71 protein-coding genes and 2 pseudogenes (1 of these 73 running past the window's edge) are annotated in these 57,671 nt (G+C 34.0%); 62 read left to right on the top strand and 11 right to left on the bottom strand.

Going from position 1 to position 57,671, the window contains the following annotated elements:
* Window positions 1-1,222 carry the end of an efflux RND transporter permease subunit gene (locus CD128_RS05565; RefSeq protein ID WP_103329046.1) on the top strand. The gene continues 1,973 nt to the left of window position 1, outside the view, so only the last 1,222 of its 3,195 coding nucleotides appear in the window; the start codon falls outside the window, past its left edge; it ends in the stop codon at window positions 1,220-1,222.
* 89 nt (window positions 1,223-1,311) lie between these two features.
* Here CD128_RS05565 and mspA read toward each other — a convergent pair whose 3' ends face one another.
* Window positions 1,312-1,629, bottom strand: coding sequence for a membrane stabilizing protein MspA (gene mspA, locus CD128_RS05560; RefSeq protein WP_103329045.1), 318 nt, complete (start codon window positions 1,627-1,629; stop codon window positions 1,312-1,314).
* A gap of 72 nt (window positions 1,630-1,701) precedes the next feature.
* Window positions 1,702-1,869 carry an SE1832 family protein gene (locus CD128_RS05555; RefSeq protein WP_103329044.1) on the bottom strand — a complete coding sequence of 56 codons (168 nt, stop codon included), beginning with the start codon at window positions 1,867-1,869 and terminating at the stop codon, window positions 1,702-1,704.
* Window positions 1,870-2,006: 137 nt separating this feature from the next.
* On the opposite strand from CD128_RS05555, the gene CD128_RS05550 reads away from it, so the two are divergent.
* Window positions 2,007-2,915 (top strand): AEC family transporter, encoded by a 909-nt coding sequence (locus CD128_RS05550; RefSeq protein WP_103329043.1) that lies wholly within the window; start codon window positions 2,007-2,009, stop codon window positions 2,913-2,915.
* Between the two features lie 126 nt (window positions 2,916-3,041).
* Here CD128_RS05550 and CD128_RS05545 read toward each other — a convergent pair.
* From CD128_RS05545 to CD128_RS05535, 3 genes and pseudogenes are all read right to left on the bottom strand, one after another.
* A pseudogene (locus tag CD128_RS05545) lies at window positions 3,042-3,833 on the bottom strand (glucose 1-dehydrogenase).
* Between the two features lie 30 nt (window positions 3,834-3,863).
* Window positions 3,864-4,727, bottom strand: coding sequence for a GRP family sugar transporter (locus CD128_RS05540; RefSeq protein WP_103329042.1), 864 nt, complete (start codon window positions 4,725-4,727; stop codon window positions 3,864-3,866).
* Window positions 4,728-4,910: 183 nt separating this feature from the next.
* Complete coding sequence (locus CD128_RS05535) at window positions 4,911-5,780, bottom strand: GNAT family N-acetyltransferase (RefSeq protein WP_103329041.1); 870 nt, start codon at window positions 5,778-5,780, stop codon at window positions 4,911-4,913.
* A gap of 151 nt (window positions 5,781-5,931) precedes the next feature.
* On the opposite strand from CD128_RS05535, the gene CD128_RS05530 reads away from it, so the two are divergent.
* Together CD128_RS05530 and CD128_RS05525 are read left to right on the top strand one after the other, a co-directional pair.
* Complete coding sequence (locus CD128_RS05530; protein ID WP_103329040.1) at window positions 5,932-8,067, top strand: DNA topoisomerase III; 2,136 nt, start codon at window positions 5,932-5,934, stop codon at window positions 8,065-8,067.
* Between the two features lie 112 nt (window positions 8,068-8,179).
* Window positions 8,180-9,514 carry an NCS2 family permease gene (locus CD128_RS05525; protein WP_103329039.1) on the top strand — a complete coding sequence of 445 codons (1,335 nt, stop codon included), beginning with the start codon at window positions 8,180-8,182 and terminating at the stop codon, window positions 9,512-9,514.
* A 58-nt stretch (window positions 9,515-9,572) separates the two neighbouring features.
* Here CD128_RS05525 and CD128_RS05520 read toward each other — a convergent pair whose 3' ends face one another.
* Window positions 9,573-9,968 carry a hypothetical protein gene (locus tag CD128_RS05520; protein WP_103329038.1) on the bottom strand — a complete coding sequence of 132 codons (396 nt, stop codon included), beginning with the start codon at window positions 9,966-9,968 and terminating at the stop codon, window positions 9,573-9,575.
* A 399-nt stretch (window positions 9,969-10,367) separates the two neighbouring features.
* On the opposite strand from CD128_RS05520, the gene rpsJ reads away from it, so the two are divergent.
* From rpsJ to rpsI, 35 genes are all read left to right on the top strand, one after another.
* Window positions 10,368-10,676: a 30S ribosomal protein S10 gene (rpsJ, locus tag CD128_RS05515; RefSeq protein WP_001118667.1), complete on the top strand. Its 309-nt coding sequence runs from the start codon at window positions 10,368-10,370 to the stop codon at window positions 10,674-10,676.
* A 28-nt stretch (window positions 10,677-10,704) separates the two neighbouring features.
* Window positions 10,705-11,367: a 50S ribosomal protein L3 gene (gene rplC, locus CD128_RS05510; protein ID WP_103329037.1), complete on the top strand. Its 663-nt coding sequence runs from the start codon at window positions 10,705-10,707 to the stop codon at window positions 11,365-11,367.
* 26 nt (window positions 11,368-11,393) lie between these two features.
* On the top strand, window positions 11,394-12,017 hold the full coding sequence (gene rplD, locus CD128_RS05505) for a 50S ribosomal protein L4 (protein WP_103329036.1): 624 nt from the start codon (window positions 11,394-11,396) through the stop codon (window positions 12,015-12,017).
* Complete coding sequence (gene rplW, locus CD128_RS05500; protein ID WP_002448403.1) at window positions 12,017-12,292, top strand: 50S ribosomal protein L23; 276 nt, start codon at window positions 12,017-12,019, stop codon at window positions 12,290-12,292. The genes rplD and rplW overlap by 1 nt, the downstream gene beginning before the upstream one ends.
* Window positions 12,293-12,331: 39 nt before the next feature.
* Entirely contained in the window at window positions 12,332-13,165 is an 834-nt protein-coding gene (gene rplB, locus CD128_RS05495; protein ID WP_103329035.1) for a 50S ribosomal protein L2, read from the top strand.
* A gap of 64 nt (window positions 13,166-13,229) precedes the next feature.
* Window positions 13,230-13,508: a 30S ribosomal protein S19 gene (gene rpsS, locus CD128_RS05490; RefSeq protein ID WP_001829710.1), complete on the top strand. Its 279-nt coding sequence runs from the start codon at window positions 13,230-13,232 to the stop codon at window positions 13,506-13,508.
* Between the two features lie 27 nt (window positions 13,509-13,535).
* A complete protein-coding gene (gene rplV, locus CD128_RS05485; RefSeq protein WP_103297685.1) occupies window positions 13,536-13,889 on the top strand; it encodes a 50S ribosomal protein L22 in 354 nt (117 codons plus the stop codon).
* 23 nt (window positions 13,890-13,912) lie between these two features.
* Window positions 13,913-14,566: a 30S ribosomal protein S3 gene (rpsC, locus tag CD128_RS05480; RefSeq protein WP_103297686.1), complete on the top strand. Its 654-nt coding sequence runs from the start codon at window positions 13,913-13,915 to the stop codon at window positions 14,564-14,566.
* 2 nt (window positions 14,567-14,568) lie between these two features.
* Window positions 14,569-15,003 (top strand): 50S ribosomal protein L16, encoded by a 435-nt coding sequence (gene rplP, locus CD128_RS05475; protein WP_103329034.1) that lies wholly within the window; start codon window positions 14,569-14,571, stop codon window positions 15,001-15,003.
* Entirely contained in the window at window positions 14,993-15,202 is a 210-nt protein-coding gene (rpmC, locus tag CD128_RS05470; RefSeq protein ID WP_000644737.1) for a 50S ribosomal protein L29, read from the top strand. Before rplP ends, rpmC begins: the two co-directional genes overlap by 11 nt.
* A 26-nt stretch (window positions 15,203-15,228) precedes the next feature.
* Window positions 15,229-15,492, top strand: coding sequence for a 30S ribosomal protein S17 (gene rpsQ, locus CD128_RS05465; protein WP_011275131.1), 264 nt, complete (start codon window positions 15,229-15,231; stop codon window positions 15,490-15,492).
* Between the two features lie 31 nt (window positions 15,493-15,523).
* A complete protein-coding gene (gene rplN, locus CD128_RS05460; protein WP_002466492.1) occupies window positions 15,524-15,892 on the top strand; it encodes a 50S ribosomal protein L14 in 369 nt (122 codons plus the stop codon).
* A gap of 35 nt (window positions 15,893-15,927) precedes the next feature.
* On the top strand, window positions 15,928-16,245 hold the full coding sequence (rplX, locus tag CD128_RS05455) for a 50S ribosomal protein L24 (protein WP_002448459.1): 318 nt from the start codon (window positions 15,928-15,930) through the stop codon (window positions 16,243-16,245).
* 25 nt (window positions 16,246-16,270) lie between these two features.
* Window positions 16,271-16,810, top strand: a complete 540-nt coding sequence (rplE, locus tag CD128_RS05450) for a 50S ribosomal protein L5 (RefSeq protein WP_103329033.1) — start codon at window positions 16,271-16,273, stop codon at window positions 16,808-16,810.
* A gap of 23 nt (window positions 16,811-16,833) precedes the next feature.
* The gene (locus tag CD128_RS05445; protein ID WP_001140799.1) at window positions 16,834-17,019 is read left to right on the top strand and encodes a type Z 30S ribosomal protein S14; all 186 of its coding nucleotides are present in this window, start codon (window positions 16,834-16,836) and stop codon (window positions 17,017-17,019) included.
* 30 nt (window positions 17,020-17,049) lie between these two features.
* On the top strand, window positions 17,050-17,448 hold the full coding sequence (gene rpsH / locus CD128_RS05440; protein WP_002448514.1) for a 30S ribosomal protein S8: 399 nt from the start codon (window positions 17,050-17,052) through the stop codon (window positions 17,446-17,448).
* Between the two features lie 24 nt (window positions 17,449-17,472).
* Window positions 17,473-18,009, top strand: a complete 537-nt coding sequence (rplF, locus tag CD128_RS05435; protein ID WP_103297689.1) for a 50S ribosomal protein L6 — start codon at window positions 17,473-17,475, stop codon at window positions 18,007-18,009.
* Between the two features lie 31 nt (window positions 18,010-18,040).
* Entirely contained in the window at window positions 18,041-18,403 is a 363-nt protein-coding gene (gene rplR, locus CD128_RS05430; RefSeq protein ID WP_103297690.1) for a 50S ribosomal protein L18, read from the top strand.
* A 20-nt stretch (window positions 18,404-18,423) separates the two neighbouring features.
* Window positions 18,424-18,924: a 30S ribosomal protein S5 gene (rpsE, locus tag CD128_RS05425; protein ID WP_103297691.1), complete on the top strand. Its 501-nt coding sequence runs from the start codon at window positions 18,424-18,426 to the stop codon at window positions 18,922-18,924.
* 16 nt (window positions 18,925-18,940) lie between these two features.
* Window positions 18,941-19,120 carry a 50S ribosomal protein L30 gene (gene rpmD, locus CD128_RS05420; protein ID WP_001096576.1) on the top strand — a complete coding sequence of 60 codons (180 nt, stop codon included), beginning with the start codon at window positions 18,941-18,943 and terminating at the stop codon, window positions 19,118-19,120.
* Window positions 19,121-19,139: 19 nt separating this feature from the next.
* On the top strand, window positions 19,140-19,580 hold the full coding sequence (gene rplO, locus CD128_RS05415) for a 50S ribosomal protein L15 (protein ID WP_011275139.1): 441 nt from the start codon (window positions 19,140-19,142) through the stop codon (window positions 19,578-19,580).
* Window positions 19,580-20,872, top strand: a complete 1,293-nt coding sequence (gene secY / locus CD128_RS05410) for a preprotein translocase subunit SecY (protein WP_103297692.1) — start codon at window positions 19,580-19,582, stop codon at window positions 20,870-20,872. The genes rplO and secY overlap by 1 nt, the downstream gene beginning before the upstream one ends.
* Window positions 20,873-20,890: 18 nt before the next feature.
* The gene (locus tag CD128_RS05405) at window positions 20,891-21,541 is read left to right on the top strand and encodes an adenylate kinase (protein ID WP_103297693.1); all 651 of its coding nucleotides are present in this window, start codon (window positions 20,891-20,893) and stop codon (window positions 21,539-21,541) included.
* A gap of 198 nt (window positions 21,542-21,739) precedes the next feature.
* Entirely contained in the window at window positions 21,740-21,958 is a 219-nt protein-coding gene (gene infA / locus CD128_RS05400; protein WP_001829792.1) for a translation initiation factor IF-1, read from the top strand.
* Between the two features lie 31 nt (window positions 21,959-21,989).
* Complete coding sequence (gene rpmJ / locus CD128_RS05395; protein WP_001829709.1) at window positions 21,990-22,103, top strand: 50S ribosomal protein L36; 114 nt, start codon at window positions 21,990-21,992, stop codon at window positions 22,101-22,103.
* A 22-nt stretch (window positions 22,104-22,125) separates the two neighbouring features.
* Window positions 22,126-22,491, top strand: a complete 366-nt coding sequence (rpsM, locus tag CD128_RS05390; RefSeq protein WP_002448629.1) for a 30S ribosomal protein S13 — start codon at window positions 22,126-22,128, stop codon at window positions 22,489-22,491.
* A 23-nt stretch (window positions 22,492-22,514) separates the two neighbouring features.
* Window positions 22,515-22,904, top strand: a complete 390-nt coding sequence (rpsK, locus tag CD128_RS05385; RefSeq protein ID WP_000101625.1) for a 30S ribosomal protein S11 — start codon at window positions 22,515-22,517, stop codon at window positions 22,902-22,904.
* 84 nt (window positions 22,905-22,988) lie between these two features.
* The gene (locus CD128_RS05380) at window positions 22,989-23,933 is read left to right on the top strand and encodes a DNA-directed RNA polymerase subunit alpha (protein WP_002448356.1); all 945 of its coding nucleotides are present in this window, start codon (window positions 22,989-22,991) and stop codon (window positions 23,931-23,933) included.
* A gap of 21 nt (window positions 23,934-23,954) precedes the next feature.
* Window positions 23,955-24,326 (top strand): 50S ribosomal protein L17, encoded by a 372-nt coding sequence (gene rplQ, locus CD128_RS05375; RefSeq protein ID WP_103329032.1) that lies wholly within the window; start codon window positions 23,955-23,957, stop codon window positions 24,324-24,326.
* Between the two features lie 296 nt (window positions 24,327-24,622).
* Window positions 24,623-25,435, top strand: a complete 813-nt coding sequence (locus tag CD128_RS05370; RefSeq protein ID WP_103329031.1) for an energy-coupling factor transporter ATPase — start codon at window positions 24,623-24,625, stop codon at window positions 25,433-25,435.
* A complete protein-coding gene (locus tag CD128_RS05365; RefSeq protein ID WP_103329030.1) occupies window positions 25,432-26,295 on the top strand; it encodes an energy-coupling factor transporter ATPase in 864 nt (287 codons plus the stop codon). Before CD128_RS05370 ends, CD128_RS05365 begins: the two co-directional genes overlap by 4 nt.
* Window positions 26,285-27,091 (top strand): energy-coupling factor transporter transmembrane component T family protein, encoded by an 807-nt coding sequence (locus tag CD128_RS05360; RefSeq protein ID WP_103329029.1) that lies wholly within the window; start codon window positions 26,285-26,287, stop codon window positions 27,089-27,091. Before CD128_RS05365 ends, CD128_RS05360 begins: the two co-directional genes overlap by 11 nt.
* Before the next feature lie 4 nt (window positions 27,092-27,095).
* On the top strand, window positions 27,096-27,899 hold the full coding sequence (gene truA / locus CD128_RS05355) for a tRNA pseudouridine(38-40) synthase TruA (protein ID WP_103329028.1): 804 nt from the start codon (window positions 27,096-27,098) through the stop codon (window positions 27,897-27,899).
* A 250-nt stretch (window positions 27,900-28,149) separates the two neighbouring features.
* Entirely contained in the window at window positions 28,150-28,587 is a 438-nt protein-coding gene (gene rplM, locus CD128_RS05350) for a 50S ribosomal protein L13 (RefSeq protein ID WP_103329027.1), read from the top strand.
* A 19-nt stretch (window positions 28,588-28,606) separates the two neighbouring features.
* Window positions 28,607-28,999 carry a 30S ribosomal protein S9 gene (rpsI, locus tag CD128_RS05345; RefSeq protein WP_011275150.1) on the top strand — a complete coding sequence of 131 codons (393 nt, stop codon included), beginning with the start codon at window positions 28,607-28,609 and terminating at the stop codon, window positions 28,997-28,999.
* Window positions 29,000-29,167: 168 nt separating this feature from the next.
* Here the strand turns inward: rpsI and CD128_RS05340 are convergent, their stop codons facing one another.
* On the bottom strand, window positions 29,168-29,899 hold the full coding sequence (locus CD128_RS05340) for an NAD-dependent protein deacylase (protein ID WP_103329026.1): 732 nt from the start codon (window positions 29,897-29,899) through the stop codon (window positions 29,168-29,170).
* Window positions 29,900-30,150: 251 nt separating this feature from the next.
* Here CD128_RS05340 and CD128_RS05335 point away from each other — a divergent pair, with 251 nt between their 5' ends.
* The 9 genes and pseudogenes from CD128_RS05335 to CD128_RS05295 all read left to right on the top strand — a co-directional run bounded on the left by CD128_RS05335 (window position 30,151) and on the right by CD128_RS05295 (window position 38,532).
* On the top strand, window positions 30,151-30,906 hold the full coding sequence (locus CD128_RS05335; protein WP_103329025.1) for a DeoR/GlpR family DNA-binding transcription regulator: 756 nt from the start codon (window positions 30,151-30,153) through the stop codon (window positions 30,904-30,906).
* 249 nt (window positions 30,907-31,155) lie between these two features.
* Window positions 31,156-31,584 (top strand): galactose-6-phosphate isomerase subunit LacA, encoded by a 429-nt coding sequence (gene lacA, locus CD128_RS05330; RefSeq protein WP_103329024.1) that lies wholly within the window; start codon window positions 31,156-31,158, stop codon window positions 31,582-31,584.
* 16 nt (window positions 31,585-31,600) lie between these two features.
* Window positions 31,601-32,116 carry a galactose-6-phosphate isomerase subunit LacB gene (lacB, locus tag CD128_RS05325; RefSeq protein WP_103329023.1) on the top strand — a complete coding sequence of 172 codons (516 nt, stop codon included), beginning with the start codon at window positions 31,601-31,603 and terminating at the stop codon, window positions 32,114-32,116.
* Window positions 32,117-32,128: 12 nt separating this feature from the next.
* Complete coding sequence (locus CD128_RS05320; protein ID WP_103329022.1) at window positions 32,129-33,061, top strand: tagatose-6-phosphate kinase; 933 nt, start codon at window positions 32,129-32,131, stop codon at window positions 33,059-33,061.
* A 3-nt stretch (window positions 33,062-33,064) separates the two neighbouring features.
* On the top strand, window positions 33,065-34,042 hold the full coding sequence (gene lacD, locus CD128_RS05315) for a tagatose-bisphosphate aldolase (protein ID WP_103329021.1): 978 nt from the start codon (window positions 33,065-33,067) through the stop codon (window positions 34,040-34,042).
* Between the two features lie 17 nt (window positions 34,043-34,059).
* Window positions 34,060-34,374: a PTS lactose/cellobiose transporter subunit IIA gene (locus CD128_RS05310; protein WP_103329020.1), complete on the top strand. Its 315-nt coding sequence runs from the start codon at window positions 34,060-34,062 to the stop codon at window positions 34,372-34,374.
* A gap of 5 nt (window positions 34,375-34,379) precedes the next feature.
* Window positions 34,380-36,116: pseudogene (locus CD128_RS05305) on the top strand (lactose-specific PTS transporter subunit EIIC).
* 15 nt (window positions 36,117-36,131) lie between these two features.
* A complete protein-coding gene (lacG, locus tag CD128_RS05300) occupies window positions 36,132-37,544 on the top strand; it encodes a 6-phospho-beta-galactosidase (protein WP_103329019.1) in 1,413 nt (470 codons plus the stop codon).
* A 133-nt stretch (window positions 37,545-37,677) separates the two neighbouring features.
* Window positions 37,678-38,532, top strand: a complete 855-nt coding sequence (locus CD128_RS05295; RefSeq protein WP_103329018.1) for an alpha/beta hydrolase — start codon at window positions 37,678-37,680, stop codon at window positions 38,530-38,532.
* Window positions 38,533-38,600: 68 nt separating this feature from the next.
* On the opposite strand, the gene CD128_RS05290 is transcribed toward CD128_RS05295, so the two are convergent.
* Complete coding sequence (locus CD128_RS05290; protein ID WP_103329017.1) at window positions 38,601-39,602, bottom strand: LLM class flavin-dependent oxidoreductase; 1,002 nt, start codon at window positions 39,600-39,602, stop codon at window positions 38,601-38,603.
* Window positions 39,603-39,733: 131 nt separating this feature from the next.
* On the opposite strand from CD128_RS05290, the gene CD128_RS05285 reads away from it, so the two are divergent.
* From CD128_RS05285 to CD128_RS05260, 6 genes are all read left to right on the top strand, one after another.
* Window positions 39,734-40,741, top strand: coding sequence for an NADP-dependent oxidoreductase (locus CD128_RS05285; protein ID WP_103329016.1), 1,008 nt, complete (start codon window positions 39,734-39,736; stop codon window positions 40,739-40,741).
* Window positions 40,742-40,798: 57 nt separating this feature from the next.
* Window positions 40,799-41,812, top strand: a complete 1,014-nt coding sequence (locus CD128_RS05280; RefSeq protein WP_103329015.1) for a zinc-binding alcohol dehydrogenase family protein — start codon at window positions 40,799-40,801, stop codon at window positions 41,810-41,812.
* A gap of 139 nt (window positions 41,813-41,951) precedes the next feature.
* Entirely contained in the window at window positions 41,952-43,496 is a 1,545-nt protein-coding gene (locus tag CD128_RS05275) for a BCCT family transporter (RefSeq protein WP_103329014.1), read from the top strand.
* 180 nt (window positions 43,497-43,676) lie between these two features.
* A complete protein-coding gene (gene amaP / locus CD128_RS05270; protein ID WP_103329013.1) occupies window positions 43,677-44,213 on the top strand; it encodes an alkaline shock response membrane anchor protein AmaP in 537 nt (178 codons plus the stop codon).
* A gap of 12 nt (window positions 44,214-44,225) precedes the next feature.
* Window positions 44,226-44,465, top strand: a complete 240-nt coding sequence (locus CD128_RS05265; RefSeq protein WP_103329012.1) for a DUF2273 domain-containing protein — start codon at window positions 44,226-44,228, stop codon at window positions 44,463-44,465.
* An 85-nt stretch (window positions 44,466-44,550) separates the two neighbouring features.
* Window positions 44,551-45,081, top strand: coding sequence for an Asp23/Gls24 family envelope stress response protein (locus CD128_RS05260; RefSeq protein WP_103329011.1), 531 nt, complete (start codon window positions 44,551-44,553; stop codon window positions 45,079-45,081).
* Between the two features lie 101 nt (window positions 45,082-45,182).
* Here CD128_RS05260 and CD128_RS05255 read toward each other — a convergent pair whose 3' ends face one another.
* Window positions 45,183-47,120, bottom strand: a complete 1,938-nt coding sequence (locus CD128_RS05255) for an IucA/IucC family protein (protein ID WP_415239154.1) — start codon at window positions 47,118-47,120, stop codon at window positions 45,183-45,185.
* A 114-nt stretch (window positions 47,121-47,234) separates the two neighbouring features.
* Between CD128_RS05255 and CD128_RS05250 the strand changes: the two genes are divergently transcribed.
* The 7 genes from CD128_RS05250 to CD128_RS05220 all read left to right on the top strand — a co-directional run bounded on the left by CD128_RS05250 (window position 47,235) and on the right by CD128_RS05220 (window position 56,065).
* Window positions 47,235-48,419: an MFS transporter gene (locus CD128_RS05250; protein WP_103329009.1), complete on the top strand. Its 1,185-nt coding sequence runs from the start codon at window positions 47,235-47,237 to the stop codon at window positions 48,417-48,419.
* The gene (locus CD128_RS05245; protein ID WP_103329008.1) at window positions 48,409-50,166 is read left to right on the top strand and encodes an IucA/IucC family protein; all 1,758 of its coding nucleotides are present in this window, start codon (window positions 48,409-48,411) and stop codon (window positions 50,164-50,166) included. The genes CD128_RS05250 and CD128_RS05245 overlap by 11 nt, the downstream gene beginning before the upstream one ends.
* Window positions 50,167-51,225 (top strand): alanine racemase, encoded by a 1,059-nt coding sequence (locus tag CD128_RS05240; RefSeq protein WP_103329007.1) that lies wholly within the window; start codon window positions 50,167-50,169, stop codon window positions 51,223-51,225. It abuts the gene before it with no gap.
* A 247-nt stretch (window positions 51,226-51,472) separates the two neighbouring features.
* Entirely contained in the window at window positions 51,473-52,474 is a 1,002-nt protein-coding gene (locus CD128_RS05235; protein ID WP_103329006.1) for an ABC transporter substrate-binding protein, read from the top strand.
* Window positions 52,475-52,486: 12 nt separating this feature from the next.
* Complete coding sequence (locus tag CD128_RS05230; RefSeq protein ID WP_103329005.1) at window positions 52,487-53,518, top strand: FecCD family ABC transporter permease; 1,032 nt, start codon at window positions 52,487-52,489, stop codon at window positions 53,516-53,518.
* A complete protein-coding gene (locus tag CD128_RS05225; protein ID WP_103329004.1) occupies window positions 53,515-54,480 on the top strand; it encodes a FecCD family ABC transporter permease in 966 nt (321 codons plus the stop codon). Before CD128_RS05230 ends, CD128_RS05225 begins: the two co-directional genes overlap by 4 nt.
* 214 nt (window positions 54,481-54,694) lie before the next feature.
* Window positions 54,695-56,065 (top strand): YjiH family protein, encoded by a 1,371-nt coding sequence (locus CD128_RS05220; protein WP_103329003.1) that lies wholly within the window; start codon window positions 54,695-54,697, stop codon window positions 56,063-56,065.
* Between the two features lie 56 nt (window positions 56,066-56,121).
* Here the strand turns inward: CD128_RS05220 and CD128_RS05215 are convergent, their stop codons facing one another.
* Window positions 56,122-56,436, bottom strand: a complete 315-nt coding sequence (locus CD128_RS05215; RefSeq protein ID WP_103329002.1) for a heme oxygenase — start codon at window positions 56,434-56,436, stop codon at window positions 56,122-56,124.
* Window positions 56,437-56,644: 208 nt separating this feature from the next.
* Window positions 56,645-56,905 carry a SunI/YnzG family protein gene (locus CD128_RS05210; RefSeq protein ID WP_103297723.1) on the bottom strand — a complete coding sequence of 87 codons (261 nt, stop codon included), beginning with the start codon at window positions 56,903-56,905 and terminating at the stop codon, window positions 56,645-56,647.
* Window positions 56,906-57,079: 174 nt separating this feature from the next.
* Between CD128_RS05210 and CD128_RS05205 the strand changes: the two genes are divergently transcribed.
* Complete coding sequence (locus tag CD128_RS05205; RefSeq protein ID WP_103329001.1) at window positions 57,080-57,598, top strand: metal-dependent hydrolase; 519 nt, start codon at window positions 57,080-57,082, stop codon at window positions 57,596-57,598.
* Window positions 57,599-57,671 lie beyond the last annotated feature (73 nt).

Genomic DNA, 57,671 nt, shown 5'->3' with positions numbered 1-57,671 from the left:
TACAAATAGTATGGCCGTTATGGTGAAATATGATAAAGATACGCCTAACTTTGATGAAGAACCTGACAAAGTCGTTTCGCATTTAGCGCAAATGAAAGACCCAGGAGAATGGAAAAATTTAGATATGGGCACGGGTGCTGGTAATAACTCAATAGAAGTAACCGTTAAAGGTCCTTCACCTGAGGCAATTAAAGGTACTGTTGCTAAAGTTGAAGATAAAATGAAATCTGTTGATGGCATAGCAAACGTGAAATCAGATTTATCTCAAACTTACGATCAATATGAGATTAAGGTTGATCAAAATAAAGCGACAGATAAAGGTATTTCAGCTGGGCAGTTAGCATTAAACTTAAATGAAAACTTACCTGAAAAAACAATTACTACTGTCAAAGAAAACGGTAATAAAGTAGATGTTAAAGTAAAACAAAATAAACAGACAGACTGGTCACGCGATAAAATCAATAATATTGAATTACAATCGCCAACTGGTGAAAAAGTAAAACTAAAAGATATTGCTAAACTTGAACATACAACTACGCCAAGCCAACTTAACCAAGAAGATGGCGATTATTCAACTACCGTTTCAGGTAAGGTCATTGCTTCTGACGTAGGTGGTACATCAAGTAAAGTTATGCAAAAAGTGAATAAAATCGATAAACCAGACAATGTGAAGATTAATGTTGGTGGTGCGACTGATGATATTAATCAAGCTATAAGCCAATTAGCCTTTGCAATGTTAGTTGCTATCGTGATTGTTTACTTAGTATTAGTTATTACATTCAAAGGTGGTTTAGCGCCATTTACAATATTATTCTCATTACCATTTACAGTCATCGGTGTTGTGCTTGCATTACTTATTACAGGTGAAACGATTTCTGTACCAAGTTTAATTGGTATATTAATGTTGATTGGTATCGTAGTAACCAATGCCATCGTGTTGATTGATAGGGTGATTACTAATGAGCAACAAGGCATGCCTATGAAAGACGCGTTACTCGAAGCGGGTGGCACACGTATTAGACCTATCTTAATGACGGCGATTGCTACAATCGGTGCATTATTACCACTTCTATTCGGTCAAGATAGTTCAATTCTTATTTCTAAAGGTATGGCAGCTACGGTTATTGGTGGTTTAGTATCATCTACATTACTCACATTAATTGTAGTCCCAGTCATTTATGAAATTTTATTTACTTTGAAAAATAAATTAACACGTAGATAAATAAATAGAGAGGGCGGCTTCTGTTTCAAGAACAGAAGCACACCCTCTCTATTTTTCAAAAATTTGAAAGTTGTAATGTAGTTTTGTCGTTAATACATCACGAAAGTTAAAATAATGTATATCACGAATAATATTAATGATAAAATATTTAGAATTGAAACACCTTTGTGATCATTCTTTAAAGCTTTGAATGCAGTAACTTCAACATTACCTACTAGAAGAGCTAGAACAACGAAGACCCACCAATTCTCTGTAGGGAATTTTAAAGTAGTAATTGCTACCACAAACAATAATAATATGCCCATAACAATTCTTAAAATACGCGTGAATACAGAGTGCATTTTAAAAATAGTGATGTAACTAACAATAAGATATAATATAGGTAATAAAAGTAGGTAAAGTTTCACCTGATAACATCCTTTCTATCATGACTAATATCATAGCATTCTGATATCTTTCTGACTAGAGGCTTCCGTCTCTTATTTCTGACGTAATTTTGAACGAATGTTAGCAATTTCTTGCTCAATATCTTCTAATTGTTTCAATAAAGGGTCTATATTTTGATTTAATGATTCACGTTTCTCTAAATCATTTTGTAAACGCGTGTAATCATATTTAAGTTCAGCTAATTGTGATTCTAAATCCATGATGTATGGCACTCCTTTTTATGTGGCTTTCTAATTTAGTTGAATTATAGCATGAACAAGACACTTCTAAAAATTATGTAAATTGTGTTACAGTTATTAACTGTAATAAGACAGTAAATAAGAAAGAAGGCATTGAAGTGACAGAGCAATTTGTAATGATTATTTTATTAATTGTATTAGGATATCTCTTGAAGAGGATTAACTTCTTAAAAGCAGCAGACAGTCAAGTACTTTCTACCCTCGTTTTAAATGTCACATTACCTTCTTTAGTTATCGTTAATCTAAATAGTGCTGATTTAGATTTTTCATTTTCAATTCTACCCATTATGATGATTGTTTATGGTGTCCTTGCCAAGTTAATCGTCATCACGCTATTTAGGAAACATGATAATCATATTAAGGGTTCAGTAGGGATGATGACAGCTTCATTAAATATTGGTTTATTTGCCTATCCATTAGTCAATACAATTTGGCCGAAGAATGGCATGGTTTACTTCGGTATGGCGGACATAGGCGGTGCCATTATTATGTTTGGTGTTACGTATTTTGTAGGAAGTTATTTTAGTGAAGGGGCCGACCAATTCAATTTTAAATTTTTAGGGAAAAAGTTAATTACCTCTGTGCCATTAGTGACATATATCGTCATGTTTATATTAAACATGTCTAACATTCATTTACCACACGTAGCTATTGATTTCTTTACTATTATTTCAAAAGCTAACATGCCTTTATCAATGATACTACTAGGCGTGATGCTTAACTTTAAAATTGAACGCCATTTTTTACCAATTGCAATCAAATATTTAGCCGCACATTATGGCTTAGGTTTATTTGTTGGTTTGATGGTACATTATTTCTTACCAGTATCAGATGATATGATTAAAACGACTTTACTTATTGCTTGGTTATTACCAGTAGGGGTAGCTATTATTCCGTATTCTATTCAATTTAAATATAAGACACTACCACTCATAGGCATGGTAACCAATATTTCTATCGTAATAAGTATTATTATTTTATATGTATATCAAGCATTATTTGTATAATGAATTGATTTAGTATGAAAAAAGCAAGCAACTCACGGATTGAGTTGCTTGCTTTTTTTAATAAGTATGAAACTTTCTTATGAATAGTGTTGTATTCTATGGTGGATTGGATGCTTAAGTATTTGATTATCCTTTTCCACCCATAAAGGCAGGATAATTTGTCATTCCACCATCCACGTAGATTGTTGTACCGTGGATATAGCTTGCCATGTCAGAAGCTAAGAATAACGCTACGTTTGAAATGTCTTGTGCTTCGCCAATTTCTCTAGCTGGAATCATTTCTAGCGTTTCAGCTCGTGTTTCTGGATCAGAGAATTTTTCTTTCGTATGTTCCGTAACAATAGCGCCTGGTGAAATGTTATTAATACGAATACCATATTGTGCATATTACATAGACATTGTTTCCATCATTAATTTTAAGCCGCCTTTACTTGCAGCGTAGTTAACATAGTTTGGCCATGGAATTGTATCATGCACGCTTGATGTATTAATAATGACACCTTTTTTATCTTCTTTTAAGAATTGATTAACCGCTTCACGTGAACCAATAAAAGCACCTGTTAAATTAATATCGATCACTTTTTGCCATTCATCTAGTGACATTTTATGAGAAGGGATAGGTTTCTCAAAGCCAGCATTATTAATCATGATGTCTAACGTACCAAATTCATTAATAGCTGATTGAATTAAATTTTTAACGTCATCTTCGACAGCTACATTGCCTTGAACAGCAATTGCTTGGCCACCTGCATTAGAAATGGTCTTTTTAAGGTTTTCAATCTCATCTAAATTATGATCTGAACGATAATTTAAAACGACTTTTGCTTTTGCTTTACCAAAGTTTTCGGCGAATGATTTACCAATGCCACTACTTGCACCTGTAATAACAACTACTTTATTTTCTAAATCTGGAAACATCTTAATTCCTCCTTCAATATTTAAACACAATTACTTTAAGTTACCTAAGATAATTGCAGCAATGATGATTAATACGATACCTGACCAAATACCAATCATTTGGCGTTTATCTTTTTTCTCACCTAATAGGAAGATACCACCAAGTGTAGAAACTATAACAAGTAATTGTGATAATGAGAAACTTGTAGCTACACCGACTTTAGGTTGTGAATAGAACATAAATAAGTTACCAACTGCCCATACTATACCAGGGATAAGGTTCAGTGCAGTTGATTTGATATTTGTTTCGTGTTTCATTGATAGTAAGAAACCACCAATAGCCATACCAATTGATTGGAAGAATAAAGCATCTGTACCGCTAACACCAAAGATATCTCCAATAACTACATAACCGACATAGCCAATTGTAGAGATAATTAAAATCATCATCGCTTTTTTAAATTCAGGATCATTAGATTTTCTTTCGTTTTTAGCTTTTAATGAAGTTAATGCGATACCAGTAACAAGTAATACCATAGCGATAAGTCCCATTGTTACTTGTGTGCCTGTACTCCATTCTCCTAAGAAAATGGCACTAAATAATGTTGTACCTACTAATTGCATCCCTGTTGAAATAGGCATCGTTTTAGATACTCCAATAAGTTGTACAGAACGTAACTGGTTACCTTGACCAAATGCCCAAAGCGCACCAGAAATTAAGCCTACAATAATAACAGTGATGTTGCTAAATTCAGCCTTACCGCATAGCAGTAATATAATCCCAACGATTAAAGTACCTAGCGTTGTACCGCGAATTTGGTTGTAAGGTCCGCCACCTACGAACACATTGATTAAAACAACGCTCCCCCAAAATAGCGCTGGTAATAATGCAATTAAGAAATCAAGAAAATGCATTATTTACTCACTCTCCTTATACATTCATTACAGTGTTCCTTTCTTGTAACACTTGAAATTAGTGTATCTGAAATTATATTACGTGAAAATTGAATTGCTCAAGAATATCTAAACTTTTGAAAATAAAAATGCCTACGATTTCGAATTTTTGAAAATCGTAGACATACGTTATTCATATTAATGTTAATGAAGAGTTGAAGATAAATATTTATATTTCTTGTATTCAGTGTCTATTTTAAAACCTAATTCATTAAAGCGTTCGACTAATGTCGCATTTTTACTACGAATTTTAAAATATACTTTCTCTAATTCATAATGGTTAAATGCATAATCAATAGCGAAGGATAATAAATCAAATGCGATGCCCATCAAACGATAATCTGTGTGTGAACTAAAATAACGTATTTCAGCGACTGAAGTTTGAGGAGATACTTGTAAATATAAGTAACCTTTCAATAGTCCCTCACTTACAAATAAGAATAGATGGTTATTCTCATCAAGGGATTGTATAATTTCTTGAGCCGAAAGTACGCTATGTTTAAACGTCTGTTGATGTAATTTAGTAAAAGCGCGTTGAAAACCTGGTTGATATTCAATAATATTTTGAAGATGATCAGATTGTTGTATAGGTGACCCTACATTAAGATAGTAATCAGTAAAATTGTAACTAGCATCTATATCTTTCATTAAAGGCTTTGAAGTTTGAACACATTCATTATAAGAAAAGTTAAACACAGCCTCACTATCTTGAGCATCACGAAATGCATTAAATAATAAGTGATAGTCACTTTGACTAAAAGAGACTTCAGGATTTACAAATGGTCCTACTACTTTAAATTTATTATCTTCATACTCAATAGCAGTAATTAAAGCAGTGATAGTATCATTTTCACTTAGTGAGAATATCCCAGGAGATATAAGAGACTGTTCCAATAACGCTTTCATCTCATCTTGATTGGTAGGTAACTTATATATATAAGAGGCAAATTCGTTTGACGACGTTTCTAAAAAAGACATAATTTGGTTTAAATCGCTTAATTTAACTATATCCATAGCGTACCTCCGTTTCGGTCTAAACTTCTACATTAATTATAAATTCATTTACATTTAATTGAAAGTTATGTCCATTGCTTTACATGTTACAATTAGAGACATATGAATAAAATTTGTCTATAACCAAGCGTTATATTGAAAGGAAAGTTTTATGAAATCACTTATTTTAGCGGAAAAGCCTTCAGTAGCACGTGATATTGCTGAGGCTTTAAACATAAAAGGAAAGCGCAATGGCTTTATTGAAAATGAGCGTTACATTGTTACTTGGGCATTAGGGCATCTTGTGACCAATGCACAACCAGAACATTATGATAAAGCTTATAAAGAATGGAAACTTGAAGATTTACCTATTATTCCAAAGCGCATGCAAACGATTGTAATCGGAAAGACGAGTAAGCAATTTAAAACAGTTAAATCCCTCATTTTACAAAATGAAGTAAAAGACATTATTATCGCGACAGATGCTGGTCGAGAAGGGGAACTTGTCGCACGTCTTATATTGGACAAAGTCAGAAATAAGAAACCAATTAAACGTTTGTGGATTAGTTCGGTGACTAAAAAGGCGATTCAACAAGGATTCAAACATTTAAAAGATGGGAGAGCCTATAATGATTTATATCGCGCTGCATTAGCCCGTAGTGAAGCGGATTGGATTGTCGGTATTAATGCGACACGTGCCTTAACTACGAAATATGATGCTCAATTATCACTAGGTAGGGTACAAACACCAACGATTCAACTTGTGCATTCTCGCCAACAGGATATTAATCATTTTAAACCTCAGAAATACTATACATTGGGCGTGCAAGTTAATGGAATAACTTTCCAATTAAAAACGGATAAGCGCATAGTGAATAGAGATGAAATTGATACGATTGCTGAAAAGGTTAAACATGCACAGGGGCACATTGAGTATGTAGAATCAAAAGTGAAGAAAAGTTATCCTAGACCACTTTATAATTTAACGGATTTACAACAAGAAGCCTATCAACGATTCAAAATGGGGCCTAAAGAGACGTTAAATACCATTCAAAATTTATACGAACGCCATAAAATATTAACGTATCCACGTACGGATTCTAATTATTTATCAGAAGATATGGCGGACACAATTAAGGAACGTCTACAAGCATTATTAGCTACTGACTATAAAGATAATATTCGTCCATTAATTAATAAATCATATTCGCCTAAAATGCGTATCTTTAATAATCAGAAAGTATCGGATCACCACGCTATTATTCCAACAGAAGTCCGTCCAGATATGCAAAATTTGAGTAATAGAGAAGAGAAAGTTTATTTAATGGTAGCAGAAAGATTTTTAGAATCATTGATGATGCCACATGAATATGAAGCGGTTAAAGTGAAGTTAGATGTAAACAACTATACGTTTGAGTTTAATGACAAGGTGACACGTCAACTAGGGTTTAAGGCGCTTAGAAATGATTCCAATCATCAAGTACAGGAACTTCATTTTCAAAAAGGAGAAACGTACAAAATTCAAAATATTAAAGTGAATGAACACGAAACGACGCCACCTGAGTACTTTAATGAAGGTACGTTGCTTAAAGCAATGGAGAATCCTCAGAATTATATTCAGTTAAATAATAAAAAGCATGCGAATACGCTTAAACAAACTGGCGGTATTGGTACAGTTGCGACTAGAGCAGATATTATTGAAAAACTGTTTAATATTAATGCGATTGAATCAAGAGACGGTAAAATCAAAGTAACGTCAAAAGGCAAACAAATATTAGAGTTAGCGCCGCAAGAACTTACTTCACCATTATTAACGGCTGAATGGGAAGAGAAGTTATTGATGATTGAAAAGGGGAAATACAACGCTCAACAATTTATTAATGAAATGAAAGGTTTTACGAAAGATATCGTCAATAAAATTAAAAACAGCGAACAAAAATATAAGCATGACAATTTAACAACGACAGAATGCCCAACATGCGGGAAATTCATGATTAAAGTAAAAACAAAAAATGGTCAGATGCTCGTTTGCCAAGATCCATCATGTAATACGAAGAAGAATGTGCAACGCAAAACCAATGCACGTTGTCCAAATTGTAAAAAGAAAATGACGTTATTCGGCAGAGGGAAAGATGCGGTCTATCGCTGTGTTTGTGGTCATACTGAAACGCAAGCACATATGGATCAACGATTAAAAAATAAAGCGAGCGGTAAAGTTTCTAAAAAAGATATGAAGAAATATATGAATAAAGATGAAACAATCGACAATAATCCGTTTAAAGATGCACTGAAAAATTTAAAACTTTAGATAAAATCGAACTTAAAGCGTTATCTTCTAATAAAAGTTCGTTTTTAGTATTGTGTTTTTCGAAAAGTAATATTAAAATATTAAAGTATTTCAAAAAAAGGAGTTTAAAGCCGTGAAAAAATACTTCCAATTCGACAAGTATGGTACTAACTATAAGAAAGAAATCATCGGTGGTATCACAACTTTCTTATCAATGGCATATATCTTAGCCGTTAACCCACAAGTTTTAAGTTTAGCTGGAGTAAAAGGTATCTCTGCGGATATGAGAATGGACCAAGGTGCAATTTTTGTAGCGACAGCACTAGCCGCTTTCGTTGGTTCATTATTCATGGGTCTTATCGCTAAATATCCAATTGCCTTAGCACCTGGTATGGGACTTAACGCATTCTTCGCTTTTACAGTTGTTTTAACAATGGGTATTCCTTGGCAAATTGGTTTAACTGGGGTGCTTTGTTCAGGAATATTCTTTGCTATCCTTACTGCTACTGGGTGGCGAGAGACAATTATTAATGCTATTCCTTATCAGATGAAAATGGCTGTTTCAGCTGGTATCGGGTTATTCATTACATTTGTAGGTTTACAAAGTGCAGGAATTATTGTGAAAAATGATTCTACTTTAGTAACACTTGGACATTTAACAAAAGGTCCAGTATTATTAGCAATCTTTGGTATCATAGTAACAATTATTCTTTATGCTAAAAAAGTACCGGGTTCAATCTTCATTGGTATGATTATTACTGCAATTACTGGTATGTTAACTGGTTTAATTCATCCACCATCAGGCGTTGTAGGTAAGATTCCAAGTATCACGCCAACATTTGGTGCCGCATTTGAAGCATTTAAAGATCCAAGTCAATTATTTACTATTCAGTTCTTAATTGTTATCTTAACGTTCTTCTTTATTGATTTCTTTGATACTGCAGGAACATTAGTTGCAGTTGCAACACAAGCAGGAATGATGAAAGATAACAAATTACCTAGAGCAGGTAGAGCTTTATTTGCCGATTCATTAGCAACAATTGTAGGTGCTATCTTTGGTACAACAACAACTACATCATATATCGAATCAACTTCAGGTGTAGCTGTAGGCGCACGTACTGGATTTGCTAGTGTTGTTACAGGTTTCTGTTTCTTATTAGCTCTATTCTTTAGTCCATTAATTGAAGTGGTTACTAGTGCTGTAACTACTCCAGCATTAGTAGTGGTTGGTATTTTAATGGCTGCGAACTTTGCGGAAATTAATTGGAAAAAATTTGAAGTAGCTGTACCAGCATTTATTACAATTATTATGATGCCTTTATCATATTCAATTGCGACTGGTATCGCATGTGGATTTGTATTCTATCCTATTACAATGTTAATTACTAAAAAACATAAAGAAGTACATCCAATTATGTATGTATTAATGGTATTATTCATTTTATACTTTGTATTTGTACACGGTTAAAATAAAAGACGAGGTAGCCTTGAAAAGGGCTACCTCGTCTTTTGTCTATTATTAAAAATTATCTACGATGTTCATCTCTGTCTTTATATTGAGTATAGATTACGCGAGCATCTTTATTAGGAAGATAAGTTGGTGCACTTAAAACGATAAATACAAAGAATACCATTAAGAAGAAGAGTACCCAGTGCGTAAACATACCGACAACAGGTATAAACGCAATAAATGAACCAATAAGTCCTATTAAAGGAATAATTGCCATTGGCTTAATAGCATTTTGAGAATCAACAAGTAAAACAATTCCTACTATTAAATATAAGAAAGCATTCAATAAAAGTGGATGCCAACCAAAACTCAAAATGACGCTACCACCTAGAAATGGAATACCATAGAAAAATTCACATGCTAATAAAAAGAAACTTAGAATCGCTAATGTAACTTTAACACCGCTTTTCATTAATCATTCACCTCCATATTATTCATGAGCATGAAATAAATGAGATATATTTGTTATTAAAACATTCATTTATATATAGTGAAATTGACTTCATCTCATTACTTTATATACCCATTATAATGAAATTTAGAAAAAAGGGAAAAAATTTACCCAAAATGGTTGAACTACATAAACATTTCCAGTACAATACTTAAGTATGTGTTAGACAAGAACATAAAAAGTTACAGAAAAACCTTGATTTATCAATGTTTTTCATGTATCATATCTAATGTTGGACTTGAAGAAAGCGATGAAGCGAAAGGTTACTGACACACCCGGCCGCTTTGCCATGGCGTTGTGTGAGATAGTTTTCGTGGAGAAGTCTATCACTTAAATGTAGACGAACAAGGAGGGAAAATTATGGCAAAACAAAAAATCAGAATCAGATTAAAAGCTTATGATCACCGAGTGATTGATCAATCAGCAGAGAAAATTGTTGAAACTGCAAAACGTTCTGGTGCAGATGTTTCTGGACCAATTCCATTACCAACTGAGAAATCAGTTTACACAATCATTCGTGCGGTACACAAGTACAAAGATTCTCGTGAACAATTCGAACAACGTACACACAAACGTTTAATCGATATTGTTAACCCAACACCAAAAACAGTTGATGCTTTAATGGGCTTAAACTTACCATCTGGTGTAGACATCGAAATTAAATTATAATAGATAAATTTTAGGAGGTGGACTTTCGATGACCAAAGGAATCTTAGGAAGAAAAATTGGGATGACTCAAGTATTCGGAGAAAACGGTGAATTAATCCCAGTTACAGTAGTAGAAGCAAGTCAAAACGTAGTATTACAAAAGAAAACTGAAGAAGTTGATGGTTATAACGCTATCCAAGTAGGTTTTGAAGACAAAAAAGCATATAAAAAAGATGCTAAATCAAATAAATATGCTAACAAACCAGCTGAAGGTCACGCTAAAAAAGCAGGCACAGCACCTAAGCGCTTCATTCGTGAATTCAGAAACGTTAACGTTGATGAATACGAAGTAGGTCAAGAAGTCACAGTTGATACTTTTGAAGCTGGAGACATCATTGATGTAACAGGTACTTCAAAAGGTAAAGGTTTCCAAGGTGCAATTAAACGTCATGGCCAAGCACGTGGACCAATGGCTCACGGTTCTCATTTCCACAGAGCGCCAGGTTCAGTAGGTATGGCTTCAGATGCTTCAAGAGTATTCAAAGGCCAAAAAATGCCTGGACGTATGGGTGGTAACACAGTTACAGTTCAAAACTTAGAAGTTGTTCAAATTGACACTGATAACAATGTTATTTTAGTAAAAGGTAATGTACCTGGACCTAAAAAAGGTTTCGTAGAAATCCAAACTTCAATTAAAAAAGGTAATAAATAATAAGTAGCGAAAGGAGGAAAAGCATAATGGCTAATTATGATGTATTAAAAGTAGACGGATCTAAATCAGGTTCAGTTGAATTAAGCGATTCAGTATTCGCTATCGAACCAAACAACAGTGTTCTTTTCGAAGCAATTAATTTACAACGTGCTTCATTACGTCAAGGAACTCACGCAGTTAAAAACCGTTCAGCAGTACGCGGCGGTGGACGTAAACCATGGAGACAAAAAGGTACAGGACGTGCGCGTCAAGGTACAATTCGTGCTCCACAATGGCGTGGTGGTGGTATCGTATTCGGACCAACACCAAGAAGTTACGCATACAAAATGCCTAAGAAAATGCGTCGTTTAGCATTACGTTCAGCATTATCATTCAAAGTTCAAGAAAACAACTTTACAATTGTTGATACTTTTGGTTTTGATGCTCCAAAAACAAAAGAATTCAAAAATGTATTAACTACACTTGAACAACCTAAAAAAGTTTTAGTTGTTACTGAAAATGATGACGTAAATGTTGAATTATCTGCACGTAACATCCCTGGTGTACAAGTAAGCACTGCACAAGGTTTAAACGTATTAGATATTACTAGCGCTGATAGTGTTATTATCACTGAATCAGCTGCGAAAAAAGTTGAGGAGGTGCTCGGATAATGGAAGCAAGAGATGTTCTTAAGCGCCCCGTAATCACTGAAAAATCTTCTGAAGCTATGGCTGAAGACAAATATACTTTTGACGTAGATACTCGTGCTAACAAAACACAAGTTAAAATTGCAGTTGAAGAAATTTTCGACGTAAAAGTTGAAAGTGTTAACATCATCAACTACAAACCTAAGAAAAAACGTATGGGCCGTTACCAAGGCTATACAAATAAAAGAAGAAAAGCGATTGTTAAACTAAAAGAAGGTTCAATCGATTTATTCAACTAAAAAATAAAATAAATGTTACCATTAAGGAGGTAAGCGACAATGGCTCTTAAAAAATATAAGCCAATAACAAATGGTCGTCGTAATATGACTAGCTTAGATTTCGCAGAAATTACGAAATCAACACCTGAAAAGTCATTATTACAACCGCTACCGAAAAGAGCGGGCCGTAACAACCAAGGTAAATTGACTGTTCGCCATCATGGTGGAGGACACAAACGTCAATACCGTGTTATCGATTTTAAACGTAATAAAGATGGAATCACTGCAAAAGTTGATTCAATTCAATATGATCCAAACCGTTCAGCAAACATTGCATTATTAGTATATGCAGATGGTGAAAAACGCTACATCATCGCTCCTAAAGGATTACAAGTAGGCCAAACAGTTGAAAGTGGTGAAAATGCAGATATCAAAGTTGGTAATGCATTACCATTACATTACATTCCAGTTGGTACTGTAATTCACAATATCGAATTAAAACCTGGTAAAGGTGGACAACTTGCTCGTTCAGCAGGTGCAAGTTCACAAGTACTTGGTAAAGAAGGTAAATACGTATTAATCAGATTACGTTCTGGTGAAGTTCGTATGATCTTATCAACATGCCGTGCTACAATCGGTCAAGTTGGTAACTTACAACACGAACTAGTTAACGTTGGTAAAGCCGGACGTTCTAGATGGAAAGGTATCCGTCCAACAGTTCGTGGTTCTGTAATGAACCCTAACGATCACCCACACGGTGGTGGTGAAGGTCGTGCTCCTATCGGTAGACCATCTCCAATGTCACCATGGGGTAAACCAACGCTTGGTAAGAAAACTCGTCGTGGTAAAAAATCATCAGACAAACTTATCGTTCGTGGACGTAAGAAAAAATAATAACAACTTATTTGGGTGTGCGGCGTAACAGCTGCACGCACACAATAAGAAGGGAGGCGCCCAAATGGCTCGTAGTATTAAAAAAGGACCTTTCGTCGATGATCATTTAATGAAAAAAGTAGAAGCTCAAGACGGAAGTGAAAAGAAACAAGTAATCAAAACATGGTCACGTCGTTCTACAATTTTCCCAAATTTCATCGGTCATACTTTTGCAGTATACGATGGTCGTAAACATGTACCTGTATATGTAACTGAGGATATGGTAGGTCACAAATTAGGTGAATTTGCTCCAACTCGTACATTCAAAGGACATGCTGCAGACGATAAAAAAACTAGAAGATAATAAATAGAAGTAGAGGAGGAAATCCTAATGGAAGCAAAAGCGGTTGCTAGAACAATCAGAATCGCACCTCGTAAAGTAAGATTAGTTCTTGACTTAATTAGAGGTAAAAGCGCTGGAGAAGCTATTGCAATTTTAAAATTAACTAACAAAGCTTCATCACCAGTAATCGAAAAAGTATTAATGTCCGCTTTAGCAAATGCTGAACACAACTATGACATGAACACTGATGAGTTAGTTGTTAAAGAAGCATATGCAAACGAAGGACCAACTTTAAAACGTTTCCGTCCACGTGCACAAGGTCGTGCAAGTGCAATTAACAAACGTACAAGCCACATTACAATCGTCGTAAGTGACGGTAAAGAAGAAGCTAAAGAAGCTTAATAATTATTTAAGGAGGGAATACTGTGGGTCAAAAAATTAATCCTATCGGACTTCGTGTCGGAGTCATTCGTGACTGGGAAGCTAAATGGTACGCTGAAAAAGACTTCGCTTCACTTTTACACGAAGATTTAAGAATCCGTAAATTTATTGATAACGAATTAAAAGAAGCATCAGTTTCTCACGTTGAAATCGAACGTGCTGCTAACCGTATTAACATTGCTATTCACACTGGTAAACCAGGTATGGTAATTGGTAAAGGCGGTTCTGAAATTGAAAAACTTCGTAACAAATTAAACACATTAACTGATAAAAAAGTACACATCAACGTTATCGAAATCAAAAAAGTTGATATCGATGCTCGTTTAGTTGCTGAGAATATCGCACGTCAATTAGAAAACCGTGCTTCATTCCGTCGTGTACAAAAACAAGCTATTTCAAGAGCTATGAAACTTGGTGCTAAAGGTATCAAAACTCAAGTATCAGGTCGTTTAGGCGGAGCTGACATCGCTCGTGCTGAACAATATTCAGAAGGAACTGTTCCACTTCATACTTTACGTGCTGACATTGATTACGCACATGCTGAAGCTGACACTACTTACGGTAAATTAGGTGTTAAAGTATGGATCTATCGTGGTGAAGTTCTTCCTACTAAGAATACTAGTGAAGGAGGAAAATAATAATGTTACTACCAAAACGTGTTAAATATCGTCGTCAACATCGTCCAAAAACAACTGGTCGTTCTAAAGGCGGTAACTTTGTAACATTTGGTGAGTTTGGTTTACAAGCAACTACAACTTCTTGGATCACATCTCGTCAAATCGAATCTGCTCGTATTGCTATGACACGTTATATGAAACGTGGCGGGAAAGTTTGGATTAAAATCTTTCCTCATACACCATATACTAAAAAACCTTTAGAAGTACGTATGGGTGCCGGTAAAGGTGCTGTTGAAGGCTGGATCGCAGTTGTGAAACCAGGTAGAATCTTATTTGAAGTTGCGGGTGTATCTGAAGAAGTCGCTCGTGAAGCATTACGTTTAGCAAGTCACAAACTTCCTGTAAAAACTAAGTTTGTAAAACGTGAAGAATTGGGTGGTGAAACAAATGAAAGCTAAGGAAATTAGAGACTTAACCACTTCAGAAATCGAAGAACAAATCAAATCTTCAAAAGAAGAGCTTTTTAACCTACGCTTTCAGTTAGCTACAGGTCAATTAGAGGAAACTGCACGTATTCGTACAGTTAGAAAAACGATTGCACGTCTAAAAACTGTTGCTCGTGAAAGAGAAATCGAACAAAGTAAAGCTAATCAATAATTTATATGAAAGAGGAGGTTACAAAAGTGAGTGAAAGAAACGATCGTAAAGTTTATGTAGGTAAAGTTGTTTCAGATAAAATGGACAAAACTATTACTGTACTTGTTGAAACTTACAAAACACACAAATTATACGGCAAACGAGTAAAATACTCTAAAAAATATAAAACTCATGATGAAAACAACTCAGCTAAATTAGGGGACATTGTTAAAATTCAAGAAACTCGTCCTTTATCAGCTTCTAAACGTTTCCGTTTAGTAGAAATTGTTGAAGAATCAGTAATTATTTAATTCAAGATTAGAGATAAGGGAGGTTTAACTAATGATCCAACAAGAAACACGTTTAAAAGTAGCAGACAACTCTGGTGCTCGTGAAGTTCTTACAATTAAAGTATTAGGTGGATCTGGTCGCAAAACAGCGAACATCGGCGATGTTATCGTATGTACTGTTAAAAATGCAACACCAGGTGGCGTTGTTAAAAAAGGTGACGTAGTCAAAGCTGTTGTAGTTAGAACTAAATCAGGCGTACGTCGTAATGATGGTTCTTATATCAAATTTGATGAAAATGCATGTGTTATCATTCGTGATGACAAAGGCCCACGTGGTACTCGTATCTTTGGTCCTGTTGCTCGTGAATTACGTGAAGGTAACTTCATGAAAATCGTATCATTAGCACCAGAAGTACTTTAATATATATAAACCAAATCATTTAAGGAGGTGCCCACATGCATATCAAAAAAGGTGACAACGTAAAAGTTATCGCAGGTAAAGACAAAGGTAAAGAAGGTAAAGTAATCGCTACTGAACCTAAAAAAGACCGTGTCGTTGTGGAAGGTGTTAACGTTATTAAAAAACACCAAAAACCAACTCAATTAAATCCTGAAGGTGGAATCTTAGAAACAGAGGCAGCTATCCATGTTTCTAACGTACAATTATTAGACCCTAAAACAAATGAACCTACACGTGTTGGTTACAAATTTGTAGATGGTAAAAAAGTTCGTATCGCTAAAAAATCAGGCGAAGAAATCAAATCTAATAATTAATAACTAGTTGAAAGGAGGATCCACTTTGAACCGTTTAAAAGAAAGATACAATACTGAAGTTACTGAAAACTTAGTAAAAAAATTCAACTATAGTTCTGTAATGGAAGTACCAAAAATCGAAAAAATCGTTGTAAATATGGGTGTAGGTGATGCAGTTCAAAACTCTAAAGTATTAGATAATGCTGTTGAAGAGTTAGAATTAATCACTGGTCAAAAACCATTAATCACAAAAGCTAAAAAATCAGTTGCAACATTCCGTTTACGTGAAGGTATGCCAATCGGTGCAAAAGTTACTCTTCGCGGAGAAAGAATGTATGAATTCTTAGATAAATTAATCGCAGTTTCATTACCTCGTGTACGTGACTTCCAAGGTGTTTCTAAAACAGCATTCGATGGTCGCGGTAACTACACTTTAGGAGTTAAAGAACAATTAATTTTCCCAGAAATCGATTATGATAAAGTAAGTAAAGTAAGAGGAATGGATATTGTTATCGTAACAACTGCTAACACTGACGAGGAAGCTCGTGAATTGTTAACAAACTTCGGTATGCCATTTCGTAAATAATCTCTAAAAAGGAGGCTAATTAAGTGGCTAAAACTTCTATGGTTGCTAAGCAACAGAAAAAACAAAAATATGCAGTACGTGAATATACTCGTTGTGAACGTTGTGGTCGTCCACATTCTGTATATCGTAAATTCAAATTATGCCGTATTTGTTTCCGTGAATTAGCTTACAAAGGCCAAATTCCTGGCGTACGTAAAGCTAGCTGGTAATATAAAGAGTCTGAAAGGAGGCAACAATCAATGACAATGACAGATCCAATCGCAGATATGCTTACTCGTGTAAGAAACGCAAACATGGTGCGTCACGAGAAATTAGAATTACCTGCGTCTAACATTAAAAAACAAATTGCTGAAATCTTAAAAAATGAAGGTTTCATTAAAAACGTAGAATATGTTGAAGATGATAAACAAGGTGTTATTCGTTTATTCTTAAAATATGGTCAAAACAATGAACGTGTTATCACAGGATTAAAACGTATCTCTAAACCAGGTTTACGTGTTTATGCTAAAGCTAACGAAGTACCTAAAGTATTAAACGGTTTAGGTATTGCATTAGTTTCAACTTCTGAAGGTGTTATCACTGATAAAGAAGCTAGAAAACGTAATGTTGGTGGAGAAATTATCGCATACGTTTGGTAATAATAAATAAGGAGGTGCCATAACATGAGTCGTGTTGGTAAGAAAATTATTGACATTCCTAGCGACGTTACAGTAACTTTTGATGGTCATACAGCTACTGTAAAAGGTCCAAAAGGTGAATTAACTAGAACATTTAATGAAAGAATGACTTTCAAACAAGAAGAAAACACATTAGAAGTTGTAAGACCTACTGATTCTAAAGAAGACAGAACAGTTCACGGTACAACTCGTGCTTTATTAAACAATATGGTACAAGGTGTTTCTCAAGGTTTTGAAAAAACACTTGAACTTGTTGGTGTAGGTTACCGTGCTCAAATGCAAGGTAATGACTTAGTATTAAACGTTGGTTACTCTCATCCTGTTGAAATTAAAGCTGAAAATGGCATTACTTTCGCAGTAGAGAAAAACACAACAGTACGCGTATCTGGTGTATCTAAAGAACAAGTTGGAGCTATCGCTTCTAACATCCGTTCAGTAAGACCTCCAGAACCTTACAAAGGAAAAGGTATCCGTTACCAAGGTGAATATGTTCGCCGTAAAGAAGGTAAAACTGGTAAATAATAGATAACTCTCTCAAGAAAGGAGTAATAATATGATCAGTAAAATTGATAAAAACAAAGTGCGTTTGAAAAGACATGCTCGTGTGCGTACTAAATTATCAGGTACAGCTGAAAAACCACGTTTAAATGTATATCGTTCAAACAAACACATTTATGCTCAAATCATTGATGACGTTAATGGTCAAACATTAGCTCAAGCTTCATCAAAAGATAAAGACATTGCTAACGAATCTTCTTCAAAAGTTGATTTATCAACTAAAGTAGGAGAAGCAATTGCTAAAAAAGCATCTGACAAAGGTATTAAAGAAATCGTGTTTGATCGTGGCGGTTACTTATACCATGGTCGTGTGAAAGCATTAGCTGAAGCTGCTAGAGAAAGCGGATTAGAATTTTAATTTAAAGGAGGGACAAACACATGGCTCGTAGAGAAGAAGAAACGAAAGAATTTGAAGAGCGCGTTGTTACAATCAACCGTGTTGCTAAAGTTGTTAAAGGTGGACGTCGTTTCCGTTTCACTGCATTAGTAGTAGTTGGAGATAAAAATGGTCGTGTAGGTTTCGGTACTGGTAAAGCACAAGAGGTACCAGAAGCTATCAAAAAAGCTGTAGAAGCAGCTAAAAAAGATTTAGTAGTCGTTCCACGTGTTGAAGGAACAACTCCACACATTATCACTGGTCGTTATGGTTCTGGTAGCGTATTTATGAAACCAGCTGCACCTGGTACAGGAGTTATCGCTGGTGGTCCAGTACGTGCCGTATTAGAATTAGCAGGTATCACTGATATCTTAAGTAAATCATTAGGATCTAACACACCAATTAACATGGTTCGTGCTACAATCAATGGTTTACAAAACCTTAAAAACGCTGAAGATGTTGCTAAATTACGCGGCAAATCAGTTGAAGAATTATATAATTAAGGAGGGAAAATAAATAATGGCTAAATTACAAATTACCCTCACTCGTAGTGTTATTGGTCGTCCTGAAACACAACGTAAAACTGTTGAAGCTTTAGGTCTTAAAAAGACTAATAGCTCAGTAGTTGTTGAAGATAACCCTGCAATCCGTGGGCAAATCAACAAAGTTAAACACTTATTAACAGTTGAAGAAAAATAATTAAGGAGGTGCCTATAAAATGAAATTACATGAGTTAAAAGCAGCTGAAGGTTCACGTCGTGTACGTAACCGTGTTGGTCGTGGTGCTGGTTCAGGTAATGGTAAAACTAGTGGTCGCGGTCAAAAAGGTCAAAAAGCACGTTCAGGTGGTGGCGTAAGACCTGGATTCGAAGGTGGTCAATTACCTTTATTCCGTCGTTTACCAAAACGAGGTTTCACTAACATCAACCGTAAAGAATATGCTATTGTTAACTTAGACCAACTTAATAAATTTGAAGATGGTACTGAAGTAACTCCAGCTTTATTAGTAGAAACTGGTGTAGTTAAGAATGAAAAATCTGGTATTAAAGTACTAGGTAATGGTTCACTTGACAAAAAGTTAACAGTGAAAGCTCACAAATTCTCAGCTTCAGCAGTTGAAGCTATCGATGCTAAAGGTGGAGCACACGAGGTGATCTAATGTTCCAAACGCTAGTGAGCTTCTTTAAAACTAAAGAAGTTCGAAATAAGATTTTCTTTACCTTAGCTATGTTAGTTATATTCAAAATAGGAACTTATATTCCGGCTCCTGGTGTAAATCCAGAGCCTTTTGAACAACAAGGTTCTGATCAAGGTGTCGCTGCTCTTCTTAACACGTTTGGTGGCGGAGCCTTAAAGAACTTTTCTATATTTGCTATGGGTATTATGCCCTACATCACTGCATCTATCGTAATGCAATTATTACAAATGGATATTGTGCCTAAGTTCACTGAATGGGCTAAACAAGGTGAAGTAGGTAAAAGAAAACTTAGCAATGTAACACGTTATTTCGCTATCATATTGGCTTTTATTCAGTCAATTGGTATGGCATTCCAATTTAATAACTACCTTGGCGGTCGATTAATTGTACATCAATCAGTCATGAGTTATTTATTGATTGCTATTGTATTAACAGCAGGAACTGCATTTTTAATTTGGCTTGGTGACCAAATCACTCAATTTGGTGTTGGTAATGGTATTTCAATCATTATCTTCGCTGGTATCTTGTCAACACTACCATCATCAATTATCCAATTTGCACAACAGGCATTTGTTGGTAATGATGATACTACGTTGGCATGGTTAAAAGTAATTGGGTTAATTGTCGGTTTAATTTTGCTAACAATGGGAGCTATTTACGTATTAGAAGCGAAACGTAAAATTCCGATTCAATACGCAAAAAAACAAACAGGTCAAAGATTAGGTTCACAGGCAACTTATCTACCTTTAAAAGTTAACTCAGCAGGGGTTATCCCAGTAATCTTTGCGATGGCATTTTTCCTATTGCCAAGAACATTAACATTGTTCTTCCCTAAAGCTGACTGGGCGCAAACTATATCTGAATATGCTAACCCTTCAAACACTTACGGCATGATAGTTTATGTAATTTTAATTATTGCATTTACGTATTTCTATGCCTTTGTTCAAGTTAATCCTGAAAAAATGGCAGATAACTTGAAGAAACAAGGTAGCTATGTACCAGGAATTAGACCTGGTGACCAAACAAAAAAATATATTACTAAAGTACTTTATCGCTTAACTTTTGTAGGCTCTATTTTCTTAGCTGTTATTGCTATATTACCAATCTTAGCTACTAAGTTTATGAACTTACCTCAATCAATTCAAATTGGTGGTACAAGTTTATTAATCGTTATTGGTGTAGCAATTGAAACTATGAAATCACTTGAAGCTCAAGTGAGTCAGAAAGAATATAAAGGCTTTGGTGGTAGATAATTTGTAGGAGGGCAATTTATGAATATCATTTTAATGGGTTTACCTGGCGCAGGTAAAGGAACTCAAGCGAGTGAAATTGTTAAGAAATTCCCAATACCACATATATCTACTGGTGACATGTTCAGAAAAGCGATTAAAGATGAAACAGATTTAGGAAAAGAAGCTAAATCTTACATGGATCGTGGAGAATTAGTCCCTGATGAAGTTACTGTAGGTATCGTTAAAGAAAGAATCTCTGAAGACGATGCAAAAAAAGGATTCTTATTAGATGGTTTCCCTAGAACAATCGATCAAGCTGAGGCATTAAATAATATTATGTCTGAGCTTGGTAGAAACATTGATGCTGTAATTAACATCGAAGTTCCTGAGGAAGAATTAATGAATCGTCTTACAGGTCGTCGCATCTGTGAGAAATGTGGTACAACTTATCATCTTGTATTTAATCCTCCAAAGGTTGATGGTGTATGTGATATCGATGGTGGAAAGCTTTATCAACGTGAAGATGATAATCCAGAAACAGTATCTAATCGCTTAAGCGTGAATGTTAAACAATCTAAACCTATCTTAGAGTACTACGAAGATAAAGGTGTATTGAATAACATTGACGGTGCGAAAGATATTGATCAAGTAACCAAAGATGTCATTGATATCTTAGATCAATTGAAATAGATCAACTTAGTACGGTCTATGTGTAAGTGAATTTTGATTAGGTTTCTATGGCAAGAATTAATTTTCTGAGTGTCGAAAGACGATAATAATTCCCGCATTTTGTTAAACTTATAATAACTAGTCACTATATTAGATTCGTATCGTTGAAGTTGTCTATTGACGATTACCTTACTATTGTAAAAAGGGGGAAGTTAATCAATGGCGAAACAAGATGTAATTGAATTAGAAGGTACAGTACTTGATACTTTACCAAATGCTATGTTTAAAGTAGAATTAGAAAATGGTCATGAAATTTTAGCGCATGTTAGTGGTAAAATTAGAATGAATTATATTCGAATTCTACCTGGCGACAAAGTAACTGTAGAAATGTCTCCGTATGATTTATCACGCGGTAGAATTACTTATCGTTATAAATAATCGTCACTCCATAATATAGGGAGGTATAAAAATGAAAGTAAGACCATCAGTTAAACCAATTTGCGAAAAATGTAAAGTCATTAAACGTAAAGGTAAAGTAATGGTAATTTGTGACAATCCTAAGCACAAACAAAGACAAGGTTAATAAAAGAGAGGTGTAAATATATATGGCACGTATTGCAGGAGTAGATATTCCACGTGAAAAACGCGTTGTTATTTCATTAACTTATGTATACGGTATCGGTACTTCAACAGCTAAAAAAATCGTTGAAGAAGCTAACGTATCAGCTGACACTCGCGTAAAAGATTTAACAGATGACGAATTAGGTCGTATCCGTGAAGTTGTAGACGGTTATAAAGTTGAAGGTGACTTACGTCGTGAACAAAACTTAAACATTAAACGTTTGATGGAAATTTCATCATATCGTGGTATCCGTCACCGTCGTGGTTTACCAGTTCGTGGACAAAAAACTAAAAACAATGCTCGTACTCGTAAAGGCCCAGTTAAAACTGTAGCTAACAAGAAAAAATAATAGGTAAAGGAGGCAAAATATAAATGGCACGTAAACAAGTATCTCGTAAACGTAGAGTTAAAAAGAATATTGAAAATGGTGTAGCTCACATCCGTTCAACATTCAATAATACAATCGTAACTATCACTGATGAATTTGGTAATGCTTTATCTTGGTCATCAGCTGGTGCATTAGGTTTTAAAGGATCTAAAAAATCAACACCATTCGCAGCTCAAATGGCTTCTGAAACTGCTTCAAAATCAGCAATGGAACATGGTTTGAAAACTGTAGAAGTTACAGTTAAAGGACCTGGACCTGGTCGTGAATCAGCTATCCGTGCATTACAATCAGCTGGTTTAGAAGTAACAGCAATCAGAGACGTTACTCCAGTACCACACAACGGTTGTCGTCCACCAAAACGTCGTCGCGTCTAATTTTTAATGATTGTTATTGTTACAGGTCACTGAGCGAAACAGTTTAAAAAAATAAGTCGACGTATTTAAGGAGGATTTTTGTAAATGATAGAAATTGAAAAACCTAGAATTGAGACAATTGAAATTAGTGAAGATGCTAAATTCGGTAAGTTCGTTGTTGAACCACTTGAACGTGGCTACGGTACTACACTAGGAAACTCCTTACGTCGTATCCTACTATCTTCATTACCAGGTGCTGCCGTTAAGTACATTGAGATCGAAGGTGTTTTACACGAATTTTCAGCTATAGATAATGTCGTTGAAGATGTTTCAACAATTATTATGAACATCAAAAAATTAGCGCTTAAAATCTATTCTGAAGAAGATAAAACATTAGAAATCGATGTTAGAGATGAAGGCGAAGTAACTGCAAGTGACATTACGCATGATAGTGATGTTGAAGTTCTAAACCCAGAACTTAAAATCGCAACAGTGTCTAAAGGTGGACATTTAAAAATACGTCTTGTTGCTAATAAGGGTAGAGGTTACGCATTAGCAGAACAAAATAATACTAGTGATTTACCAATTGGTGTAATTCCTGTTGATTCACTATATTCACCTGTAGAACGTGTTAACTATACAGTTGAAAATACACGTGTAGGTCAAAGTAGTGATTTTGATAAATTAACTTTAGATGTTTGGACTAATGGTTCAATCACTCCACAAGAGTCAGTATCATTAGCTGCTAAAATTATGACTGAACATTTAAATATTTTCGTTGGTCTTACTGATGAAGCTCAAAATGCTGAAATCATGATTGAAAAAGAAGAAGACCAAAAAGAAAAAGTACTTGAAATGTCTATTGAAGAATTAGACTTATCAGTACGTTCATATAACTGTTTAAAACGCGCAGGAATCAATTCTGTACAAGAATTAGCTGATAAATCAGAAGCTGATATGATGAAAGTGCGTAATTTAGGTCGTAAATCTCTTGAAGAAGTTAAATACAAATTAGAAGATTTAGGATTAGGTTTAAGAAAAGAAGATTAATAAGTTAAAGGAGGTCAACTCATGGGTTACAGAAAATTAGGTCGTACTTCTGATCAACGTAAAGCTATGTTACGTGACTTAGCTACATCACTTATCGTTAGTGAACGCATTGAAACTACAGAAGCTCGTGCAAAAGAAGTTCGTAGTGTTGTTGAGAAATTAATCACTTTAGGTAAAAAAGGAGATTTAGCTTCTCGTCGTAATGCTGCTAAAACATTACGTAATGTTGAAATCTTAAACGAAGATGAAACTACACAAACTGTACTTCAAAAATTATTTGGTGAAATTGCTGAACGTTATACAGAACGTCAAGGTGGTTACACTCGCATCCTTAAAGTAGGCCCTCGTCGTGGTGACGGTGCTGAATCAGTAATTATCGAATTAGTAGATTAATTCTATATATAAATACACTAACTACTTATACTAAAGCAAATGAGTGCAACGATAATGTTTGCCACATACAAATATTGTCTAGCTCAGAGTGCCCCATCAATTAAATATTATTCTAAAGCGTGAACTCAACTAAAATATGATGGGGTGCGCGCTTTTTTATTTTATATATAACGTAAAGAGAGACATAGATATTTCCATGTCTCTCTTTTATTTATGCTTTGGTATTCACTCATATACAGAATGCAAGGAATCATGTAAAATATGAGAGTAACTACGTTTTTAGGAGGAGGAGTAAAGTGGAGGCGCAACAGCAAAATATAATTGAGCTTAAACATGTTGATTTTCAATATCAAGGTGATTCATCCTTCACACTTAAAGATGTTTCCTTTACTATCCCTAAAAACAGATGGACTTCTATTGTAGGACATAACGGGTCAGGTAAATCAACGCTCGCTAAATTAATAGTTGGGATTGAAACAGCTACTGAGGGGAATGTTTATTTCAACAATCAGAAGTTAACGGAAGATAATCTCAGAGACATAAGAAATCACATTGGGATTGTTTTTCAAAATCCTGAGAATCAATTTGTAGGGTCAATTGTAAAATATGATGTGGCATTTGGTCTTGAGAACCATTCAGTCCCTCATGATGCAATGCATGAAATTGTAAAGCAGGCATTAGAAGATGTAGGGATGTCAAGCTATGAAGATTATGAACCACAATCTTTATCAGGAGGCCAAAAGCAAAGGGTAGCGATTGCTGGAGTATTAGCATTAAGTCCCTCTGTGGTTATTCTTGATGAAGCCACCTCGATGTTAGATCCTTCAGCTAAACAATCGCTTCTCAAACTCATTCATAAAGTGAAGCAAGAAAAAGATGTGACAATTATTTCCATCACCCACGACTTAACAGAAGCCATGGAAGGTGATTACATGGTAGTAATGAATGAAGGGCAAGTATTTAAAGAAGGCGCGCCTCAAACAATTTTTAAGGGTGCTAATGAATTGAAGGAGATTGGATTAGATTTACCTTTCTCTATGAAAATGAATCACCTGTTAGGATTCAAAGATAATTATACTACCTACGAAGGGTTGGTAGATAAATTATGATGATTACATTTAATGATGTAACCTATACGTATCAAATAGGGACACCTTATGAATATCAAGCTTTAAAAGATATCAATCTTACTTTAGAACAGGGTAAATATTATGCGATTGTAGGTCAAACAGGAAGTGGGAAATCTACTTTAATTCAACACTTTAATGGCCTATTAAAACCAACTACAGGATTTGTGAAATTTAACGATCTTACTATCACACAGAAAACTAAGGATAAACATATTAGAGCGCTACGTCAAAAAGTAGGATTAGTATTTCAATTTCCTGAGTCTCAACTTTTTGAAGACAATGTAGAACGTGAAATTGAGTTTGGTCCACGTAATTTTAAGATGGATATAGAAGATGTCAAAGCACGTGCATATGATTTATTAATAGAACTTGGATTTTCTAGAGATGTGATGGCATTGTCTCCATTTCAAATGTCTGGGGGTCAAATGCGTAAGATTGCAATTGTTTCTATTTTAGCGATGAATCCAGATATTATTATATTGGATGAGCCTATAGCAGGGTTAGACCCTAAAAGTCGTCATCAAGTAATGGAATTATTTAAAAAAATACAGCTAGAACAAAACAAGACTATTATTCTTGTTTCTCATGATATGAATGATGTGGCTAAATATGCTGATGAAATCATTGTGATGAAAGAAGGAAGCATAGCGGAACAAATATCTCCGAAAAAGTTATTTAAGCATGAAACACAACTTAACGAATGGCATATTGCGTTACCAGATATCGTTCGCTTACAAAAAGACTTTGAACATAAGTATCAAATGGAATTAGGTGACGTAGCTTTAACTGAAGAAGAATTTGTAAAATTATATCAGGAGTGGCATCAACATGAAGAATAAGTTAATTATTGGACGCTATCTACCTCTGGATTCATGGGTGCATCACTTAGATCCTAGGGCAAAAATTACATTCGTTTTCATGTTCATTGTGCTTATCTTCTTTGCTCATTCATTTGCAACATTTGGTTGGATTATTTTATTAATTTTGCTCATTATGATGCTATCCAAAATTAAATTTTGGTTTTTGATTAAAGGGTTAACGCCTATATTTATTTTTTTAATATTTACTTTTTTAATGCATATCTTTTTTACTCACGGTGGTACAAGATTAGTAGAATTTGGATTTATTAAGATTGATAGTGAAGGTGTATTAGAAGGTATTTTTATTTCTTTACGTTTAATTACTATCGTTATGATTGCGACAATTATGACACTGTCTACGAGTCCAATTGATTTAACAGATGCCTTTGAAAAGTTATTAAACCCACTAAAATGGTTTAAAGTGCCTGTACATCAACTGAGTATGATTATGTCTATTGCACTGAGATTTATTCCAACATTAATGGATGAATTAGACAAAATTATCTTAGCTCAGAAGTCACGTGGCTCTGAAATTAGTTCAGGTAGTCTTACAACGCGTATTAAAGCATTTATACCTTTAATGATTCCATTGTTTATTTCAGCTTTTCAAAGAGCAGAGGAGCTCGCTATTGCAATGGAAGTGCGTGGGTATGACGCTAATATTAAAAGAACGAGCTATAGAAAGTTACAATGGAGCTTAAGAGATACGGTTTGTTTATTAAGTATCGTTCCGATAGCTATTGTACTGTTTATATTAAAATATATTGGAGTGTAATATAGTGCGAATTCTAGTAAATATTTCGTACCAAGGAAGTCAATTTTTAGGTTTTCAAATTCAACAGCAAGGACGAACAGTTCAGCAGCAATTTGAAAAAATATTAAAACGTATGCACCGTCGTCATGTACGTATTCATCCTTCGAGTCGTACAGACCGTGGTGTGCATGCCTATGAACAGTACTTCCACTTTGATACTGAATTAAATATTGCGCCACAACAGTGGAAGTATGCCATGAATAGTGCGTTACCTGATGATATTTATGTTAAAAAGGTGCAACAGGTCGATGAAGAATTTCATTGTCGTTATGACTGTGTAGGCAAACGTTACCGTTATAAAGTTTATCAAGCTAAGCATCGCAATCCTTTTGAAAGTGGATTAAAGACATTTATTAAAGATGATTTAGATTTTGACAAGATGAACAAAGCGGCACAACACTTTATTGGTACACATGATTTCACAGGCTTTTGTTCTCAAAAGACAGAAGTAGAAAGTAAAGAACGTACGTTATATCAAAGCGAAATTGCAAAAACTGATGAAGGCTTTGATTACATCGTTACAGGATCTGGCTTTTTATATAATATGGTACGCGTATTAGTGGCATTTCTTATTGAAGTTGGAAAAGGTAAACGACAACCTGACGAGGTTCCAACACTTTTAGAAGAGAAAAATCGAAATAATGTACCTTTTACAGCCCCGGCAGAAGGGCTGTACTTAGAGAAGATATATTTAGCCCCAGAAGAGCTTATTAACGACTTTGGAAATGATATAAAAATTCATTATAAAAAATCGTTACAAAATGACTAATTTGCATTGACAAACAAGAGTAAAAAATATAACATAGTTAACGGTATTGTTTTATATCATCCCACGATAAGCCCCGGAAACTTATTGTGTTACAAGATATATAAGCAGATTATACAGGATAAAATAAATGAACATTTACGCTTTGAAATCGTAACAGAATTAACTAGGTTGCAGGCCTCGTTCGTAGGTTCGACTGCGATGAGTACCTGCAATCTAAGACGAAGCATTTATTTTTAGGAGGACAATTATTATGCGTCAAACATTTATGGCAAATGAATCAAACATTGAGCGCAAATGGTATGTTATTGATGCTGAAGGCCAAACATTAGGTCGTTTATCATCAGAAGTAGCATCTATCTTACGCGGTAAAAATAAAGTAACTTATACACCACACGTTGACACTGGTGACTATGTAATCATCATCAACGCTGAAAAAATCGAATTAACTGGTAAAAAAGAATCAGATAAAATTTACTATCGTCACTCTAACCACCCAGGCGGTATCAAATCAGTTACTGCTGGTGAGTTAAAACGTAATAACCCAGAACGTTTACTTGAAACTTCTATCAAAGGTATGTTACCAAGTTCACGTTTAGGTGAAAAACAAGGTAAAAAATTATTTGTATATCGTGGCGCTGAACACCCACACGCTGCACAACAACCAGAAAACTACGAGTTACGTGGTTAATTAAAAGGAGGAAATTACATTGGCACAAGTTGAATATAGAGGTACAGGCCGTCGTAAAAACTCAGTAGCACGTGTACGTTTAGTACCAGGTGAAGGTAATATTACAGTAAACGAACGTGACGTACGTGAGTACTTACCATTCGAATCATTAATCTTAGACTTAAACCAACCATTTGATGTTACTGAAACTAAAGGTAACTACGATGTATTAGTTAACGTACACGGTGGTGGTTTCACTGGACAAGCTCAAGCTATCCGTCACGGAATCGCTCGTGCATTATTAGAAGCAGATCCTGAATACAGAGGCTCTTTAAAACGTGCAGGTTTATTAACTCGTGACCCACGTATGAAAGAACGTAAAAAACCAGGTCTTAAAAAAGCACGTCGTTCTCCACAATTCTCAAAACGTTAATGTTGGAATTGTTGCAAACTTGTTTGCTTACAAGTCCAGTACGCAAATTGCGTCAGCAATTTGTGTTCAATTAAAATGTTTAAAGCACTTCTCAATTTCGAGAAGTGCTTTTTTGTATACAATAAAAGCTAGAGATTTCTTTAAATCTCTAGCCCTTAAACTATATTTTTATTTTTTAAATACTTCTTCGACGACTTCTGTCATATCGTTATGAATGACTAAGTCTGCTTTTCTATCATATGGTGTTTTATCTCGATTTATAATAACTAGATTATCTCCAGTAAAGTTTGAAATAAATCCAGCCGCTGGTTGTACGACTAATGATGATCCTAATACAATGACAGTATCTGCTTTTTGAATTTTATCTAGTGCTTTAAATACAGTAGGTTGGTCTAGCATTTCACCGTATAATACGATATCTGGACGAATCACTTCACCACATTTTTCGCAATATCTTAATTGATGATCCATTACATATGATTTAGAATATTCTTCACCGCATTCAATACAATAAAATCGATTCAATGTACCATGAATTTCATCGATATTTTGACTTCCTGCATCTTCATGTAAGCCATCAATATTTTGAGTGATTACGCCTAATGACTTACCTTCTTTTTCAAGTTCTGCAATCCATTCATGAACGATGTTTGGTTTTTTATCTGCTACGAGTAAACGTTTATGATAAAAATCAATAAAACTTTCTTTATTATCATTAAGATGATCTATACTTAATAAGTATTCTGGTGAATAGCCATCTTTTGAAATTTCATCAAATAATCCTCCCATTGAACGGAAATCAGGAATACCGCTCGCTACAGATACGCCTGCACCAGTAAAGAAGACAATTCTATTTGAGTTATCTATAATTTTTTTAAGTTTTTCAATTTTATTAGCCAAAGTTGTCACCTCATTAAAATTATTAATTTACTGAATAACCTTCACTTTATCTATTATAGTACACACATTTTAAAATAACATTTTATTAAATTCTGTCATAATTAAAAGTTATGATATAAAAATATTAGAGTTCAATCGTTGAATGGTATAAAATTAATATGCGCTGAAAATCTTTAAAATTCTATGTCTAAAACTTTTGGGCATTTTCAAAAATAAAAATAACTTAGCATTTGGGGGAAGTGAGGAATTGAATGAATAAATACGATCGTTTAGATGAAATTACTAAACTCGTAAATCAAAAAGGAACGGTTAGAACCAATGAGATCGTTGAGGAACTCAATGTATCTGATATGACGGTTCGACGTGATTTAGCTGAATTAGAAGAAAAGGGATTATTGACTAAAATCCACGGCGGGGCGAGAAGTAATTCAGTCTTTCAATTTAAGGAGAAGTCACATCAAGAGAAACATACGCAAAACAAAGAAGAAAAACGTGTTGTCGCTCGCAAAGCTGTTAAACTCATCGAAGAAGGAGACACCATATTTCTAGGGCCAGGGACAACGATTGAGTTTCTAGCTGAGGTGATGGAACAACAGTCACTAACAGTCATTACAAATTGTTTCCCAGTATTTAAAATATTATTTAAAAAACGTTCTATAGATTTCAAAGTGTATTTGCTTGGCGGGGAAATGAGAGAGCTTACTGAATCGTTTGTTGGTGAAATGACGAATACCTTACTTAAAACGAAACGCTTTAGTAAGATGTTCTTTAGTTGTAATGGTATTAAAGAGGCAGATGTGCTTACCTCTACTATTGATGAAGCTTATACACAACAAATTGCATTAGAACGATCGGTTGAAAAATATTTACTTATTGATTCTTCAAAAATTGGAAAAGAAGACTTTACGCAGTTGTGTAAATTAGAAGATTTAACTGCAGTTGTCATTGATACCAATGATGAAGAAAGTGTTTCAAAATTAAAATTACATACAGAAGTGATTTATTAATACAGAAATCCTAAGATTGTTTGAAATTAAACAGTCTTAGGATTTTTTTAGTTTATAAAAGTTTAATTAAACACATAAATACATTTTTTTGTTTAAAACAACTAAATATCAAACAATATACAAACATTTATTGTTGATTATTTGTTTATTTATGTTTATAATTTAATCGTAAAGATTTGAAAGCGCTTTTTCACACAACAAATAAACATAATGCTGTGGAAAGATATCATCTTAAAAAGGAGAATTACTATGACAATTATTATTGGTTCAGATGTAGCTGGCAAAAGATTGAAAGATGTTGTTAAAACATTTTTAAAAGAAAACAATCATGATGTGCTTGATGTAACTGAAGGTAAAGAATTAGATTTTGTGGATTCAACACTAGCAGTTGTACATGAAGTTCAAAAAAATGATGAGAACTTAGGTATTGCATTCGATGCTTATGGTGCAGGTAGCTTTATAGTAGCGACTAAAGTAAAAGGCATGATTGCTGCAGAAGTGTCTGATGAACGTTCTGCATATATGACACGTGGTCATAATAATGCACGTATGATTACTATGGGTGAACAAATTGTTGGGGATACATTAGCTCAAAATGTCGCAAAAGAATTTGTTGAAGGTCACTATGACGGCGGACGTCATCAAATCAGAGTAGATATGTTAAATAAAATGTGTTAATTAGGAGGATTTTAAAATGAAAATAGCTATTGGTTGCGATCATATTGTTACAGATACAAAAATGGCAGTTTCTAAACATTTAAAAGAACAAGGACATGAAGTCATCGATGTTGGAACATATGATTTCACAAGAACACACTATCCAATCTTTGGTAAAAAAGTTGGTGAAGCAGTAACAAGTGGAGAAGCAGATTTAGGTGTATGTATTTGTGGAACTGGTGTAGGTATTAGTAATGCTGCCAACAAAGTACCAGGTGTAAGAACTGCATTAGTTCGTGATATGACTACTGCTTTATATTCTAAAGAAGAATTAAATGCAAACGTTGTAAGCTTCGGCGGTAAAGTCGTAGGAGAATTATTTATCTTCGATATCGTTGATGCCTTCATTAAAGCTGAATATAAACCTACTGAGGAAAATAAAAAATTAATCGCTAAAATCGAACATTTAGAAGCACATAATGATAAACAAGCTGATCCTCATTTCTTTGATGAATTTTTAGAAAAATGGAACAAAGGTGAATATCACGATTAAAGGTGGACTATCATGATTTTAACATTAACACTTAATCCTTCTGTAGATATTTCATATCCTTTGGAACACTTTAATCTTGATACGGTTAACAGAGTGACAAATACAAGTAAAACTGCTGGAGGCAAAGGTTTAAATGTAACACGTGTTTTATCTGAATTTGGTGAAGACGTTTTAGCAAGTGGGTTTTTAGGTGGTCAGTTAGGTGAGTTTATTGAACATCAACTTGATGAAAGTAAAATCCAACATTCTTTCTTCCAAATTAAAGGTGAAACAAGAAACTGTATCGCTATCTTACACGACGGTCAGCAAACTGAAATATTAGAACAAGGTCCTTCAATTAGTGAAGAAGAAGCTGCGGGCTTCAAATCACATTTAAGCCATTTGTTTAGCAAAGCTAATGCAATTGCTATGTCAGGAAGTTTACCTAAAGGATTAAAATCGGATTATTATGCAGAAATTATTCAATTAGCTAATCAACAGCACATACCGACAGTCCTTGATAGTTCAGGCCAATCATTAATGGATGTATTGTTGAGCGACAGTAAGCCTACAGTGATAAAACCTAATATTGATGAATTATCTCAATTATTACAAACCACTGTTACTACAGATATCGATAGTTTAAAAGAAGCGGTCACTCAACCCATCTTTGAAGGTATTGAATGGATTATCGTTTCTTTAGGTGGCGACGGGGCTTTCGCAAAACATCATCAAACTTTTTATAAAGTTAATATTCCAAATATTAAAGTAGTAAATACTGTTGGTTCTGGTGACTCAACTGTAGCAGGTATTACGTCAGGATTAATTCGCCAGGATTCTGATAAAGATTTATTAAGAAAAGCAAATACATTTGGCATGTTAAATGCAATGGAAAGTCAAACTGGTCATATCAATGTAAATAAATTTGACGAAATATTCCAACAAATTGAAGTTATAGAGGTGTAATTCATGACTAAATCACAAAAAAAATTATCATCAATTGAACAATTAAGTAATAAAGAAGGGGTTATATCAGCTTTAGCATTTGACCAACGTGGTGCTTTAAAAAGAATGATGGCTGAACATCAAACTGAAGAACCAACTGTTGAACAAATTGAACAATTAAAAGTTCTAGTATCTGAAGAATTAACACAATATGCATCATCAATTCTTTTAGACCCTGAATATGGCTTACCTGCTTCAGATGCACGTAATAAAGAATGTGGTTTATTACTTGCTTATGAAAAAACAGGTTATGACGTAAATGCTAAAGGTCGTTTACCTGACTGCTTAGTGGAATGGTCAGCGAAACGTTTAAAAGAACAAGGCGCTAATGCTGTTAAATTCTTACTTTACTATGATGTAGACGATTCAGAAGAAGTCAACGTTCAAAAGAAAGCATATATTGAAAGAATTGGATCTGAGTGTGTAGCAGAAGACATTCCATTCTTCTTAGAAGTTTTAACATACGATGACAACATTCCAGATAATAAAAGTGCTGAATTTGCGAAAGTAAAACCTCGTAAAGTTAATGAAGCTATGAAATTATTCTCAGAAGAAAGATTTAATGTTGATGTACTTAAAGTTGAGGTTCCAGTCAACATGAATTACGTTGAAGGCTTTGCTGAAGGAGAAGTCGTTTATACAAAAGAAGAAGCGGCACAACACTTCCGTGATCAAGAAGCTTCAACACATTTACCATATATCTATTTAAGTGCAGGTGTTACTGCTGAATTATTCCAAGAAACACTTAAATTTGCTCATGAAGCTGGCGCTAAATTTAATGGTGTACTTTGTGGACGTGCAACTTGGTCAGGGGCTGTAAAAGTCTATATTGAACAAGGCGAAGAAGCAGCACGTGAATGGTTACGCACTACTGGATTTAAAAATATAGATGATTTAAACAAAGTGTTAGAAACAACAGCAACATCATGGAAATCTAAATAATATGGGAGGTTAGAGAGATGAAAAGAGAAGAGGTACAATTAATTGGTTTTGAAATTGTAGCTTATGCTGGTGATGCACGTTCTAAATTATTAGAAGCTTTAACTGCTGCTAAAAATGGTGAACTTGATAAAGCCGAGCAACTTGCTGAAGAAGCTAATGAGTGTATTGCAAATGCACACAAAGCGCAAACAAGTTTATTAGCTAAAGAAGCACAAGGTGAGGACATCGCTTATAGTGTAACAATGATGCACGGTCAAGACCACTTAATGACAACATTGCTATTAAAAGATTTAATTAAACACCTAATAGAATTATATAGAAGAGGGAGTTGACCCTAATGAATAAGTTAATTGCATGGATAGAAAAAGGAAAGCCGTTCTTTGAGAAAATATCACGTAATATTTACTTAAGAGCGATTCGTGATGGGTTTATTGCAGCAATTCCGATTATCTTGTTCTCAAGTATCTTTATCTTAGTAACATACGTACCGAACGTGTTTGGCTTTACATGGAGTAAAACAATGGAAGGTATCTTAATGAAACCGTATAACTACACAATGGGAATTGTAGGTTTCATTGTCGCCGGTACGACTGCCAAGTCATTGACCGATTCGTTTAACCGAAAACTCGAAAAAACAAATCAAATTAACTTCATTTCAACAATGATGGCAGCAATGTGTGGGTTCTTGTTCTTAGCGGCCGATCCAGCAAAAGATGGTGGATTCTTAAGTGGCTTTATGGGAACTAAAGGGTTATTAACAGCCTTTTAATCTGCGTTTATCACAGTTATTGTGTATAACTTCTTTATTAAACGTAATATCACAATTAAAATGCCAAAAGAAGTTCCACCTAATATTTCACAAGTATTTAAAGATATATTCCCGTTATCAGCGGTTATGATTATTCTTTATGCGTTAGATTTAATCGTTAGAGGCGTAGCGCATACTAACGTAGCAAACGGTATTTTAAAAATATTCGAACCATTATTTACTGCAGCAGATGGATGGGTTGGGGTAACAATTATCTTTGGTGCCTTTGCATTCTTCTGGTTCGTAGGTATCCATGGTCCATCAATTGTAGAACCTGCAATTGCAGCTATTACTTACGCTAACCTTGAAGCCAACTTACATTTAATTCAAGCTGGTGAACATGCTGACAAAGTAATCACACCTGGTACACAAATGTTCGTCGTAACAATGGGGGGTACTGGTGCAACTTTAGTCGTGCCATTTATGTTCATGTGGCTAACTAAATCGAAACGTAATAAAGCGATTGGTAGAGCGTCTGTAGTACCTACATTCTTTGGTGTAAACGAACCGATTTTATTCGGTGCACCGTTAGTGTTAAACCCAGTATTCTTTATTCCATTTATCTTTGCGCCAATTGCAAACGTGTGGATCTTTAAATTCTTCGTTGATGTATTAGGAATGAACAGTTTTAGTATCTTCTTGCCATGGACTACTCCAGGTCCATTAGGTATCGTGATGGGTACTGGTTTTGCATTCTGGTCATTCGTATTAGCGATTGTATTGATTGTAGTTGACGTTATTATTTATTACCCATTCGTCAAAGTGTATGACGAACAAATTTTAGAAGAAGAATTAGGTAAAAAAGTTACAAATAATGATTTAAAAGAAAAAGTGGCTGCTAACTTTGATACTAAAAAAGCAGACGCAATTTTAGCAACAGCTGGTGCAGACGATGCATCATTACAAGCAGATAATGAAAAAGAAGCATCACATTCAAACAACATTACTGAGCAAACGAATGTATTAGTATTATGTGCTGGTGGTGGAACAAGTGGTTTATTAGCCAACGCACTTAATAAAGCAGCTGAAGAATATAACGTACCTGTTAAAGCGGCAGCGGGTGGTTACGGTGCACATATGGATATTATGAAAGATTATCATTTAGTTATCTTAGCACCTCAAGTAGCTTCAAACTATGAAGATATCAAACAAGATACTGATCGTTTAGGTATTAAATTAGCTAAAACTCAAGGTGTTGAATATATCAACTTAACACGAGATGGCAAAGCAGCATTAGACTTCGTTCAACAACAATTTGAAAAATAATTAGGAGATGAAAGTATAATGAAAAAATTACCAGAAGATTTTATTTTTGGTGGTGCGACAGCAGCCTATCAAGCAGAAGGTGCGACTCAAACAGATGGAAAAGGTCGTGTAGCATGGGACACTTATCTTGAAGAAAATTATTGGTATACAGCTGAACCAGCTAGTGATTTCTACAACAGATATCCAGTGGATTTAGAATTAAGTGAAAAATTTGGCGTAAATGGTATTCGTATTTCAATTGCATGGTCACGTATTTTCCCTAAGGGATATGGCGAAGTCAATCCTAAAGGCGTAGAATATTACCACAATTTATTTAAAGAATGTCATAAACGTCATGTAGAACCATTCGTAACGTTGCATCACTTTGATACTCCAGAAACATTGCATAGTGATGGAGATTTCTTAAATCGTAAAACAATTGATTACTTCGTAGATTATGCTAAATTCTGCTTCGAAGAATTCTCAGAAGTTAATTATTGGACTACATTTAATGAAATTGGACCAATTGGTGATGGCCAATACTTAGTTGGTAAATTCCCACCAGGCATTAAATATGATTTCGAAAAGGTATTCCAATCACATCACAACATGATGGTGGCACATGCACGTGCAGTTAAATTATTTAAAGATAATGGATATAGCGGTGAAGTAGGGGTAGTTCATGCGTTACCTACTAAATATCCATACGATCCTTCTAATCCTGAAGATGTGAGAGCAGCAGAACTTGAAGATATTATCCATAATAAATTCATTCTAGATGCAACATATTTAGGTAAATACTCTCGCGAAACAATGGAAGGTGTGCAACACATCTTATCAGTGAACGGCGGTAAATTAGATATAACTGAAGAAGACTATAAAATTTTAGATGCAGCTAAAGATTTAAATGACTTCTTAGGTATCAATTACTATATGAGTGACTGGATGAAAGGCTATGAAGGCGAATCTGAAATTACTCATAACGCAACTGGTGACAAAGGTGGTTCTAAATATCAACTTAAAGGCGTAGGTCAACGTGAATTTGATGTGGATGTACCTCGTACTGATTGGGACTGGATGATTTATCCTCAAGGTTTATACGATCAAATTATGCGTGTCGTAAAAGACTATCCTAATTATCATAAAATCTATATAACTGAAAATGGTTTAGGTTACAAAGATGTATTTGATGAAAAACGTAAAACAGTTGATGATGATGCACGTATCGATTATGTAAAAAAACATTTAGAAGTAATTGCTGATGCTATTTGTGATGGTGCGAACGTAAAAGGTTACTTCATTTGGTCATTAATGGACGTGTTCTCATGGTCAAATGGCTATGAAAAACGTTATGGCTTATTCTATGTCGACTTTGATACTCAAGAACGCTATCCTAAGAAAAGTGCGTATTGGTACAAAGAATTAGCGAAAACTAAAGAAATTAAATAATTATTAATTATAGGCAACTGTCTAATATAAAAGTCATATATTAGATGGTTGCTTTTTTAATATATATTTATGGAAATATCTCAAAGCTAATTTATACTTAATACATAAAAATATATAGGTGGCGTTGTAGTTAATGACAAAAAGAAAAATGATTTATTTCATATTTACATTATGTATATTGATAGTCTTAGTTACAGGTTGTAGCCAATCTGAAAAACAACATTCACACAAATCGTCGGCGCTTAAAGATCAAACTGTGACATTGTTTATGCATGGATATGGGGGTAGTGAAAACTCTGAAAAATATATGGTGAAGCAAGCCCTTAACAAAGATGTGACTAAAGATGCGATAGTTGCCACTGTAGATAATCAAGGTAAAATACATTTCAAAGGCACTATTTCAAATGATGCTCAAAATCCTATTGTTAAAGTAGTGTTTGAAGATAATAAAAATGGTGATGTTAATCAAAATGCTAAGAATATTAAAAATGTTTTATCTGAATTAAAAGCACAATATGGTTTCACTAAATATAACTTTGTCGCACATTCGATGGGGAATTTATCATTTGCTTATTTTATGAAAGATTATGGTAATGATAAACATTTACCTCAAATCCAAAAGGAAGTGAATATTGCCGGTACGTTTAATGGCGTACTTAATCTCAATGAAAAAGTTAATGAAATCAGTGTAGATAAAAATGGTAAGCCTAGTAAAATGAATGATAATTATAAAGAATTATTAGGATTAGAAGATATTTATAAAGGTAAAAATATCGACGTATTAAATATTTATGGTGATTTACAAGATGGGACTCATTCAGATGGACGCGTCTCAAATAGTTCATCTAAGTCATTAAAGTATTTATTACAAGACAGTCCTAAATCATATAAAGAAACTAAATACACGGGTAAATCCGCACAACATAGTGAGTTACACGAAAATAAAGAAGTAGCGAATGAAATAATTAAATTCTTATGGAATAAATAATCCTAAAAAAAGTAAGAGTAGACAACGCAAAAAATAAAATTAAGGCGTTTCTACTCTTTTATTATCTTTTAAAAGCAAGTATCAGCTAATTGCTTAAGTAACTCTAGTCTATTTTCTTCACCAAATACATGGGGCAATATCATCATTTCATCCACATCGTAGTTTTGTTGCATAGTATGTAATTGCTCGGCAACTTCGTGAGGTAAACCACTCACTATTCTTTTTTTATTTTTTTCAATTTTAGCAAGTTCTCTTTCGGAATATTGACGTTGTTGTGCAGTTTCAATAGAAGGGTAAGTCATAGGTTGTTTTAAGTAGTTGATGCGCATTAACCATAAATGAAGTGCATCAAGTAAATCATTAACTGTCGCCAATTTGTCTGCAGTCACAACAAAGGTTGCCATAATAACATAAGGTTTGTTGTCATTTATTTCTTCATTATACAAATCAAATTGTTTACGGTAGTGAGCGATGACTTTGTTTATTTGTGTCGAAGGTTGCCCCATGTGAGCGATGACTAATGGTAATCCTTTTCGAGCAGCGAGTTCAGCACTTCGTTCACTCATTCCTAGAATATAGAGTTGCGGGTGACTATCAATAAATGGTGTGGCTTGAAGTGACATGAAGCGGTGAGGCTGCTTTGTATCATCGGTAAAATATTTGATTAAGTCATCAATTTGTTGTGATAACTCTGGTTTCTCAGTTTTAAATTCATTCAGTGCCTCGTTCACATTTTTAAAGCTAGGAGAACGACCGAGACCCATATCAATACGATGGGGATGACGTGCTTCCATAATCTTAAATTGTTCGGCGACTTTATAAGCACTGTAGTGGGGCAACATCACGCCTCCACTGCCAATATGAATTCGATGTGTATGCTCTAATAACATCATCATTACCATTTCAGGCGCGCTTGAAGCCACAGAAGGCACTTGATGATGTTCGGCAATCCAATAGCGCTCATAACCAAGTTGATCAGCCAAGGTTGCTAATTCGACAGTATGATTGAATGCGTCTTGAGCTGAACGACCTTCGAAGATAGGCACATAATCTAAGATTCCTAATTTCATATTAAGCAGGCTCCCTTTTTTGAAAAGTATTAATTCTTATCATGTGTCATTATAAGTGGAAAGCATGATGATTGCGATTAAATTGTTCATAGTACTATACTTTAAACAAATATTGAAAGGAGTTTTAGATGATGAAGAATGAACAAATATTGCTCGCTCAATATCCAGAAGGTATGCCACAAGATGATACATTTAAATATGAAGATGTCGATGTAGCTGAACCAGGAGACAATGAAGTTCAAGTAGAATCAATCTATATTTCAGTAGACCCTTATATGCGAGGCAGAATGTCTCAAGCTGATTCATATGTAGAACCATTTGAAATTGGTCAACCTATTGAAAGTCATATCGTTAGTAAAGTAATCAACTCTAACTCTAATCAATTTCAAGAAGGTGACATCGTTGTAGGAATGTTACCATGGAAACGAATTAATACAGTGAACGAAGAGAAAGTCGATAAAGTATCAAATACTGATGTGCCTTTACATTTATATTTAAGCACGCTAGGTTTAACGGGCCAAACAGCCTATCATGGTTTGCTTAATATTGGACAACCTAAGCCAGATGAAACGGTAGTTGTGTCTGCTGCTTCTGGTGCTGTGGGCGCAGTTGTAGGCCAAATTGCTAAATTGAAAGGTGCACATGTCGTAGGTATTGCTGGCGGAGACAAGAAAGTAAATTATCTTACGGAAGAACTTGGCTTTGATGCTGGTGTAGATTACAAGAAAGACGATTTCGATAAAGCATTAGCTAATGCAGTGCCTAATGGTGTTGATGTTTATTATGAAAATGTAGGTGGAGAAATTGGCGATGAAGTATTTAAACATCTTAATCGTCATGCGCGTATACCAGTATGTGGTGCAATTTCTAATTATAATCATCCTGAAGATGACCAAGGTCCACGTATTCAAAGTACGTTAATTAAAAAACAAGCGATGATGCGAGGATTCTTAGTAGCAGAATTTGTTGATGATTTTGAACATGCTGGTAAAGAACTTGCACAGTGGATTCAAGAAGGTAAAATTAAAACTAAAGTATCTATTGAAGAAGGATTCGATAAATTACCGCAAGCCTTTCGTAACTTGTTTACTGGAGATAATTTTGGTAAGCAAGTGGTCAAAGTTTCAGACGCTGAGTAATTTGGTTTCCCTTTTCAAAAAGCAACTGTAGATTGATTAAAAGGTGGTTAAGAAGTAATGAAAGCAATTGGATTTGAACAACCCTTTAAATTAGAAGAAGGCAATTTATTTAAAGAATATGAACTTGAAACGCCTCAACCGAGAGAGCGCGACATACTTGTAAAAATTCAAAGTATCAGTGTGAACCCGGTAGATACCAAACAGCGTATTACTTCTGTTGAGGAGGCGCCAAGAGTGTTGGGCTTCGACGCAGTAGGAACAGTTGAAGCGGTCGGTTCTGAAGTGGAATTATTTGAGGTAGGAGATCGCGTATTCTATGCAGGCACACCTAATCGACGTGGCTCTAATGCGACTTATCAAGTTGTTGATGAACGCATCGTGGCGAAAGCACCAAGTAATTTATCGGCAGAACAAGCGGCGAGTTTACCATTAACTGGACTTACCGCTTCGGAAACATTATTCGATGCATTCGGCATTTCAACAAATGCTAAAGAGAATGAAGGGAAATCACTATTAATTATTAATGGCGCTGGTGGTGTTGGAAGTATTGCGACGCAAATTGCGAAAGCGTATGGTTTACAAGTCATCACTACTGCCTCACGTGACGAAACTGTAGCGTGGAGTAAGAAGATGGGCGCTGACATTGTGTTGAATCATAAACATGATTTAGCAACGCAACTAAAGCAACATGATATTGAAGCGGTAGATTATGTATTTTGCACTTTCAATACAGATATGTATTATGACACGATGATTGAGGTCGTGAAACCGCTTGGTCACATTGCTACAATCGTTGCTTTTAAAGAGAAACAAGATTTAAATGCATTGAAAGCGAAGAATATCAGTTTTACGCATGAATTTATGTTTGCAAGACCTGTGCATCAAACCGAAGATATGATTCAACAACATGCGTATTTGAAAGATATTGCTGAAAAGGTAGAACAAGGTACGTACCAACCAACAACAACTGACACCATTTCAGGACTCACAGTAGAGAACTTATATAATGCTCATCAAACATTAGAATCTAGCACAATGATTGGAAAATTAGTCATTAATGTAGAAGAGTAAAATGAATTGACATTCAATATAGAATAATCTTAAATATGGCGTTTATTATTATGCAATTAGGCAATAGTAATAAACGTCATTTATTATTGGGAAATGGCAACAAAAATTTAAATAACAACTCAGAGAAAGGAGTTTATGGATGAAAAATAAATCCATTAGTATTGTATTTTGGACGGCATTAGTCATTTGTACATTGTTTGTCTTATATGGTGCTTTATTACCGAAACAGTTAGAAACGGTAACGCAGAATATAACGTCATTTATAGCCGTCAACTTTTCATGGTACTACTTATTACTAGTTTTAATGATTTTCTTTATATGTGTATATCTATTATTTTCAAGATATGCATCAATTACGCTCGGTGAAGAAGGAGAAGATCCAGAATTCTCTTTACCGTCATGGTTTGCGATGTTGTTTAGTGCAGGAATGGGAATAGGCTTAGTCTTCTGGACGACGGCAGAACCTATTAGTCATGCATTTACATTGACACCTATACATAAAGCAGGCACTCAAGCTGCTATTAATGATGCATTTCAATTTGCATTCTTCCATTGGGGCGTGCATGCATGGGCAGTATATGGCATTGTTGCTTTAGTCTTCGCTTATTTTAGTTTCCATAAAGGATATCCTGGATTAGTGAGTGCAACGTTAGTCCCTATCTTTGGGGAGAAGCGAATGAAAGGGCCAATTGGAGGCGCAATAGATGTACTTGCTGTTATAGCAACAGTTACAGGCGTAGCGGCTACACTAGGTTTCGGTGCACTTCAAATTAACGAAGGATTAAACTTCTTATTTGGTTTACCGAATAACTTTGGCACTCAAGTCGTCTTAATTATTATAGCTACTGCTTTATTTACATGGTCTGCTTGGTCTGGTATTGATAAAGGAATCAAAACATTAAGTAACATTAATATGTTATTAGCATTTATTGTCTTAATAGGTTTATTTATTGTAGGACCGACTTTACATATTTTAAATACCTTTACTAACGGATTAGGTAACTATATCTTTAATTTCTTTAATATGAGTTTACGTATCCCTATGAATGGGGGAGAGAAATTTAAGTGGCTACAAAATTGGACAATCTTCTATTGGGCATGGTGGGTTTCATGGGCACCATTCGTCGGTATTTTTATCGCTCGTGTGTCTAGAGGTCGTACCATTAAAGAATTTATATTAGGTGTATTATTCGTCCCAGCACTTGTATGTTTCTTCTTCTTTGCAGTATTTGGTGCATCAGCTGTTTATCTGCAAGACAAAGGAATTGCGAATATAGCGAAAGAAGCGACAGAAACAGCAACATTTGCGACATTAGAACATTACCCGCTAGGATTTATTTTGAGTATCGTTACCTTAATAGTTATCATGATATTCTTTGTCACTTCAGCTGATTCAGCTACTTATGTACTAGGCATGCTAAGTTGTAAAGGTGATATTAATCCTGCTTCTTTTGTAAAAGTAAGTTGGGGTATTATACTCGCTTTATTTGCGATGATTATGATTTATACAGGCGGTACACAAGCCATTCAGAATTTACTTATCATTGCTGCATTACCGTTTTCAATTGTCATAATATTTATGATTTGGTCACTCTTTAAATCTTTAGCGAATGATCATCCAAGACATTCAAAACAAACATTTCTACAATATAAAGGTTCTGAAGAAAAAATAAATAAAAAATAATTATAAATTTTATGTTTTTATTGTGCTTAATTTGGGAATATTGATTTTAGACAGTAAACTTTAATGAATTTTTAAAAAAAGAATAAAATAATTTAAATTTAGTGTTTTAAAAAATATTTAAAGGGTACTTAATATCTATAATTAAATAATTCAACAATAACTAAGGAGGTGCATGACGAGGTGAAAAGATTAAAGAATTTTATCCTCGGCCTATTAATAGTTGCTATTGTTGGATTCCTATTGTTTATGTACATAAAAGATAGTCGTATTTCTCAATACCAACACTATTTCTTACAATTCAATTGGTTCCAACCACTATTAATTGGTTTAGCTGCTCTACTTATATTGATCGGTTTAATATTGGTACTCAGCATTTTCAAACCAACGTATAGAAAACCAGGTCTATATAAAGATTTCAATGATGGACATATTTACGTGTCACGTAAAGCAGTAGAAAAAACTGCATACGATACATTAGCTAAATATGAAGATGTAAGACAACCTAATGTAGTTACTAAGCTTTATAATAAGAAAAATAATTCTTATATCGATATTAAAGCAGACTTCTTAGTACCAAATAGTGTACAAGTTAAGTCTTTAACTGAAAGCATTAGAGCTGACATTAAACATAATGTTGAGCATTTCACTGAAATGCCAGTAAGAAAATTAGAAGTTAATGTCAGAGATCAAAAATCTGCAGGACAACGCGTACTATAAGGGAGGGATAACATGGCTGATAATAATAATCAAAATGGGCAAGATGCTGGTCAACAAGTGATTGACTTCATTAAAGCTTATAAATGGCGTATCATCGGTTTCTTTGCATTTTTAATTATAGCAATTTTATTCCTAACTTTAGGATTCTGGAAAACAATTTTAATCATTGTATTATGTTTAATCGGAATCGGCGTTGGGTATATTAAAGACCGTACACAAGATTTCATGAACTTCTTAAATAGATGGAGTTAGACTTATCTAGTTAAGAATTCATATAAATTAAAAACAAAGTTTTAAATTAATAAAAAATTTCTTATGAAAAAGGAGAATGTTTATCATGGCAGTAGATAACAATAAAGCTAAACAAGCATACAATAACCAAACTGGAGTTAACGAACAAGAAAGAGAAGAGCGTCAAAGAGAAGCTCAAGAACGTAGAGAAGAACGTAACGATCAACGTTTCGAAAACAAATTAACTTTCTCTGATGAAGTTATTGAAAAAATCGCTGGTATCGCAGCTCGCGAAGTAAGAGGAATCTTAGATATGAAAGGCGGTTTCACTGATAATTTCACTAACGCTTTCTCAAGCGGTAATAACGTAACTCAAGGTGTTTCTGTTGAAGTTGGCGAAAAACAAGCAGCTGTAGACTTAAAAGTAATCTTAGAATACGGCGAATCAGCTCCAAAAATCTTCCGTAAAGTAACTGACTTAGTTAAAGAACAAGTTAAATATATTACTGGTTTAGATGTTGTTGAAGTTAACATGCAAGTTGACGACGTAATGACTAAAAAAGAATGGGCTCAAAAAAACGACAAAAACAGAGACAACAACAATAACAACAACTCTGAAAGATCAGGTTTACAATAATAAGTAATAACCTTTAAACCTTAAGACGTTTCTCGTCTTAAGGTTTTTTTATGGATATAAAAAACAGGAGCGAAGCTGTCTTCGTTCCTGTTCTTATTTACTTAATGGTGTAATGGATTGTCGACTTTAATATAAGTATAATGATGTGCTTCGTCTTCTAAACGCATCGTTGTCACACATTTATAATCAATCGTCTCAGCAAATAAAGTAGAGGTTATCGTGTGTAAACGTTCCTCTTCAACATCATTTAAATTTGCCAGTATTTGCTGAACAATATCGCTAATTTGACACCACGTATTCTCCTCAAACGATGAATCTTCTATTGTTTTAGCTACGGTTAATACAAGTTCACCTAAATGATTTTGCACGGTAGAATAGAATGCTTTATTAAAGACTGAAGTTTTAGAATCAGTAAGAATTCTAGATTTTTCATGAAAATCATCTGTAGCATAGTCGCTTGCATTAAGCTGAGCTTCATCAATACGTAAGCCTTCAAAATCACGAATATATATCGTATTTAAACTACCATCTTGATTAAATGTGGCAATTGAATTCTGTAAGTGCGCTTCAAGTGCTATTCCATATTTAATATATAATGGAAGTACGATGCCTAATAATTGTGTCGCATAGTCACGCAACCACAATTGAGCCGCTTCTTCAAAACGTTCTAATCCTTCATTCTGTTGGAATAATTTAATCAGACTCACAATCGGGGTTTCTTCATTATATTTATAATTCGCTACTAAACTTGATGGAATCACAGGAATACTGTCTTTAGCAATTAGTTGATAAATATTTTCTCTGAAAAGGGTGCCTAATTGTTCACTACGATCAGTTTGGATATCCTCACTATCATTTTCATTATAAAAATGTATTCCTGCTAACTCATCTAATATTTCTATGCGATAATCATGAAACACACTATCTTTATCTAAAATATCATTTAATATCTTTGTCACTAAAGGACCATTATGCGTTGTTTGTTCGGATAGCGTTCTGATTTCCCCAGTAATATGTACATTGGTCGATAGTTTAATATGAGGTAAGTGCTTTGGATACTTAGGCATTAATGTTCTAAATGATAAGCCAGCGTAATATGGCAAACTTATATTTAGAGGAATGATGAGTTGTTGTTCAAGTTCTGCCTGATATTGGTCCTTTAAAATATAGTCATGCTGCCAAGGATGCACAATCATTAAATGATAGTGTGATAAATTTACAGCTTGATCTAGTTCTCTAGAAATTTGAGCGTATAGCTCAGGAAAGACAGATTTAATTTCCTCATTATAGTTATGGGATAACGCTTGAGCATTAGCGATACTTTCATGAATTAAGACACATTGTAAATCAATCTCTTTTCCATATTCAGAACTGTAATAAACATTTTCTTGAGCGCTTAATCCTTTACGTAATTTTGCGCCAGGATGAAGCGGATGACCTTCAATGACAGCTTGTTCTGAACGCAAGTAACTGTCTTCGTGAGTAGTAATGATATCTAGAAGAGGCTTATCTATGTCACGCATGTGATACGCTTGATAAGCTAATGCAAGCGCCATATTCGCCCCACTATTATCTAGATCATTTTTAAACTGTTCACTTGCCTCATTATCAAGCGATGGGTCCTCAATTAAGATGTAATCTAGAACTTCAAGCGGATGCATCATTCTCTTAAAATTGCTCTGTTCCTCGTCAGATACATAGAATGGTCCTACTATGTCTACTCGACCAAAGGCATGTCGACCTTCAACTTTGCCATATACGTATTTTTCCGCTTTTGAAAAATGAACACACAATACGTCTTCGTCTTTATCAATTGGTAAACGATCGAATTTATTAGCCGATGCTATTAAACTATTGTCTTTGCTGTTCACTAAATTCTCACGATATAAAGAAATAATTAAACGTTGTGAAATTTTATCTCGACTTGCCAACAGGTTATCTTCAAAATCACCTAATAATTGAGGATAGTTTTGTTTTAAGAATGCGTAGGCATCTTGTTCTTCCTCAGTTAATTGAATATTAAAGTTATTGATATTAATTATGTTAGTCATAAAACACCTCAAAATTATTTTACAAAAATCAAAATGATTTGTATAATCCATAATATCGATAATGATATTCATTATCAATTGTAAAGGAGTAGGTGAAACACTGTGGCAAAATTTTTCTTTTCCAGTTCCTTTTTATTATTTCTTGGAAATTGGATAGGACAAATTGGTTTAAACTGGTATGTACTTACTAGTTATCATAACGCAGTTTATTTAGGTTTAGTTAATTTTTGCCGACTCGTACCAATTTTGATACTAAGTGTATGGGCGGGTACAATTGCTGATAAATATGACAGGGGACTATTGCTACGAATTACAATAACATCTTCTTTTTTAGTCACTGCACTTTTATGTGTTTGTACCTTTACTATGTCCAATATTTCAATTATAGTGATATTAATTTATGCGACCTTACGTGGCATGCTAAATGCGGTAGAAACGCCAGTAAGACAAGCATTGTTACCTGATTTATCTGAAAGATTGAATACGAGCCAAGCTGTTTCATATCATTCGTTTATTATTAATATTTGTCGCTCAATAGGTCCAGCAATCGCGGGGATTATTCTTGCTGCGTATCATGCACCAGCAACCTTTTTAACACAAGCGATTTGTTATTTAGTCGCTGCGTTATTTTGTATACCGCTTCATTTTGAACGAGTTCATAGCGATGTCAGTAAGACTAAAGAATATTCTCTAAAATTCGTATGGGAATATTTTAAGAGAAATGCCCAAGCATCTAGAATTTTTATTACTTCGCTAATTATAATGGCAACTGGATTTTCTTATACGACTTTAGTACCCGTACTCGTTCATCGAATATTTCCTGGCAAATCTGAAATATTCGGTATATCCATGACTTTTTGTGCCATAGGTGGTATGATTGCTACACTTTTATTACCCATTATTTTGAAAAAGATAAATACTGTAAGCATGTATTATTTAAGTTCATGTTTATTTGGTTTGGCATTATTAGGTGTAGTCATACAGAATGTAGTAATAATGTTTACTAGCATGGCGCTTGTAGGATTATTTAGCCAATGGGCACGTACGTCCAATCGCATTTATTTTCAAGAGCAAGTGTCTCCTAAAAATCGTGGGAAAATATTAAGCATCGTCATGATGGATAGAGGCATGATTCCTTTGGGTAGTCTATTAATGACAGCTTTATCAGATTGGATCGGTGTCTTAACTACTTTTATCGTAATGGGCTTATTTACGACCGTTGTAGCCTTAATCGTTCATTTAATGCAAAGAACAACTAAAGTGGAGGAGTCAAACAATGCAAAGTGATTGGCAATTAGCAGATAGAAATTTACAATACCGTGTCTTAAATGCATTAGTTAAAGAAAAGATATGGTCATCCTCAACAAGAATTACAACTCAAGATAACCAGCTTGAAATACAGCTTTATGGATGCGTACTTACAATTCATTTTAAATATTTAAGTAAAATGGTTCGCTATAATTTCGAAGGGCCAATAACTTATAGTTGTGGAAAAAATGAAATAGAATTAACTTCATTAGAGGACTTATTAAGTATTTTAGAAAAACATTTTGAAATTGAGATAAGTGAGCGATTACGTGCAGAATTATTACATAGTAGAGATAGCTTTATAGAAGTGTATAAACATTTCACGAATCGTCAAAATCATATACAAGATAGTTTGAAATTCTCTCGTATGCCGACCACTATTAATTTCTTTGCTTGGTTACAACATTTAAGTGATTCGAATGACTTTAATGATTTAATGTATTCCGAAAGTTTAGTTATTGAAGGGCATCCTACGCATCCGTTGACTAAGACGAAATTGCCTTTAACAATGGAGGAAGTTAAGCAATATTCACCTGAATTTGAAAAAATCATTCCACTGAAAATCATGTTATTGCATAAAGATTATGCCCGAGTAACTACTATAGATGGTAATAGCTCATTTGTATTGGAAGAAGTCATTCCAGAATATCATGCAAAATTAAGAAAATTTATTCAAACATTCCACCTTTCGTTGGATAATTACCAAGTTATATTTGTTCATCCATGGCAATATCAACATACAATTTATCATCAATTTGAACAGTGGATTAACGAGAAGATATTGATTGCTACGCCATTTGATATAGAATCGAAAGCAACATTATCATTCCGCACGATGTCATTAATCAATAAGCCATATCACATAAAATTACCAGTCAATGTACAAGCAACGAGTGCTATAAGAACAGTATCAAGTGTAACAACAGTCGATGGTCCAAATTTGAGTTTGGCCTTACAAGACACGCTTAATCAATATCCACAACTCAAAGTAGCGCTTGAACCTTTTGGTATATATGCAAATACCGAAGATGATCGCGCACGCCAACTAGCATGTATTATTCGAGAGAAACCATATATTGCAAATAATGGTGCAACAATTGTCACAGGAGCATTAGTAAATCCAAATCCTGTTGATGGGAATATTACCGTGGATAGCTATATTGAGTGGGTAAGTAGTGAAGTAAATAAACATAATATTTCTCAATTTATGCGTACATATTGTCGTCAATTAGTCACGCCATTAATTGCTTTAATACAAGATTATGGAATTGCTTTAGAAGCCCATATGCAAAATACGATTGTAAATCTAGGACCTCAATTTCAAATGAACTTTGTAGTTCGTGATTTAGGAGGTTCTCGTATTGATTTAGACACGTTATCTTTGAAATTGAAAGATATTAATGTGACGAATACTAGCTTGATAGCGTCATCTGTCAATGAAGTCGTTGCGAAATTTCAACATGCTGTAGTACAAAATCAGCTTGCGGAATTAATCCATCACTTTTCAAAAAAGGACAGCGTAAGCGAAGTGGAATTATTTAATATTGTGCAAGAAGAGATTGAGTGTGCGATAAGTGATGATAAGCCACATGCTGAAACATTACGACAAATCTTATTTGGACCGACGATTACGGTTAAAGCATTGCTTCGTATGCGAATGGAAAATAAAGTTAAAAAATATCTTAATATAGAACTTGATAACCCGATAAAAAAAGAGGTGAATTAAGTGGCAAATATCTCAATTAATTTATCTAAAATTGCATATAACGCTGAAGTCTTACATAGTTTATTAGCCGAGCAAGACATACATTTTACGCCAGTCGTAAAGTGCGTTGCTGGTGATAAGAAAATCTTAGAAACGTTGATTGATTTAGGATTTAATCATTTTGCGGAATCAAGATTAGAGAATATAAATACGGAGTTTCACGATAAATGTAGTTATTTATTATTAAGACCGACACCTAAAAAACGATATTTAGAATTAGTTGAAAATGTGAAAATGAGTATTCAAACTGAAATTCAAGCCATTCGTGAGATTAATGATATTGCCGGTAAACTTAATAAAAAACATCAAATTGTGTTAATGATAGATTGGAAAGATGGTCGAGAAGGCGTCTTAACTTACGATATGCTTGATTATATAAAAGAAATAATTGAAATGAAACATATCCAATTTGTAGGAATCGCCTTTAACTTTATGTGTTTTAAATCTTTAGCACCTACAGAAGATGATATTTTTGCGATTAATCAATTTGTACAAGCAATTGAGAATGAATTAGGATTCCGATTGAAAATTATATCCGGTGGTAATTCAAGTATGCTACCTCAATTAATGTACAATGATTTAGGTCGTATTAATGAGTTGCGAATAGGAGAGGCATTATTTAGAGGCGTAGATACAACGACATATCAACCTATTCCACGACTATTTCAAGATGCAATTACGCTTGAAGCGGAAATAATAGAAATTAAACCTCGTTTATTAGAGGGCAGTCAATGTTATTTACAAGCTATATTGGATATAGGCTATATTGATACAGTCATTAATAAAATCATTCCACTTAATGATAAAGTTAAAATTATCGGAGCTACAAGTGATCATTTAATGATTGATTTAGGAAACCAAGATTTTTATCAAGTTGGAGATATGATTTCCTTTAGTCTTGAATATGAAGCATTATCTCAAATTATGTACCATCAAAAGATATCTAAATCATATGTGAAAGATCAACACATCCAGTCTTTGATTGAGCAAATAGACAGTGCCTCTTTAGCTATTTATTAAAAGTAATTTATACAATATATCAATTTTGAAATATTTTCATGATTAATTCATTTAGTCATTAGTCAGATTTAAATGCTGAATAATGGCTTTTTTGAATTTATCCATAATATTATTTAACGCTTTTAAAAGATAAAATACAAAAGATTTATATAAAAAAATTAAAAAACCTTCTAAATAATATTGACATTGATAATCGTTATCAATAAACTAGTTAATGTAAACCTATACATATTAAGGAGTGGGAGTAATGAAAGGCTTCAAGGTCGCTGGAATAGTCGCATTATTATTTACATTGGTTCTTGTTACTGCATGTGGTAATGTAAGTAATAACGGTTCTAAGGATTCCGATAACAAATCCTCATCATCGAAAGATTCGATTGAAATTAAGCATGAGTTAGGTACAACAAAAGTTCCTAAAGATGCTAAAAGAGTTGTAGCTTTAGAATTCTCATTTGTAGACGCATTAGCAGCTTTAGATGTAAAACCTGTAGGGGTTGCTGATGATAATAAACCAAATCGTATTATCAAACCTTTAAAAGATAAAATTGGTAACTATACATCTGTAGGTACGCGTAAACAACCAAACTTAGAAGAGATCAGCAAGTTAAAACCAGACTTAATTATTGCAGATAGTAATAGACATAAAGGTATTTACAAAGAGCTAAGTAAAATTGCTCCAACTATTGAGCTAAAAAGTTTCGATGGAGACTATAAAGAAAATATCGATGCCTTCAAAACTGTAGCTAAAGCTTTAAATAAAGAAGATGAAGGTAAAAAACGCTTAGATGAACATAAGAAAAAATTAGCTAAATATAAAGATGAAATTCAATTCGATAAAAATGAAAAAGTCTTACCAGCTGTAGCTTCAAAATCAGGATTACTTGCTCACCCAAGTGAATCTTATGTTGGTCAATTTTTAACTGAACTTGGCTTTAAAGAAGCATTAACTAAAGATGTAACGAAAGGTTTAAGTAAATATTTACAAGGACCTTACTTACAGTTAAATGCTGAAACATTAAAAGACGTGAATCCAGAACGTATGTTTATTATGACTGACGGTGCAAGTCCAAAAGAACCATCTTATCAAGAAATGAAAAAAGATCCAGTTTGGGATACTTTAGATGCAGTTAAACATAATCGTGTAAGCATTGTAAATCGTGACACTTGGGCACGTGCACGTGGTTTAATATCTTCTGAAGAGATGGCTAAAGAACTTGTTGAAATTTCTAAAAAAGATAAAGAGAAATAAGGTGGATGAACAATGACTATGAGATCAACTGATAGTCAATCCGCTAATGAAAGAGCAACTAAGAAACGCACTACACTCACGTTTATTGTGAGTGTGTGCTTTCTTTTTATTTTTGCTTACTTTAATTTAGCGATTGGTTCTTCAGACATTCATGCAAAAGATATTTATGACTATTTTTTTACTTCAGTAGACAACAAACAAACATTCCTTATTCATAATGTAAGAGTGCCAAGAATGATTGGTGGCTTAATTATAGGTGGTGCACTTGCGCTTGCAGGTTTATTAATGCAAGCTATTACTAGAAATCCGTTGGCTTCTCCTCAAATATTTGGTGTCAACTCAGGTGCTTCTTTCGTTATTGTTTTAGTAACTATTTTAATTCCATCTCTAGGAAAATATGCAACTTTACTTGCTTTTATAGGCTCATTTATTGGTGGGCTAACAGTATATTTATTATCCGGTTCAACTAAAAAAATTACGCCAGTTAAATTAGCATTAGCAGGTATGGCCATTCACTTATTTTTCAGTAGCTTAACGCAAGGAATTATTATTTTAAACGAAGATTCGAATACAACTGTAATGTTCTGGTTAGTTGGTTCATTAAATGGTTTAAAATGGACATCAGTACTATCAATTATGTCATGGCTCCTTATAGCATTCATTATTACATTATTAATGGGACGCCAATTAACAATTATGGAATTAGGGGACGATATTGCTAAAGGTTTAGGACAAAAGACTCAACTTATTCGTATCATCATTGGACTTCTTGTTATTGTGTTAGCTGGCGCTTCAGTTTCAATAGCAGGGCCAATTGGTTTTGTTGGTTTAATTGTCCCTCATATAGTTAAACGTTACGTAAGCAAAGATTACTTTATTATGGTGCCACTAACTTTCTTAGTAGGTGCAGATTTATTACTTTTATCTGATGTGCTTAGTCGCCTCATTACATTCCCATATGAATCACCAGTAGGTATTGTAACGTCATTTGTAGGGGCTATTTATTTCTTATTAATTACACTTAGAGGGGTGAAACGAATATGACAAAACGAAATTTATCTATTCGTTACGCCATTGTTATCATTTGTTTAATTATTAGTATTTTTATAAGTTTATGCGTTGGTTCTACTATGTATAACCCAATGAAAGCATTAAAAGGTGTATTCACGCTTGATGACTTTATTCTAAATGAATACCGCATACCAAGAACATTATTAGGTCTAGTAGTAGGTAGCAGTTTAGCCATTTCTGGGGCCGTAATTCAAGGTGTAGTAAGAAACCCACTAGCCTCACCAGATGTGATTGGCATTACTAAAGGTGCAAGTTTAGCTGCCATTATTGTTATTATGGTATTCCCAACTGCGCCACTCATTGTGTTACCAATAGGCTCATTTATTGGTGCATTAGTCATCAGTTTAATTTTGTCATTTTTAATTTCAAAATTTAATATCAAAGGTTCTACACTTGCACTGATTGGTTTAGCCATAGGTGCTATTTGTACAGCAGTAGTACAATTTTTATTAATCCGTAATCCTATGGATGCTAATAATGCATTAATTTGGTTAACTGGTAGCTTATACGGTCATACAATTGAGAACTTTTATTCTATTATTCCTTGGATTGTTATTACATTGCCCTTAGTACTAGGATTAAGTTATCAATTAGATATTTTAAATTTAGGAGATAATATTGCAGTAGCATTGGGTGCTAAAGTTCAACATCTTAAGATGATTTTACTTATTTTGTCAGTCATGTTAGCAGGGGCATCTATATCAGTAGTCGGGGGCATTAGTTTCTTAGGACTTATTTCCCCGCATATTGCTAGATCGCTCGTAGGACAACGCTATTTCCATGTTGTTATCATGTCTGGTTTAATAGGTGCAGTACTTATTTTAGTTAGTGATGGATTAGCAAGAGGTATCCATCCGCCATTAGATATTCCTGTAGGCGTTATTATCGCTATTATAGGTGTACCGTATTTCTTATTTTTACTTAGAAGAATTTAATATCTTCATTCATAAAGCTAATTCCTTTTATATTTTAGAGGAATTAGCTTTTTTGTATTGCGCGCTTTTTGAAAATGAGATATAGTATAGAACATATTGTTTATAAAAATACAAATAAAGACATATTTATATAGTTTATGCAGCGAAAATATGCATTTATTACATAAATTATGAATATACAAACATTTTATATAGAGAGAAAGAAGGTATAAAATTGAAGGGATACTCAAAACAAGAGATTGTTAAAGGGAGAACTAAATTTATAGTAATGTCCCTCATAGGGATTATCTTATTCTTAATTCCTGTACCTACAGTGCAGGATGGTAAGAAGCAAACAACTTTACCAGTAGCCTTTTTAGCACATTTGCTTAAGGATTTATTAGGTAATGCAATGCCCCTTATTATTTTGTTTATTATTACTATTTCAGGAATATTAACTATATTATTTTCTTTAATATTAAGAAATAAAGTTAAACCAGGAAGTTTAATTGAAAGTGCATTTAAAGTAGGACCAGTGTGGTTAGCGTTACGTGTGCTAGCTGTATTTTTAGCGTGGATGACGTATCTTAAACTAGGATCAAAAGTCATTTATTCTGAAGATACGGGTGGCCTAGTATTTAATGATTTATTACCTACATTAGTTGCTGTTTTCTTATTTGCAGCATTATTCTTACCGTTTCTAATGGAATATGGTTTATTAGAATTTTTAGGACCACTTTTCAGACCAATTATGAGACCATTATTTACGTTACCAGGTCGTTCTACTGTAGATAACCTAGCTTCATTTATTGGAGATGGAACAGTTGGCGTACTTATTACAAGTCGTCAATATGAACGTGGTATCTATTCTAAAAGAGAGTCTATCGTTATTTCTACGACATTTAGTGTAGTGTCAATTACTTTTGCCATTGTCATTGCTGAAACAGTAGGATTACAACATAAATTCTTCGCATTTTATTTAACAGTAATCGTCTCTTGTTTTGTTGCTGCTATGATTATGCCTAGAATTTGGCCTTTGAATAAAATACCAGATGAGTTTACTAAAGAAGTGTCTGAAGAGACGCGTCTTGAAAAATTACCTGAAGGTAAAAGCGCACTTAGACATGGTTTTGATGAAGCAACAATAGTTGGATTGAAAGCGCCAGGCTTTAAAGAATTTATGACATCTGGATGTAAGACAGTAATAGATATGTGGTTTGTTATTTTACCAGTAGTGATGAGTATTGGGACATTAGCTACTATTATTGCTAATTATACGCCTGTGTTTGAAATCGTAGGTAAGCCTTTTATTCCTATTTTAGAGTTACTACAAATTCCAGAAGCTACAAAAGCTTCTGAAACTTTATTAATTGGGTTTGCTGATATGTTTTTACCTTCAATTTTAATAGCAAATGCCCACAGTGAAATTACAAGATTTGTTATTGGTGCTTTGAGTATCTCTCAACTGATTTATTTATCAGAAGTAGGGGGCGTTATTTTAGGCTCAAAAATCCCAGTAAGTTTAGGTAAGCTATTCGCAATTTTCCTTATTCGAACAGCGATTACATTACCAATTATAGCTCTTATGGCACATTTATTACTTTAAGAAAAAAGCATTGAAGTTAAGTGGTCAAACAAATGACTAACTTCAATGCTTATTTTTTAATTTAATGTAGATAAGACGTTGGCTTTTACAATTTCACTTTTAATAACTGGAGATGATTCAGAAGACGATTGCCCTCTATTTTTATGTGCTTCTTTAAATGCATCGCTTTGTGTCCATGCTTTAAAATCTTCCTCAGTTTCCCACCAAGTGTTCACATACATATCTTCACTATCTTCATCAACGTCTACTAGCCACACTTCAATTTTATGAAATCCTTTTAACTCTTCGATTTTGCCACCTTTAGTGAAGCGGGGTGCCATTTTTTCAGCGAAACCTTTTTTAACTGTGATTCTATTTGTAACTACAAACACGTTGATAACCTCCTTAAGCATTTCATTTTCTCTTATTCTAGCTTTTTATGTTGAAAATTTAAAATTTAACGATAAAAAAAGGAGTGAAATAGAGGCTAGGACATAAATAATATAATAATACTAACGAAGGCTGGGGCAAAATAAATTGTCCCAGCCTTTAAATACCATTAATTGATAACTTTGCGAAAGAAATAAATTATATTTTAGGTTATTTAGTTAATTCGTTATAAACTTTTTGGTCGTTATGAGTATAAATAATGTATTCGTGATCATCAGTGTCAATGATTACTCGATTTGTTTTACCGAATGTAGAACCAATTCGAGAAATATCTTTAGACTCTAAATCTGGCACTGCATGAATGTCTTGGTCTTGAGAAATATTTTTAATTTCATTAGTAGGGATTTTAATATCTGCTACTCTCCATTGAATTCTAACTTCATTATCATCTTTCTTAACAGTCATTGCCATTAAAGAACACATCCTTTATGTAAGTTATGGCTCTATAATAAAACAAATTGTAATCGTTTTCAAGTAATATGTGATACTTTTTATTATTTGTGTCACACTATAACCTAACCCCGAAAATATGTTCGTATTTTTGTTGAGTTTATGTTAAAATATCGTTAATAAAGGAGAAGATACATGACAGGTAAAACACATATGTCTGCTGGTTTATTAGTGGGTGCTTTAACAACTGAACATTTTCAAACCGATCTTTTTTCAACTGTTACAGTTATATGCTTAGCAATAGTTTCAAGTCTATTTCCAGATATATGTCATACAAGAAGTAAGATAGGGAGACAATTTAAACTATTGAGCTTTTTCGTAAATCTCATCTTTGGACATCGAACCTTTACGCATTCTTTATTATTTATGGGAATGATAGGCTTTTTACTTATTCTAATACAAACTCCCCCATACTATTTAGTTTCGATTATCAGTGCAATAGCATCTCATGTTATACTTGATATGTTAACACCTAGAGGAGTTAAATTGCTTTATCCTATTCCTTTAACTATTAAATTCCCTTTTACTTTTAAGACGGGTGGACTTTTAGATGCATCATTAGCAACCGCTTTGAGTATTGGATCATTATACATATTTTTTCAAACGTTTCTAAATGATATCTTGAAGCATATTAGCCACTCATTTTTAGGGTAAGTATTAAATATAGATGACATAGTTTAATTAATAAAGACTATATTATTAGAAATTTGGTTAGGATGACTAACAG

This window comes from Staphylococcus croceilyticus (assembly GCF_002902575.1).
GTDB lineage: Bacteria > Bacillota > Bacilli > Staphylococcales > Staphylococcaceae > Staphylococcus > Staphylococcus croceilyticus.
This window is presented reverse-complemented; position numbering and strand designations above follow the sequence as displayed.

Excerpts from the sequence above, each read along its gene's own strand:
- CD128_RS05535 (WP_103329041.1), bottom strand. The coding sequence starts at position 5,780 with ATGGATATAGTTAAATTAAGCGATTTAAACCAAATTATGTCTTTTTTA.
- CD128_RS05265 (WP_103329012.1), top strand. The coding sequence starts at position 44,226 with ATGGCTGATAATAATAATCAAAATGGGCAAGATGCTGGTCAACAAGTG.
- rplV (WP_103297685.1), top strand. The coding sequence starts at position 13,536 with ATGGAAGCAAAAGCGGTTGCTAGAACAATCAGAATCGCACCTCGTAAA.
- CD128_RS05335 (WP_103329025.1), top strand. The coding sequence starts at position 30,151 with ATGAATAAATACGATCGTTTAGATGAAATTACTAAACTCGTAAATCAA.
- rplC (WP_103329037.1), top strand. The coding sequence starts at position 10,705 with ATGACCAAAGGAATCTTAGGAAGAAAAATTGGGATGACTCAAGTATTC.
- rplB (WP_103329035.1), top strand. The coding sequence starts at position 12,332 with ATGGCTCTTAAAAAATATAAGCCAATAACAAATGGTCGTCGTAATATG.
- CD128_RS05260 (WP_103329011.1), top strand. The coding sequence starts at position 44,551 with ATGGCAGTAGATAACAATAAAGCTAAACAAGCATACAATAACCAAACT.
- CD128_RS05360 (WP_103329029.1), top strand. The coding sequence starts at position 26,285 with ATGAAGAATAAGTTAATTATTGGACGCTATCTACCTCTGGATTCATGG.
- CD128_RS05290 (WP_103329017.1), bottom strand. The coding sequence starts at position 39,602 with ATGAAATTAGGAATCTTAGATTATGTGCCTATCTTCGAAGGTCGTTCA.
- rplP (WP_103329034.1), top strand. The coding sequence starts at position 14,569 with ATGTTACTACCAAAACGTGTTAAATATCGTCGTCAACATCGTCCAAAA.
- rpsS (WP_001829710.1), top strand. The coding sequence starts at position 13,230 with ATGGCTCGTAGTATTAAAAAAGGACCTTTCGTCGATGATCATTTAATG.
- rpmJ (WP_001829709.1), top strand. The coding sequence starts at position 21,990 with ATGAAAGTAAGACCATCAGTTAAACCAATTTGCGAAAAATGTAAAGTC.
- secY (WP_103297692.1), top strand. The coding sequence starts at position 19,580 with ATGTTCCAAACGCTAGTGAGCTTCTTTAAAACTAAAGAAGTTCGAAAT.
- CD128_RS05310 (WP_103329020.1), top strand. The coding sequence starts at position 34,060 with ATGAAAAGAGAAGAGGTACAATTAATTGGTTTTGAAATTGTAGCTTAT.
- lacB (WP_103329023.1), top strand. The coding sequence starts at position 31,601 with ATGAAAATAGCTATTGGTTGCGATCATATTGTTACAGATACAAAAATG.
- CD128_RS05235 (WP_103329006.1), top strand. The coding sequence starts at position 51,473 with ATGAAAGGCTTCAAGGTCGCTGGAATAGTCGCATTATTATTTACATTG.
- rplR (WP_103297690.1), top strand. The coding sequence starts at position 18,041 with ATGATCAGTAAAATTGATAAAAACAAAGTGCGTTTGAAAAGACATGCT.
- CD128_RS05285 (WP_103329016.1), top strand. The coding sequence starts at position 39,734 with ATGAAGAATGAACAAATATTGCTCGCTCAATATCCAGAAGGTATGCCA.
- rplF (WP_103297689.1), top strand. The coding sequence starts at position 17,473 with ATGAGTCGTGTTGGTAAGAAAATTATTGACATTCCTAGCGACGTTACA.
- lacD (WP_103329021.1), top strand. The coding sequence starts at position 33,065 with ATGACTAAATCACAAAAAAAATTATCATCAATTGAACAATTAAGTAAT.
- CD128_RS05205 (WP_103329001.1), top strand. The coding sequence starts at position 57,080 with ATGACAGGTAAAACACATATGTCTGCTGGTTTATTAGTGGGTGCTTTA.
- infA (WP_001829792.1), top strand. The coding sequence starts at position 21,740 with ATGGCGAAACAAGATGTAATTGAATTAGAAGGTACAGTACTTGATACT.
- rpsJ (WP_001118667.1), top strand. The coding sequence starts at position 10,368 with ATGGCAAAACAAAAAATCAGAATCAGATTAAAAGCTTATGATCACCGA.
- rpsM (WP_002448629.1), top strand. The coding sequence starts at position 22,126 with ATGGCACGTATTGCAGGAGTAGATATTCCACGTGAAAAACGCGTTGTT.
- rplX (WP_002448459.1), top strand. The coding sequence starts at position 15,928 with ATGCATATCAAAAAAGGTGACAACGTAAAAGTTATCGCAGGTAAAGAC.
- rpmC (WP_000644737.1), top strand. The coding sequence starts at position 14,993 with ATGAAAGCTAAGGAAATTAGAGACTTAACCACTTCAGAAATCGAAGAA.
- CD128_RS05540 (WP_103329042.1), bottom strand. The coding sequence starts at position 4,727 with ATGCATTTTCTTGATTTCTTAATTGCATTATTACCAGCGCTATTTTGG.
- CD128_RS05245 (WP_103329008.1), top strand. The coding sequence starts at position 48,409 with ATGCAAAGTGATTGGCAATTAGCAGATAGAAATTTACAATACCGTGTC.
- CD128_RS05210 (WP_103297723.1), bottom strand. The coding sequence starts at position 56,905 with ATGGCAATGACTGTTAAGAAAGATGATAATGAAGTTAGAATTCAATGG.
- rplD (WP_103329036.1), top strand. The coding sequence starts at position 11,394 with ATGGCTAATTATGATGTATTAAAAGTAGACGGATCTAAATCAGGTTCA.
- CD128_RS05295 (WP_103329018.1), top strand. The coding sequence starts at position 37,678 with ATGACAAAAAGAAAAATGATTTATTTCATATTTACATTATGTATATTG.
- CD128_RS05225 (WP_103329004.1), top strand. The coding sequence starts at position 53,515 with ATGACAAAACGAAATTTATCTATTCGTTACGCCATTGTTATCATTTGT.
- rpsK (WP_000101625.1), top strand. The coding sequence starts at position 22,515 with ATGGCACGTAAACAAGTATCTCGTAAACGTAGAGTTAAAAAGAATATT.
- rpsE (WP_103297691.1), top strand. The coding sequence starts at position 18,424 with ATGGCTCGTAGAGAAGAAGAAACGAAAGAATTTGAAGAGCGCGTTGTT.
- rpsH (WP_002448514.1), top strand. The coding sequence starts at position 17,050 with ATGACAATGACAGATCCAATCGCAGATATGCTTACTCGTGTAAGAAAC.
- rplO (WP_011275139.1), top strand. The coding sequence starts at position 19,140 with ATGAAATTACATGAGTTAAAAGCAGCTGAAGGTTCACGTCGTGTACGT.
- rplM (WP_103329027.1), top strand. The coding sequence starts at position 28,150 with ATGCGTCAAACATTTATGGCAAATGAATCAAACATTGAGCGCAAATGG.
- rplN (WP_002466492.1), top strand. The coding sequence starts at position 15,524 with ATGATCCAACAAGAAACACGTTTAAAAGTAGCAGACAACTCTGGTGCT.
- CD128_RS05530 (WP_103329040.1), top strand. The coding sequence starts at position 5,932 with ATGAAATCACTTATTTTAGCGGAAAAGCCTTCAGTAGCACGTGATATT.
- rplQ (WP_103329032.1), top strand. The coding sequence starts at position 23,955 with ATGGGTTACAGAAAATTAGGTCGTACTTCTGATCAACGTAAAGCTATG.
- CD128_RS05520 (WP_103329038.1), bottom strand. The coding sequence starts at position 9,968 with ATGAAAAGCGGTGTTAAAGTTACATTAGCGATTCTAAGTTTCTTTTTA.
- CD128_RS05380 (WP_002448356.1), top strand. The coding sequence starts at position 22,989 with ATGATAGAAATTGAAAAACCTAGAATTGAGACAATTGAAATTAGTGAA.
- CD128_RS05275 (WP_103329014.1), top strand. The coding sequence starts at position 41,952 with ATGAAAAATAAATCCATTAGTATTGTATTTTGGACGGCATTAGTCATT.
- CD128_RS05405 (WP_103297693.1), top strand. The coding sequence starts at position 20,891 with ATGAATATCATTTTAATGGGTTTACCTGGCGCAGGTAAAGGAACTCAA.
- rpmD (WP_001096576.1), top strand. The coding sequence starts at position 18,941 with ATGGCTAAATTACAAATTACCCTCACTCGTAGTGTTATTGGTCGTCCT.
- CD128_RS05230 (WP_103329005.1), top strand. The coding sequence starts at position 52,487 with ATGACTATGAGATCAACTGATAGTCAATCCGCTAATGAAAGAGCAACT.
- lacA (WP_103329024.1), top strand. The coding sequence starts at position 31,156 with ATGACAATTATTATTGGTTCAGATGTAGCTGGCAAAAGATTGAAAGAT.
- rplW (WP_002448403.1), top strand. The coding sequence starts at position 12,017 with ATGGAAGCAAGAGATGTTCTTAAGCGCCCCGTAATCACTGAAAAATCT.
- CD128_RS05365 (WP_103329030.1), top strand. The coding sequence starts at position 25,432 with ATGATGATTACATTTAATGATGTAACCTATACGTATCAAATAGGGACA.
- CD128_RS05555 (WP_103329044.1), bottom strand. The coding sequence starts at position 1,869 with ATGGATTTAGAATCACAATTAGCTGAACTTAAATATGATTACACGCGT.
- CD128_RS05320 (WP_103329022.1), top strand. The coding sequence starts at position 32,129 with ATGATTTTAACATTAACACTTAATCCTTCTGTAGATATTTCATATCCT.
- CD128_RS05280 (WP_103329015.1), top strand. The coding sequence starts at position 40,799 with ATGAAAGCAATTGGATTTGAACAACCCTTTAAATTAGAAGAAGGCAAT.